Raw genomic sequence first — 55250 nt, 5'->3', positions numbered from 1 at the left:
GTTCTCCATGTCGTCTCGGTTGGAGACGTCACAGAAGTATGCGTGCGCAGGGCGGCCGTGGGCCTTCTCGATCATGCGCACGGTTTCTTCCGCGCGTTCGAGATCGATGTCGGCGCAGATGACTTCGCCGCCACGGGCTGCAAGTTCGAGTGCGAAGGCACGTCCGATGCCGCTTCCGGCTCCGGTGACGACCGCCTTGGCGTTTCGCGACGGACCGTTGTTCGAGCCAAGTCCGAACATGGTCAGCTCACTTCCTGGATTGATGTGCTCGTTGCAAGTGCATTGGTGAGGAATGCCGCGGTCCGGCGCAGGGCTTGCGACGCTTCGGGGATGAGAAGGGGGAGTGCTTGAAACACGTGCATCTGCCCGGGCCAGATCTCTAGCTCGCAGTCGCTGCCCGCCGCTCGGAGCATTCGTTGCAGTTGCCGAGCGTCAGCACTGAGCATCTCGGCACCGCCGGCTTGGACGAAGATCGGCGGCAGCGAAATGCCGCGCGGGATAGTCAGTTGCAGCCGCGGATGATCGTCGCGTTGGCCGAAGGTGTAGTGGCTCAGCAGCGTTCGGGCCGCACGGGCGCTGATCATGGGGTCCTTGCGTCGACGCTCCTGAACGGCAGCGGTCCCGAAGGTGAGATCGACCAGCGGTGAGAACATGGCGACCGCGGCGGGCTGTGCTGCGCCGGTCCGGGCGTTCTCGAGGAGTAGATCCAACGCGAGATGGCCACCGGCGGAATCGCCGCCGATCACGATGTCCGACGCGGCGTAGCCCGCGTCGAGCAGCCAGCGATACCCGGCAGCGACGTCGTCAGCGGCGGCGGGGAACCGATGTTCGGGCGCCAGGCGGTAGTCCGAAACGAACACGGGTAATCCGGTCGCGGCCGACAATCGTGAGGCAAGGCCGCGATGGGTCCGTGCAGAACAGATCACATATCCGCTGCCGTGGATGTAGTACATGGCAGCGCGTCCCGCGCTTACCCCAGGGGCACGAACCCACTCGCCGACAACCTGGTCGGTACGCACCTTTGTGACCTTGGTTCCCGGCAATGGCGGTCCGAGCGCGGTCATGAAGGTCGACACGATCTGTCGTCCGGCCCAGACGCCTGCTCGGTTTGCCGGTAGCGCCACGTTGATCGGGCGCAATCCCAATCGTGTTGTTGCTAAGGCGATTTGCGAAAGAAGGGATGCCGACGTCGGAACAGCTGGAACGTCGTCGATCCTCGGTAGGGTCTCCGTTGACCCGGATCTCGTCATACGAATGAGCATGCACCGACAATGTGCCAGTTGTCAATGGCACATTGAGCGACGATCATAAAAACGGGCGCTACGGTGCAACAATCGCACCATGAGTAATCACGTGTACCGCGTCATCGAAGTTGTCGGTTCATCCACCGAGGGAAGCGATGCGGCTGTTGCCAACGCCGTCGCCCGTGCGGCCGAGACGGTCCGCAACCTCGAATGGTTCGAGGTGGTCGAGACGCGCGGTCACATCGTCGACGGTGCGATCTCGCATACCCAGGTCACCGTGAAAATCGGCTTCCGCGTCGAGCCGGGTGATCTACAGCTGTAGAAGTGTCGGCGCGGACACACTTGGTGAGTCGGCGCCGTGACGGACGGATTCCTTTCCAGGTCCAAAAATGGTTTCAGAACGAAAAACCAACCCTGGAAAGGAAATTCAGATGCGCGGAATGAAGAAGTTCGGAATGTCGCTGGTGATCGCGGCGGGTATCGGCGGTGGACTGCTGTCTGCACCGGTTGCCAACGCGGCGCCGAGCAACACGGGCACGGACCTGTCGCAGGGCTCGGGGTGCTTCGTCTACAGCCAGTGGTACGACATCTGCCCGTCGAATCACGACAACGACGACCGTGACCGTGAGCGCCGTCGCAACCGTGACCGTCGCGACGATCACCACGTCGAGCACCACAACTAGGCGTCCGCGACGCGGTCGGGCTATCGGCTCAGACGAGCCCGCTCGGCCGTCGGCGTGTGCCACTCTCCTGGCGCGGCATGATCTGCTCGATCGGAACCTGTGGAGCAGGCAGCCCCGACTGTGCGTGAGCTTCCTGTAGCAAGGGCGCAGTGTCCGGTAACTGGGGGATCGACAGGTTAACGCCACCGGCAAGGTTGAGTGCGCCGGTCAAGTCACCGCAGGTCTGGCGGCGCCAGGCGGTGAGATTCGGTACTTCGACGCCGAATCGCGTTTCGAGGAAACGCAAGATGGATGTGTGGTCGAAAGTTTCGCTACACACGTAGCCGCCGCGGGTGAACGGCGAAATCAGCAACGTCGGCACCCGTGGACCCAACCCGATCGGACCAGCCAGTCCAGTCGCTTCGGGTCTCGTCACCAATGCGAGGTCGCTCAGGTATTCACCTTGCGTACCGGGGGGTGCCATCGGTGGCGGAACGTGATCGAAGAAGCCGCCGTTCTCGTCATAGGTGAGAATCAGCAACGTCTTGCGCCACACCGCGGGATTCGAGGTCAGTGCCTCGAGGATCTGCTGCGTGTACAACGCCCCGCCCGCCGGTAGCTCCGCGGCATGCTCGGTGGTCCACTGCGGTCCGCAGATCCAGGACACCTGCGCGAGGTTGCCGCTCTCGACATCGCGACGCAGCTGGGCAGGCAACTGGCCGTCGGGAATCGTGGACCGACCACGCCGGAACAGCTCGGACCGCTCGTCTTGATACGCGACGAACTTGTCGAGCATGTTGTCGCCGAAATCGTCGCGCTCGCGATACAAATACCAATCGACCCCGGCGGCCTGCAGGCGTTCAGGGTAGGTCGTCCACGTGAATCCATCTCGGAGGTTCGCGACGTCCGGTCCGCCGTGTGTGCCCTCGGGGTCGATCGTGGCGGACATCAGATAAAGCCGGTTCGGATTCGTCGGACCGATGACCGAGCAGAAATAGCGATCGCAAATCGTGAAGGCGTCTGCGAGCCCGTAGTGGAACGGCAGGTCGTCGCGGGTGAAGTAACTCATCACTCGGGCGCCGCCGTTGCGGACAGCGTCCGGATGGCTGCCGATTGCCGCCGAACCGACGTCGACCGGAATGTGGCTGAAGACGAAATTATTGTTCGCGCCATTGGCAACAGAGCTGTGCTGCGTCTGCCACGAGTGATCGACGTCCGTGAGATTTTGCGCGGACGACGATCGCACGCCGAGTCGCCACGGCAGCAGGATCCCGCCGGCACCGTCGGGTGCGAAAGGGTCGAACTGCTCGAACGCGGACCGCCCGGTATTCGGGTCGCGCGGAACGTTCGGATCGTCGAAACCTATTACGCCGGAGAGTGTTCCGAAGTAGTGGTCGAACGATCGGTTTTCCTGCATGAAGATCACGACGTGCTCGATGTCGTTCAAGCGCGACCCCGATGGCGCCGGTTCGGCGAGTGCCATCCTGGCTGCGGGGGAGAGCGCAGCGAACGCCGCCGCTCCGCCGATCAACCCACCACCTCGCTGCAGGAACTGGCGGCGCGACAAAGTCGACATCGACCCTCCAATGGCTCGCGAAGTGGTACTGCATTGAAACATGACAGCCCTATCGGCGTCGGGAATTGCCTCGCTCAGCTACTGGTGTCGGTCGCCACGCCGGATCGGATTGAACTTCTTTCCGGCGTCCTGTAGACGTATGCGTGGGCAACGGCGCCGGACCACGCAGACCTCCGAGCGGTCGGCTCGAAATACTCGTCGCAAAGAATGGTAGATGGCACGAATTCTTGTTGATGGAAGCAGCACTGCCTACGGTTTGTGGGGAGGCGAATCCGGTGGTTGGGCGGACCGGCTGAAAATGTCGATCATGTGTGCTGCCGATCGCCGTCAATTTGCGTCGGTCGTGAATTTGGCCGCGCCGTTGCGAACGGTCGTCGAAATCGCCGACGAATTGCCATTGAATGCTCGGACGTATGGCGGGAACAATCCCGCGAAGGTCGGCTTGTTCATGCTCGGGATGAGCGAATCTCGTCGGCTGGCGTCCGGATTGGTGGTTCCGCCAAGAGAATTCGCGCAGGCGGTCGAGCGGATCGGGTCCAGCTGTCGTGCGGCGGACTTCGCCCCGATCTTCGTCGGGATGCCGCCGGTCGACGAGTCGCGGACCTTCGATTTCGGCAAAGAACGAGCGTGTTATACCAATGACGAACGCGCGCGCTACGACGGAATTGTCAAAGACTATGCCGCTGCCAACGGATTCACTTATGTCGACATTGCGGCAGAATTAGCTTCGCAATTTCCTGACCCGTCGTCGTTGTTCGACGAGGATGGTCTCCACATGAACAGCCTCGGTCATGCGGTAATTCATGATGCCGTGCTACCGATCGTCGTTGTGCGGCTGCACGATCTCAAACACACGCCGATGGTGCTGGTGTAATCAGCTACCTCGACGGACGCCGTCGATGACCTTCCCGTCGTGAATCTCCTGCTCGCCGGCGTAAAGGCGGTTGGCAACCGGCTTGCGCAGTTCCGGGACCTCGACGAAGTGATCGAATTCGCGGAGTGTGCGGGGCTTCATCGATGACGCGAAGGTCACCATCACCGAGCCGCCGGTCTCTTCGCGTGAGGCATTGAAGGTCCGGGCGATGTCACGAGTGTCGTTGCCTACCACCACACTTCCGCTGTGCAGGAAGTAGACGAAGCTGCCGTTGCTCATGCCGACCGTGCCTGCCACCTCGGTGCCGAGGTTCGGATCGATCGGGATGACGGTCGCCTTCTCGGTCCCGCCCGTCGCGTGGACCGGCCGACCGGGGTGCAGCTCGACGAACTGCCCGAGCGCCGTGTGCCGATCGAGGTTTCCGACTTCCCACAGATGCGCGGTAGACCACACCTTGACTCGCCCGTCCTCGAAAACTGTTACCCGGGCATCACGGCCGTTGCTGAAAAGGTGTCGTGCATCGTTTCTGGCCATAGGTCGAGCCTATCCCGCCGCCATGGTCGTGAGTCTTTTCGGAGTCCCTGGACTCCGAAAAGACTCACGAGGGTGGGGTTGCGGGTGCTAGGGGCGCGGGGCGGCGCAGTACTTTGCCGTCGCGGGTAGCCAGGCAAGGATGAGGGTGGCGATGGGGAAGATGAGGAACACCAAGCCGACGAAGCCGAAGTCGGTCCCTGCGGGCATGTTGGAAGAGGACTTGACGGAATTCTCGATCGCCTGGCCTGCCACGAAGCCGGCGATGCCGAAGACGAGGACGATGACGCAGCCGAGTCCGATCCAGATGCGGCCGCTGATCTTCCTGGTCAACAGCATGATTGCACCGGTCAGCAAGGAGACGCCTGCAACGAGGCTGACGACTCCGGCGACCAGGAAGTAGGAAGTCGTCCAGCCTGGGAGGTCGTCGAACTCTCTGAGGTCTTTGAACGCTGTGATGGCGATCAGCGAGCCGACCCCGCCCAGGAGCTGACCGATCGATCCGATAATCGCGAGGACCGCCGACGTGATGGCGGTGGCGCCGCTCGGTTGTGGGGTGACGAAGCCTTGGCTCGGATAGGGCGTGTATCCGCCTGGGTACGGTTGGTACGACATCGTGCGATCCTGCCTCTCAGGTGTTCCTACCCCTACCGATCCCATTTGCCAGCACTGGCGTTAACCAGCGGACTCTTCGAAGCGCCGAATGAGCTCGCCGACACTGCGCAACCACCCCCGGACCTGCTGGCCCCACTCCGGTTCACCCAACAAAATTACTGCTTCGCCGCCCAAGAAAGCCAGGCCGATGAGGCCCGCGAAATCGGCTGCGGCGAAGGGGCCGAGCGAGCCGAATCGCGTTTCCGCTTCGTCGGCCACATCGCGGAGAACGTCGAACCACGACCGCAGCATTGCCAGCACCTGGTTTGCGAGGTCGGTGTCGGACCAGCCTGCCGCGATCATCTCCTGCAGCACTCGGACGTAGCCCGATGACAGGTCTTCTTCGAGCAGGTCACAGGCCTGTTCGTAGCGTTTCCACAGCGGTGCATCGGCGCTGTACAGCTGGCGTTGGCGGTCGACGCGTCGGCGGTTCTCGTAATCGAGCAGCGACAGCACGAGTCCCTGTTTCCCGCCGAAGTGATAGTGGATTTGGCTCAGCGGCACACCCGCGATGTCGGCGACCTTGCGCGTCGACAACGCGGCGTAGCCATCGGCCAACAGGCAGGACCGTGCGGCCTCAAGTAAGCGGGTCCGGGTATCGCCACTCATCAGAATCTCCCTTGTTCGGTCGATCGACCGATGATAATCTAGCATAACTTCGGTCGATCGACCGAATATCCGGACGGAGGCGCACATGCTGGCCAGAACTGCAGACTTCGACGGCTTCGTCGAGCACAACGGAGTGAAAATTCACTACGAGATCCATGGCTCGGGAGGTCCGACGATTCTCCTCTTGCCGTCGTGGACGATCATTCACAAGCGCTTCTGGAAGATGCAGCTCTCCTACCTCGCGCGCCACTATCGCGTCGTCACCTACGACGGACCAGGCAACGGGCAATCGGATCGCCCACTCGACGCCGATGCGTACGCCCAGGCCGCCCAAGTCGCTTATGCCCTAGCCGTTTTGAACGACACTGGGACGGAGCAAGCCGTTGTGGTCGGGCTGTCGAGAGCGGGCAACTGGGCCCTCGAACTCGCAGCCGAGCACCCAACGCGGGTGCTGGGAACGATTCTCATCGGCCCGGCAATCGGGCGCGGCAAGACCGAGGTGGCAATCCTGGAGGCTCCGGCGCCGACCACCGTCGACCCATCCGTCGTACCGGCGAACCAGGCCGACCCGCTGGAACACTGGGCGAAATACAATCGCGAATACTGGGAAAGCAACTACGAGGATTTCCTCTGGTTCTTCTTCGGCCAGTGCTTCACGGAGCGGCATTCGACGAAGCTGATCGACGACGCGGTCGGCTGGGGCCTGGAGACGACGGGCGCGGTTCTTGTCGCCGAAAGCATGCCGGAGCGGCCGAGCAGAGCGACAGTGGAAGACTGGTGCGCACGGATCGCCAGTCCGCTCTTGGTGATTCACGGCGATGACGACCATGTCGTGCCGATCGAGCGCAGCAAGCGCCTCGTCGCCGACGCAGGCGGCGACCTCGTCGCGATCGAGGGTGGTGGCCACATTCCACTCGGACGCGATCCGGTGCGCGTGAACCTACTGATCAGCGACTTCGTCGACCGCATTCGCCCGACCACACCGCGAATCAAGACCTGGGGTCGTTGGGACAAGCGGCGTAAGAAGGTCCTCTACCTGAGCTCGCCTATCGGCCTCGGGCACGCTCGGCGCGACCTCGCCGTCGCGCGCGAGCTCCGTAACCATCATCCGGACGTGCAAATCGATTGGCTGACACAACATCCCGTTACCCAGATGCTCGACGACGCTGGGGAGCGGGTCCATCCGGCGAGCCGATGGCTGGCAAACGAGTCGTCGCACATCGAGAGCGAATCAGGCGAGCACGACCTGCATTGCTTCCAGGCGCTGCGCAACATGGACGAGATTCTGGTCTCGAACTTCATGGTGTTTCACGACGTGGTGACCGAAGAGCAATACGACCTCGTCATCGGCGACGAGGCGTGGGACGTCGACCACTTCCTGCACGAGAACCCCGAACTGAAGCGGTTCGCCTACGCTTGGATGACGGACTTCGTTGGCTACCTGCCATTTTCGGACGGTGGTGAGCGCGAAGCCTTGGTCGCCGCAGATTACAACGCCGAGATGATCGATCACATCGCTCGTTTCCCACGACTGCGCGACCGCGCGATCTTCGTCGGCGATCCGGACGACATCGTCGACGAGCGCTTCGGGCGCGACCTGCCGCTGATCAAGGACTGGACGCAGGCGCACTACGACTTCGCTGGGTACGTCACCGGTTTCGACCCGAAACCACTCGCCGATCGCGAGGCCCTGCGCGGCGAACTCGGCTACCACCCCGACGAGCAGGTCTGCGTTGTGACGGTCGGCGGATCCGGCGTGGGCGAGGACCTCTTGCGTCGCGTGGTTGCGGCCTACCCCGAGGCGGCGCGTCGAGTTGCAGGCCTGCGCATGATCGTCGTCGCAGGGCCGCGCATCGACCCGTCGTCGTTGCCGCGCCATCCAGGCTTGGAAGTCCGCGCCTACGTGCCGCAGCTGTATCGCCACCTCGCTGCGTGCGACCTCGCCATCGTGCAAGGCGGTTTGACCACCTGCATGGAACTGACGGCATCTGCCCGACCGTTCATCTACGTTCCGCTGCGCCATCATTTCGAGCAGAACTTCCACGTTGCGCACCGTTTGCGGCGGCACGGGGCAGGCAGGCGGATGGATTTCGACGAGATCTCGCCCGATTCCCTCGCCGAGGCGATCGCGGCGGAGATCGGTCGCGATGTCGCGTACCGCCCGGTCGACACGGACGGGGCTGCCCGAGCAGCGAAACTTCTCGCCGGCCTGATCTAGCACGGTTGTGAACTATTGCTGATCGGGTGACGTTGTCTATGGCATTCTGGCTTCACCGTAGTCAAAGGCCGCCTGGCTCCGAGAACCCGCAGGTGATGACATGCAACCCATTCAGATCGTCGCGGCTGGCCGGACGTGGACTTTCGACCAGCCACGTGTCCTGACGATCGGACGATCGCCCGATGTCGACATCATGCTGGCCAGTCCGAGCATTTCGCGTCGCCATGCCGAGCTGCGCCCGACCGACACGGGCTGGGAACTCGTCGACCTCGGTGCCGAAAATGGCACGTGGTTTCACGACGAGCGGATAACGCAACGCACGCTCGACGGGCCGACGGTCGTGCGGTTCGGCCACGCCTCCGATGGCATCGTCGCCAGGATCGCTCCCGCGCAGCCGGCTGGGCCGGTCGAGGGTCCGACGCAGTCGGCATCGCCGAATCTCGATGCGACACTGATCCATTCGCGCGCGGCGCTGCAGGCCGCGAATGCCGACCCGCAGGTCCGGCAAGGACCCGGCCTGCTCGTCAGGTCGAGGGCGGGCGACAAGCGCTACACGGCGCAGAGCCCGATTCGGATCGGCCGTGAACCCCACCTCGAGATCGTCGCCGACGATCCTGCGGTGTCACGGCAGCACGCCGTCCTCGAACCGCGCCGAGACGGCTGGTGGTACGTCGACCGCTCGAATTCGGGCTCCTACATCGACGGCGCCAAGATCACGTCGAGGAAGATTTCGGAACCGACGGAGGTCCACCTCGGGCATCCGACGGCCGGCTTCGAGTTGGAGCTCGTGCCGATCGTGGCGACCGACGTCGCACAGAAGAGCATCGCCAAGAAGCGGCGTCGTAGGCGCGTGCTCGTCGGTTCGGCGATCGTCGCGGTCCTTGCGTTGGTGGCAGGCGGCATTGCTGCGGCGGTCCTGCTGACCGGTGAGGACAAATCGTCGACGGAGGCCGCGGGCTTGACCGCCGCGGAGTTGTCGCGCGCCAAGAAGGCGAGCGTTCAGATCATCGCGATCGACGCCAAGGGCAACCCCTACGAGCGGGGGTCGGGCTCGATCATCAGTGACAACGGGCTGATCCTGAGCAACGCGCACGTTGCCGATCCCGACGCACCCGGACTGTCACCGGCAGGAAAGGACGCGGCCTACTACCTCGTGGCGCTGCCCAAGGCCGACGACAGTCCGTCCGAGCCGGCGTATCGGGCGAAAACCATTGTGTCCGACGGCTATTTGGACCTGGCGATCATTCAGATCTTCGCAACGGCGGATGGCAAAGACATCGACCCCGCCAACCTCGACCTTCCCGAGCCGATGCCGATCGGCGACAGCAAGAAGTTGCAGACTGGTGACGAGATCACTGCACTGGGCTATCCGTCGTTGAGCAACCCGAGCGAGACGTCGAACGAGGGCCCGCTGACGATCACGCGTGGACTTGTATCGAGCTTCCAGTCCGACCCCGTCACCTCGACCCCACGGTTCTTCATCGACAGCGATCTGCGACTCGGTTCCGGCAACTCGGGCGGTGCATCGATCAATGACGCGGGCGAACTGATCGGCATCAACTCGGCGGTCGTCACAGCCGAGACGTCGAAGGGGGAGCGCGGCAGCTTCACGTCGGGTTCGTCTCTGATCCGGCCCATCGAGTTCGCCGCCGACATCATCAAGATCGCCAAGGACGGCGGCGACCCGTCGTACACCTCGCCCTACATCGACAAGATCCCCAAACTCGATCCGGCCGTCGAAGCGAAGGTCAAGCTCGAGTCGGCCGGCTGGTCCCGCGAGGCAGACAAGTCCTGCAAAGGTGCGAGCACAACCAAAGCGCCGCAAACAATTACGGGGTTGAAGAAGGGCGACACTGTGTACGCCTTGTTCAAGGTCAGCGGCGTCCCCAACGACACGTCGTTCGCGATCATCACTGCCAACCTCGACGAAGAGGAGACGGTGATCAACCGGCAACGCGGCAAGTGGGTCGATGGCGAAAGTGAGCTGTGCGCACCGATCAAGGTGTCGGTGCCCGGCGACGTCCCGGGAGTCGAGGCAGTCTTCGTCATCGGCCCACAAAGTGAGATAACGGTGGTCAATCCGCTGCTCTTCGGCAGCTAGGTTGCGCTCTACGCGTCTGGTCCCGGTTGCGCTCGTCAACCTTGCCTCGGCGCTATCGGCAACGGGCAACGGAATCACCATCGTTGCCCTGCCGTGGCTCGTTCTCGCCCAGACCGGACGGGCAACCGACGCAGGAATTGTGGCGGGTGCAGCGACGCTGCCGCTGCTCTTGTCGAGCCTGTTCTCGGGGACGGTGATCGACCGATTCGGCCGTCGTCGCATCTCGCTGGTCTCGGACGCCTTGTCGGCCACCTCGGTGGCAGCGATTCCGATCGCTGCTGCAACAGTGGGACTTTCGGTGCCGCTCATCGCCGTACTTGCTGCCCTCGGTGCGGTGTTCGATCCCGCAGGCATCGGCGCGCGCGAGTCGATGCTGCCCGCCGCGGCAAAGCACGCGGGGTGGACGCTCGACCGTTCCAACAGTGTGTACGAGGCGAGCTACAACTTGGCCTACCTCGTCGGTCCGGGCGTGGGTGGTCTACTCATTGCGACCGTCGGCGCAGTGAACACACTCTGGTTCACCACGGGATGCTTCGCCTTGTCGATCGTGACGATCGGTGCGCTTCGCCTCGAAGGATCGGGCACACCGGACGCGGCCAGCCGCCCGGCATCGATGTGGGCGGGGACCCTCGAAGGTTTGAAGTTCGTGTGGCACAACCGATTGCTGCGGACGATCGCGTGGGTCGACATGATTCTCGTGGCGTTGTACATGCCGGTGGAGGGAGTGCTGTATCCGGCGTACTTCACCGAACTCGGTCAGCCCGCGCAGCTCGGCTGGGTGCTTGCGGCGATGAGCGTCGGAGGGGCGATCGGTGCGCTCGCGTACGGCGCACTCGCTGCACGGGTGAGTCGCTATGCACTGTTTTTGATCGCGGTCGCAGGGCTCGGCGCATGCATGGTCGGCATGGCCTTCCTGCCGCCGCTGTACGTCACCATGACCCTGGCATTTCTGATCGGGCTCGTCTTCGGTCCGGTAGGGCCGATTGCCAACTACGCCATGCAGACCCTCAGCCCGGAACACATGCGTGGCCGCGTCGTCGGTGTGATGACATCGTCGGCCTACGCCGCGGGTCCGCTCGGCTACTTGTTCGCTGGTCCGCTGATCGACTCTTTCGGAATTCGAACGACGTTCTTCGCGTTGGCCATTCCGGTCGTCGTGCTGTCGCTCATCTGTTTCGCGCTGCCGGCACTGCGGCAGTTGGACGCGTGAGTCAGGACCGCTTGCCCGCCAGCCATTCGCGCCCGACACCTTCGTCGATCTTGAACCCTTCGGCAGTCAGTTCGCCCGCCAGCTTTTCGATCTTGCCGCCGATCAGCGGCACCGATGCCTTCACGTCGAAGTCGTAGGTCAGGGTCGTCCGGCCATCGGCTTCCGCGAGAATCGCAGTTCCTTTGATGGCCGTTGGTGCGCCAGGGGTTTCGACCTCGAAACTGGAGCGGGTGCCGTCGGTCCAGCGCTCGCGCACGATGGCACGGGTCGTTTCGCCGGTGAACCGCTTCGCGAACGACGGGACGCCCTTCGTCCGCTGAATCATGTCGACGACGACGACGCCATCGTCGATCGAGACGGTATTCGAGATGACGTCGTTCGCTGCGCATTGTCTGTCCCGGAAGGCGGGATCCATGAGCATCGCGTACACGTCGGCGACCGAGGCGTCGTAAGAATTGACATGGTGGAATTTCATACCGCCATCTTCGCCGATCAACTGCGGCTGGGGCATGATCTCGGCGAAACCGTTGCGTCCCTTCGCGCAGACGGAGTTCCGCAGCTTTTGACTTGTTCACGCTGCGGCGGGAAAGGATAAGTCGTGCAACTGATTTCGAATCAGCTCAGCGAACTCGCAGAAGTCGGGTTAAATCTCGAAGAAGTTGAGAAGAGTTCTCCGCATTCGGAGTTGCTCGCACGCGCAGCCGCGCTAAGTTAGTTCGATGAGGACGCTCTTTCTCCTTGGCGCGGCGACTGCGGCGATGTTGCTCGCGACGCCGGTCTCTTCAGCCGAGGTCATTCGCATCGACATACTGCCCGGGTTGAGCGGCGGCGGCGCCACTCCCTACGGCACCAATTGCTCTTACACCGTGACCGCGGTCGTTCCGAACCCTGCGTCGAGCCAACAGGTGACCTTCGTCGATTCGGCAGGAGGGTTCTTTCGGCCGACGAATCCGATGACCCCGACAGGCATGGCGGCGACGGTGTCGTGGACGCCGACCGCACCCGGTTGGCACACCATCAGCGCGTCTCAATCCGGCACTGCGCCGGTGTCCATCGACATCTTGGTCGGTAACGGGCTCCCCGTCGGTAGCAGCTGCAACGTGCTGCCCTAGCGCGGACTACGCCTACAGGGTCTCGTAGATGATGCTCGAGATCTCGCCCTCGTCCTCGAACACGGCACCCACATCGGCAGCGATGTCTTGCACCGGTCCGGCGTCGTTGACCATGAGCGCGTAGGCCACTTTCCGGCCGCTCTTCGTTTCGATATAGCCAGCGAGGTTCTGCGCCTTCAGTTCGAGCGTCTGCCCGTCGTCGCCTGCCGTGATCGTCGTGCCAGGCTTGGCGAAGACGTGGCCCTTGCCGGGAAACGTCGTGCCGGTATGCGCCAACGATCCGTCGGTCCCCATGATCGGCAGGCAGGCTTGAAAATCTTTCGCCACTTCGGTTTTGGACATCGCGGTCAGCAAAGCGACCAGCGCTCGCGGTGCGGCCTTGCTGTCGGGCGTGCCGCTGCCGTTCGTCGGAAAGTCGAACTGATCGCCGTTGACCCCGAATTCCGAGATCAACGCCTGGCGTTCGGCAGCCAGCGCGGTGTCGATCGTCGTCGCGCCCTTCTCGACACCGAACAGGCTGAGGGCCAAGTTTGCTCCGAGGTTGAGACTGACCTTGAGTACCAGGCGCGCGTCCTGTTCGAACGGAGGCGATTCGAAGGACGCGACGGCGGTGGCATCCGTCAGCGCGGACCGCTCGGGCAGCAGCGCGGCGGGATTCGGTGCGACCGCGCCAGCAGTGACCGTGACGCCGTTTCGCTGCAGCGCCTCGATGAACGCTGTCCGTGCGAACGCATCGGGATCTTCGATGCGAAACGTGCCGACGAAGGTCGCGCTGTTCGTCAGCGGTGCCTGGTACCCCTGCGGCAGGGTGCCAGAGATGGTGGCCGAACAGTCCGACGAGCCGATGCAGTCGACGAGGCCCCGGTTCGACAACGTGATCTCTTCCGGCGCGCCGGCCGCGGACGTGTCGACAGTGCCGCCGACCCGCAGTGCCGCCGTCCTGGGCCTGTAGTCGACGCTCGCGGGCTGACCGGGTTGGGTTGGTGAGACAGTGACGTCGACTTGATTCTCGTTCACCAGCGTCGGTGTGATGAGCAAATTGCCGTTGGGCACGCGATATGGCGTGAACAGCCGCGAATCGACGACCACGTCGGTCACGGTGGTGATCCCGGACTTGCGGACTTGTTCGGCGAGCTGATTCACCGCATACAACGGATCCTGAGGCGTGAGGATCGCCGTACCGAGGGAGTTGGCATCGTTGTGGTCGAAGTCGGTGAACTGCACGGTGTTCGCGTCGATGCGCCGACCCCCGAAGGTCAGATCGCCCGCGCCCACGAGGACGAGATCGTCGCCGGCGCGGTGGACCCGAGTCGTGACACGGTGTTGCGCGCCAAGGGTTTTCAATGCCGTGCCGACGGAGAACAGCTTTCGGGTCGATCCGGTGAGAGCCATCTTGTCCGGATTGAGCTCGTAGAACGTCTCGCCGGTCTCCACGTCGCCGACCAACAGACTCCAGGTTGCCTTCGCGTACCTCGGCTTGGCGAGAATCGCCTTGATGCTGTCCGGCAGTTCCTTCGACGACACCGTGGCGGTGGTGTCGTCACCGCACGACGCCACAGCGAGCGACACCCCGACGATCGTCAGGAACGTGCGCCGCTTCATTTCGACAATGCCTGCTGAAAGGCCGCTGCCACCCCGGCGACGTCCTCTCCCGCGTCCTCGAGTCCGGTCAGCACGTCGGAATAGGTCCCGCCGCTCATCGACAGACCGAAGACGAGCTTCCGTCCCTTGTCGGTGGTCATGTAGCCGGACAGGCTCTGCACGTTGAACAACGCGCGCTCGGTCACGGGGTCGACAGCCGCGCTCGTTCCGGTCTTGGCGGCGATCTTGCCCTTGGCTGGTCCGTCTGCACCTACCGACGCGAGCGAGCCGGTCTCGCCGAGTTTGGGTTGTCCTGCGACGAAATCCGCGCCCCAGGACTGCGCGGCTGCCCAGGTCACCCAACCGGAGAGCTGGCGTGGCGTCGACGACGCGGGATCGGCGCCTTGACCGTCGACGAGGATGACCTGGTCCGACGTGATGCCCGATTTGTCGATCGCCGACCGGATCGACTTCAACCCGTCGGTGCAGTCCTTCGAGCCGGACTTCGCCGCGAGCAGGCACAGCATCGCATTCGCGCCGGTGTTGTAGCTCGTCTCCAGGACCATCGTCCCGAACGCCTTCATCGGCGGCGATTCCAAGGACGCGACCTTCCGATCCGACGGGAAGCTGCCCGGCAGGCCTGCCTCGATGTTCGGTGCGAGTGCCGGCGCGGTGACTGTCACGCCCGCCCGTCCGAGAGCCTCGATGAAGAGGGTTCGCGCCCACTCCGCGGCGTTGGGCACCCGGAAGATCGTGAGCTGTGATTTGCCTTTCTCGACGGTGCCGCTGACAACGATGTTGCGCGGGTTCGCCGGGTCCAGTGCGGCGGTGAGTGCACCCGAATCCCCAGCCGTCACTTTCGATTGAACCGTGAAAGCACTTGTGGCAGGGGTCGTTTTGACCTCGCCGCTGGAGGAGACCTCGATATCGAGGATGTTGTCGTTGACGAAGATCGGCGGGACCGGACCCTCTTGGCCCTGGTAGGCGTCCCAGATTCTGGTGTCGATGACGACGTCACCCTCGACGTGCTTGATGCCTTTGGCAGCGACCTGCTTCGCCAGGTCGTCGAGACCGGCCAACGGGTCGTCGTCGACCTTCTTCGCGTTGGGCGCGATGTTGCCGTACACGTGGTCGATGCTGTCGGCATCGAAGCTGTGATCGACACGGCCTTGGGTCGCGCCGCGGCCACCCAGAGCAAAATCTCCCGACGCCACCAGCACCAGGTTTCCGCGCAGTACATCGTTTTCCGGCGGGACAGTGCTGTAGACGGGGGTGGTCAGCTTGGTGTCGGGTCCGATGGCGTCGTACACCGTCCCGACGGTGAATTCCTTCGCGGTCGAGCCGGTGAACACGAGCTCGTTGGGCCGATTGGCCAGCAGTACCTCACCGGTCTCCTGATCGGCAACGTAGTAGAGCCACCGCGCGGTTTCGTACGCAGGTTTGTTCATGATCTTGCGCGCTGCGTCGGGCAACGTGCCCACCGATCCCGGCTCCGCATAACGCCCTTCGTCACTCGAATCTGTACATGCGACAAGACATGCGAGGGGCAAAAGAGCTGCCATGACAAGACGGAGTGCGGTTCGGATGCTCACGCGGCCATTGTGGCCCGTCCGGGCGTCGGATGCCTAGGAGTTGGCGCGATCGAGTAGCCGCCGCACTTGCGCGGCATCTTCGGCGGCGAGGCACTGGGCGGCGACCGTTGCCCCGAGTGCCGAGTCCGTCGCGCGTACCGCGTCTTTGATTCCGCCGATCGCCCGCGGAGCGACGCTCAGTTCCCGAATTCCGAAGCCGCACAGCACAGCGGTGGCAAGGGGGTCGGTCGCAAGTTCGCCGCACACACCGACGGTCACGCGATCGCCCGCGGTGCGGCACACGTAGTCCACGAGACGAAGAACCGACGGGTCGAACGGGTCCGCAATGGCTGCGACACCGTGGTTTCCCCGTTCTGCAGCCAGCGTGTACTGCGTGAGGTCGTTCGTGCCGATGCTGAAGAAATCCACGTAGGACGCGAGCACGCCGGACTTGAGCGCAGCGCCGGGGACCTCGATCATGATCCCGACCTCGAGCCCGGTGGGCACGCCGTCGCCGGTCGCCTTGATCGCGTCGTCGAGCATTCCGCGTGCCTCGACGACCTCGGCGACCGTCGTCACCATAGGGAACATCACGCTGACCGGCAGGTCACGCGCAACCCGAACGATCGCGAGTAACTGATCACGCAACAAGCCGGGATTGACGAGCGAATGTCGGATGCCGCGAACCCCGAGAAACGGGTTGGGCTCGGCGGAGTGCGGCAGGTAGCCCAGCGGCTTGTCGCCACCGGCGTCCAACGTGCGCAACGTGATTCGTCTTCCACCGAAGGCATCGGCGAGCTGCCGATACAGCGCTTCCTGTTCGTCGACGTCCGGCGGTTCGGTGCGGCCGGAGAACAGGAATTCGGTGCGGACCAGCCCGGCCAGGTCTGCGCCGTAGCGCGCCCCGAGCACAGCGTCCTCCAGCGAACCCACGTTGGAGCCGACGGTGACGGTCACGCCGTCGCGAGTCACGGCCGGTGCCGTGGCGCGGCGGTTCGACTGGTCCAGTGTGTCGGCCTGGTGCGCAGCCCGGGCTCGGAACTCGTCGAGGACCTCGTCCGAGGGCGCGATCACGACCTCGCCGGTCGAGCCGTCGAAGGCGATCGGGGTGCCTTCCGGGACCTCGAGGATCGACGTCCCGAGGTCGACCACGGCTGGAATGCCTTGTGCTTTCGTAAGAATCGCCCCATGTGCGGTCGGACTGCTGAACGCGAGCAGAACGCCCGTCACTCGTTCGCGGTCCAGCATCGCGGCCTCGGCCGGCGTGAGGTCGGGGGCGATCAAGATGCCGCTCCCGTCGAGCGCCGGACCCGCGACGTTCAGCAGCACCCGCAGCACCTGATCGCCCACCGCATGAACGTCGGCCGACCGCGCGCGCAGATACGAGTCGGTCAGCGCGCCGAAATCGCCTGCGATTCTCGTGATCGCCGCCGACCACGACGGTGCGGCAGCCGCTCCATCCACGATGCGTGCCCGTACGTCGTCGAGCAGGTCGGGATCATCCAGGAGCAGCAGGTGCGTGTCGAAGATGGCGGCCTCGGCAGCGGTCGCAGTGGCCGAACGGGCGCGTTGCAGGTCTTGGCGGACGACGGCCAACGCGTCGAGCAGCGCGGTCCATTCGGTGTGGCTGTCGCGTGCTGGAACGTCGGGAATCTCGATCCGTGCGCTGTGCGCCGACCATGCCGCGCCGATGCCGATTCCAGGGGAGGCGGGCCGCGGCAACGCACCTGTCGCAGTGCTGGTGGTGACGTTCTCGTCGAATGCGCGCGCGGCCAAAGTGAGGACGCGATCGATCGCCTCGCGCGCCTGCGCCCCGTCCGCTCGGATTTCGAGTTCGTTGCCGGTGACAGCGTCAAGCGTCGCGACGCGGGACAGACTGGAGGCGGGCACCCACGACGATCCCGTGCTGGCATTCCTGATCTCGACTTTGGCGTCGAAGGCACGAACCTGTGCGACCAGTCTCGCGGCCGGACGAGCATGCAGCCCATGCACATTGGTCACGGTGAACACGCCGGTGTGTTCGGCGGTGACGGTCGGCGTCGCCAAAGGCGTGGTGTCGAAATGCGATTGCTTGCCCGCCAGCGCGGCCGCAGCCTCCGCCGCGATCTCGTCTCGGCCCGCTCCGGTCGCCGCCGCGACGGCGGCGACGACAAGCCCCTCGACCAGCGGTGCCGGGCAGAGCACCACGCGCTCGCGAATGTCGTCGTCGAGCAGTTCGAGCGCGAGCTCGGCCGAGAGGACCGCGCTGCCGAGATCCATCAGTACGACGACGCCGCCGCCGTCGTCGTCCGCCGCGCGAATAGCGTCGACGATCTGCGTCGCGTCGGTGCCGAAGGTCGTGGCATCGAGACCCGCCGCGATCTCGATTCGAACGCGCCGACCGTGAATCATTTCCTCGGCAAGGGCGACAGCGCCCTCAGCGAGAGCGTGACTGTGAGAGACGACGACGATTCCAACCATGACGAACGGTCAGCCCTGCGCGAGGGTGGTCGCCGCTGCTCTGATGAGCAGCGCCATGGAGGTTGCGCCAGGATCTTGATGGCCGATGCTGCGTTCGCCGAGGTAGCTGGCTCGGCCTTTCAGACCGATCATCGGGGTCGTCGCGTCGCGGCCCTTCTCGGCGGCCGCCGCTGCCGCGTCGAGCGCCGCGCCCAACTCCGCCCCGGACGCGAGCGCCTCGTCGAGCGCGCTGACCGCTGGAGCGAGCGCGTCGTACATGGTCTTGTCGCCTGCTTGCGTCTTGCCTCGCATCGCCAGGCCGTCCATGCCGGCTCGCAAAGCCGCCGAAAATTCTTTCGGATCAATGGATTCGACGTTGCCCGTCGTGCTGGCCATGCGCAGGAACAGCGTGCCGTACAACGGTCCGCTCGCGCCGCCCGCGCTGCTGACCACCTCGAGCGCGACCTGCTTGCACAATGCCGCGACATCCGGGGGTGGTTCGTTCTCCAGCGCGGCGACCGTGACACCGAGGGCGCGGTCCATGTTGATGCCGTGGTCGGCGTCCCCGATGGCGGAATCGAGTTCTGTGAGCAGATCGCGATTCGCGGCGACGAGTTGGGCGAATTCCTTTATCCAGGAGATGAATCCATCGACATAGATTAGTTCACCCATCAGATTCCCCACCGTAGGGCGGGCGTGCGCACCGGCGCATCCCACAGGCCGAGCAGATCGTCGTCGAGGGCAAGCAGCGTGACCGAACAGCCCGCCATGTCCAGGCTCGTGATGTACGGACCGACCAGCGAGCGCGCCACCCGCACGCCTGCGTCGTCGAGAATCGTCACGACCTCGTTGTACATGAGATAGAGCTCGAGCAGGGGAGTGCCGCCCATTCCGTTGACGAACGCAATGACCCCGTCCCTGCCGGTGAAGTCGAGATCGGCGAGAATTGGATCGACGAGCAGATGGGCAATCTCGCGTGCCGATGCCAGCGGCAATCGCCGTCGACCTGGCTCGCCGTGGATCCCGATGCCGATCTCCATTTCGGTATCGGAGAGGGCGAAAGTGGGCCTTCCGACAGCGGGCACAGTGCAGGAGGTGAGCGCCATTCCCATGCTCCGACCGCGTGCATTGACGCGACGCGCAACCTCGGCGACCTCGGCCAGATTTCGGCCTTGCTCGGCTGCGGCGCCTGCGATCTTCTCCAGCAGAACGGTCACGCCGACGCCGCGACGGCCCGCGGTGTAGGTGCTGTCCTGCACGGCGACGTCATCGTTGGTCACGACCGACACGATCTCCGATCCCGTCTCGGCCGCGGCGAACTCGGCAGCCATCTCGAAGTTCATGACGTCGCCGGTGTAGTTCTTGACGATGTGCAGCACGCCCGCGCCGCCGTCGACCGCCGTGGTCGCGGCCGAAATTTGTTCGGGCACTGGAGATGTGAAGACCTCGCCGGCGCACGCGGCGTCGAGCATGCCCAACCCGACGAAGCCGCCATGCAGCGGCTCGTGGCCCGACCCGCCGCCCGACACCAGCCCTACTTTTCCCTCGACCGGCGCATCGCCGCGCACGACGATCTTGTGGCGATGGTCGACCCGAAGCTCGGGATGGGCTGCCGCGATTCCGCGAAGGCTTTCCGACACAACGTCCGCCGGATCGTTGATCAGCTTCTTCATCCCATGAATCTACGACGAGGTACGTCCAGGTTGTACGGCTTTTTGGAGTCCGGGAACACCGAACGCGCAGCACAACCCTCGAATCCTGTTATCGTCGTTGGCGGTTGGCATTCCATTGTGAGAGGTACGACCATGAGGGCTCCAGGGGATCGTTCGGCGACCGCTCGGCGGTCGTGCGGGTGGACGTTTCTCGTGATCTCGTTGTTGACCGCATTTCTGACGAGTCTCTTCATCGGAGCAGGCACTGCTGATGCGAGTCTCGCGATCCTCGGGCCGCCACCGCCGGCGGCAATCGATACCCAATACGACTTCCAGTACGGTGCCGTGGACGACGACAACATGAGCTACTCGGTCGTCGGTGGCCAGCTGCCTCCCGGATTGCGCCTCACTCCGTCAGGTCGGCTGAGCGGGATGCCGTACGCCGAGGGGACTTACAGCTTCACCGTCCGCGCGGTCTCGTGGTCCGGCCAGTCGGCGCAGCGCGATTACGCGATCCCGGTTTTCGGGAGCGATCGTCTGCCGCAACTGGTTCCGCCCCGTGCTCCGTCCTGTGACTTCGGTTCATCGCCGGGGTGCTGAAGCGACACGTCCGTCGGCTGATCCTGGCCATCGGAGTTATCTCATCGACCTCGTTCGTTGCCGTACCGACCGTGTCGGCCGATTCCGTCGCGGCACGGCAGGTCGACATGACCGTGTACTCCGCGGCGATGAATCGCCACATTCCGCTGCGTGTGCTGCGTCCGGCCGACGATTCGGTGCCGCGACCGACGTTCTACCTGCTCGCTGGCGTCGATGGCGGGGAAGATGGTGGCGGTTGGCTCAGCCGGACCGACGTCGTGTCCTTCTTCGCTGACAAGAACGTCAATGTTGTTCTGCCACTTGCCGGCGAGGCCAGCGAATACACCGACTGGCAGCGCGACGATCCGGTACTCGGGCGCAACAAGTGGGCGACCTTCCTGACCGCTGAGCTGCCGAGCGTCATCGACGCAACGTTCCATACGTCGGGACGTAATGCGATCGCCGGACTGTCGATGTCGGCGACGGCGGTCCTGAACCTCGCGATCGGCGCGCCAGGGATGTATCAGGCCGTGGGGTCCTACAGCGGCTGCGCGCGAACGAGCGACCTTGCCGGTCGAGGGTTGGTGTGGCAGCAGGTCACGGGATCGCACGGCAATCCCATCAACATGTGGGGGCAGTGGGACGATCCGGACTGGGTAGCGCACGATCCGTTCCTTCGCGCAGCCGAACTGCGGGGAACGACGCTCTACATCTCGGCAGGCACAGGTGTGCCTGGACCGCACGAGGTGCTGAACTCACGCGGCGTCGACGGCAGCCCCGCGCTGCTGGTCGACCGCATCTCGGTCGGCGGCGTGTTCGAAGCGCACGTCAACGACTGCACGCGCGAATTCGCGAGTCGGCTTTCGTCGTTGGGCATTCCGGCAACGGTCGACCTGCAGCCGGTCGGCACGCATTCGTGGCCGTACTGGCAAGACGCGCTACACCGGTCGTGGCCGGTGCTGGCCCGCGCCATCTGCGCCTAGGTCGTGAGTCTTTTAGGAGTCCATAGACTCCTAAAAGACTCACGAGGGTTGGGCGCTACGGGGAGATGAGCACCGCCGAGATCAACTCGACGATGGTGTCGGCGATTTCGTCGAGGCGATCGATCCGCTCGTAGTCCACTGCTTGGACGATGAGTTCGCCGATACCGCCGACCAGCGCGGTCGCCATGAACGACGACGGCACCTTGACACTCGGGTCGGTGAGGCGTGCTCGCTCCGCGAGCCGCTGCAGTTGGCGGGCTAAACCGGTCTGCACGTCGCGGCGCGCTCGTCGGGCCGTCGGGCCTGCGGCCTGGATCGCGACGTAATGCGTGTGCGTGAGTTCGGGGTTTTCCGTCAGTAGATCGATGAGGGCGCGGACCGAGTTGGTGATCCGGTCGATCAACGGGGCCTCGACCGCGAAGCCGACCGTCATCGCGTCGAGAATGCGGTCGCCGAGGATCGTGTGGCACACCAGCAGGCACGCCTCTTTGTCGGCGAAGTGCTCGTAGAACGTTCGTCGGGATACTCGTGCGCGTGCGACAACGTCGGCGATAGTCGTTGCCGGATAGCCTTTCTCGGCTATCACGGCACTCATTGCGGTGACGAGACGTAGCCGGGCGTCGCCGCTGTTCTCGGTGTCTTCCCGGTCGATCGCTGTACTCATCCGCAGGTCCTCCGTGAGATCCGTGCCACAAACTCTTGCCCTTGGTACGTCAGCGTACCATCATTGTTTTCAGGCGGTACGTCACAGTACCGACGCAGATGTGACCCAGACCTCATCCGCCAGATCGACACCCCTTGGAGCCACCGCCATGAACCTGCAATCCATCACCGACTTCTCGATCGACACCGTCACCGCACCCGTACGCTGGCTCGTCGGTCAGTCCGACGAGAAGGCACTGGCCGACCGCCGCGTCGTCATCACCGGCGGATCGTCGGGCATCGGCGCCGCAGCCGCCATCGCTGTGGCCGAGGCCGGCGGCACACCGATCCTCGTCGCCCGCAGCCTCGACAAGCTCGAAGAGGTCAAGGCTCAGGTCGAGGCGGCAGGCGGCACCGCGTTCGTCTACGCCTGCGACATCACCGATGCCGAGTCGGTCACCGAGCTCGTCGCGACGCTGGTCAAAGAGCACGACTCGATCGACATGCTCGTCAACAACGCAGGCCGGTCCATCCGCCGCTCGCTGAACCTGAGCCAGGATCGGTTCCACGACTTCGAGCGCACGATGGCGCTCAACTACTTCGGTGCGGTCCGGCTGATCATGGAACTGCTGCCGCACATGAAGGAGAACGGGTTCGGCCACATCGTCAACGTCTCGTCGATCGGCGTCCAGACCAACACGCCGCGCTTCGCCGCCTACGTTGCCTCCAAGTCCGCGCTCGATGCCTTCAGCCGCGTCGCCGCCAGCGAGACCTACGGCGACGGCGTCACCTTCACCACGATCCACATGCCGCTGGTCCGTACGCCGATGATCGCCCCGACGTCGATGTACGACGCGTTCCCCACGCTCTCGCCGGAAGAGGCGGCAGACATGGTGCTGCGCGCACTCGTCAAGCGGCCCAAGGAAATCGGTACGCCGATCGGCACCCTCGGCGAACTCGGCTACACCCTGGCCCCGAACGTCGTCGACATGATCCTGCACCGCGCCTACAAGGTCTTCCCGGATTCCCACGCAGCCAAGGGCGTCACGCCGATCGCCGGCGACACTGCCAAGAAGGAACTCGGCGTGAGCAGCCGCGCCATCTCCCTCGCCTCGAGCGCCATGCAGGACCAGCCGCTCTCCCGTGCCGCCAAGCGCATGGTCCGCGTGCTGCCCGGCATCCACTGGTAAATCAACCCACCCACTTCGGCAAAACCAACAAACACACCACCAACTGTGCGCGATTTTCACCCCTCGCGGGGTGAGACGCGCGCACGGACCAAGGAGACAGACATCATGAAAAACATTGCAGGCAAGACGATTCTGATCACCGGCGCAGCGATGGGCATGGGCAAGATGTACGCCCAACTCGCAGTGCAGGAGAAAGCGGGCGCCATCGTCCTGTGGGACATCAACGAAGATGCGCTGACCGAGACCGCGGCCGGACTGACGGCTGCGGGCGGCAACGTGAGCACCTACGTCGTTGACGTCGCCGATCGTCAGCAGATCGAGAAGGCGGCCGCCCAGGTCCGCGCCGACGTCGGCAATCCGGACATCGTCTTCAACAACGCAGGCGTCGTTCGCGGCAACAGCTACTTCTGGGAGACCGACAACGCCCGCGACACCGAGTTCACGATGAAGATCAACTCGCTCGCGCCGATGTTCATCGCCCGCGAATTCCTGCCGGGAATGATCGAGTCCGGCAACGAGTCACGCCTCATCAACGTTGCCTCCGCAGCCGGATTGACCGCGAACCCGCGCATGGCCGCCTACGCCGGGTCGAAGTGGGCGGCAATCGGTTGGTCGGATTCGGTCCGGCTCGAACTGGAGCAGGCCGGCCACGACAAGGTCAAGGTGACGACCGTGTGTCCGTACTACATCAGCACCGGAATGTTCGAAGGCGCGAAATCTGCTCCGCTGCTTCCGATCCTGAAGCCGGAGGACGTCGTCAACGAGGTATGGAAGGAAATGAAGAAGGGCTCGCCTTTCGTCATCATGCCGAAGACCGTGTTGCTCGGCGAAGCGATGAAGGGCATCGTGCCGACCAGCATCCGGGACTTCCTCGCTGGTCGCGTGCTCGGTGTCTACAAGACGATGGAAGATTTCACAGGTCGTAAGTAGCTGTCGACACACCTTGGGGGTGCGAACATCGCACCCCCAAGAACGCGGGAACGCTTCTATGCTGAGAGTCCGACCTCACCATGGGAGCGCGATGACTGACGATCCACTGAACCTGTCCAAAGGCGGCCAGCCGCAAGATCCGGGCCAGCAGTACCCGCCGCCCCCGCCTGCCTACGGCCAGGCACCGCAATACGGCCAGCAACCCCAATACGGTCAGCCGCCGCAGTACGGGCAACCGCCGCAGCAGTACGGCCAGCCTGCATACGGGCAGCAGGGTCCGGGCTACCCGTCCGGTCCGCCGCTCTCACCCAGCGACGCCAAGATGTGGTCCTTGTTCTGTCACCTCGGCGGAATCTTCTTCGGATTCATCCCGCCGCTGGTGATCTTCTTGATGTACAAGGACCGCGATCCGTTCGTGCGCGGCCACGCGACACAGGCGCTGAACTTCCAGATCCTGCTGGCGATCGTGTACTTCGTGTCCGCGATTCTGTTCATCGTTCTGATCGGGTTCCTCACGTTCCTCGCGGCGTGGGTCTGCGCGATCATCTTCGGGATCATGGGGTCGATCGCTGCCAACAGGGGCGAGCCGTACAAGTACCCGATCAACGTCAACTGGGTCAGCTAAGTACTGAGTTGTGTCCGAGGGTCGCGAGCTAGCCGACTGGTGTCGGCTAGCTCGGCCTCCTCGGCAAGTTTTGCCAACCGCCAGAGATCGGAAGCGAGCGCTGCACTGCGATCCTGTTGGGCGGGAATGAGATTCCAGATCGTCCGGTCGCAACACTTCGGCATACACGGAAGCGAACCCCGACGCCCCCGCGCGTCGCGCCGTCGAGCCAGCGGACCCTCCGGCATTCGTGACTCCATTCGTGCACCCGCGTGACGTCGGTGAGAATGCGCCACACCACATCCGGTGCAGCGGCAGTCGCCAGCTTCGCATGAATGGGTCATTGCCTCACTCTGACTGAGACGATGGGCCATCCATGCAGTGTTGTCTGCCACTGTCGCCGCATGAATGGCGCATTGATGCGGTTGGTGAAGTGGCGCGAGCCCGCCACCGCATGAAAAAACGGACCTCCCGAACCATGGTTCGGTGAGGCCCGTTCAATCTGGCGGTCAGCCCTTCTTGGGGTGCACTGCCTTCTCGATGCCGGTCTGCTCGGCAGATTTTCCGCGCTTGTCCGCGCGCTTCTCTTTCAGCGATTTGCCAGATTTCTTCGACATGGAGTTACGGGGAGATTTGTCGGCCACTGTAGGTCCCTAGCTTGGAGAACCTGAATGGTCCCGTTAACCATGACCGTACGCCTAACTGGGGTGCGCTCATTCGATCGTGAGATCGTCACCCACCTGGCGGACGTATCCGCGATCGAGCGGGAAGGCGCGGGTAAGTAGTTTGACTGCCGAGTCCAGCTTCGGAATCTTTGCGAAGATGCCCTGTGGACCCCGCACCATCCGTCCGGTTTTCACGTCGTACTTCGCGCCGTGCCAAGGGCAGACCAGGCAGCCGTCTGGGTCGATGCTGCCGCCCGCGAGATCGGCGCGCAGGTGCCGGCATTTGCGTCCGACCGCGAAGTACTCACCGTTGTTTCCTACGGCGTACTCGCCGACGCCGATAACCGATCCGGGTGGCACCTCGGAGGCACGAACAGTTCTGCGCATGTGGCCGCCTTTCTCGCCAGACAAACGGTACGCGTGGCTACTCGAGCAGTGGGAAGGTTCCGCGGAGATCGTGTACTCGCCGAGGCTAAGGTCGAAGGCATGCGGCCTGTCGAGAATGTGTGGGACTACCCACGACCGCCGTCGATCGAGCACAGCGACGAGCGTCTCGTCATCGAGTTGGGCGGCGAACGCATCGCCGAGACGTCGTCGTCGTACCGCATCTGCGAGACCAGCCACCCGCCGACGTACTACCTGCCGATCGGTTCCTTCGCCGACGGCGTCTTGGTGCCGGTGCCGGGCCGCACGATGTGCGAGTGGAAGGGCTTGGCGTCCTACTTCGACCTCGTGACTGCCGACCGGACCGTCCGCGCCGGTGCCTGGACCTATCCCGCGCCCGAGCCCCGCTTCGCCGCGCTGCTCGGCCACGTGGCGATCTACCCCGGCAAGGTCGATCGCTGCCTCGTCGACGGCGAGCAGGTGCAGGCCCAGGAGGGTGACTTCTATGGTGGATGGATCACGTCGCGGGTCACCGGTCCGTTCAAGGGAGCCCCGGGGACACTGGGTTGGTGAAGCTCTAAACCGCGCGGTGTGATTCGGCTCAACTCGGCAGCCGGAACTGGTCGACCCAGGTGAAAGCCTTGTGCGAGTGAGTAACCGAGATCGGCGAGCACCGCGGCCTGGTATGCAGTCTCGACACCCTCGACGACGACCGGCATGTTCAACGCGGCACACAGCGAGGCGATGCCCGCGAGGAGCCGTGGTCGTCCGGACTCCTCGGTGATAGACCGCACGAAGGAGCCGTCGAGTTTCACCATGTCGACCGGCATGGTCTCCAATCGGCTCAGCGACGAATAGCCCGTTCCGAAGTCGTCGATCGCAATGCGACTGCCTGCCTTGCGAATTCGACATATGTTCTCGAACGCCGACGGTGTTTCGGCGTCGAGGGCGGTCTCGGTGACTTCCAGTACCAACCGATCTGCTGGCCAGCCTGTGGCGGCGAGAATATCGGCGACGACTTCGGAATAGGTGGAGTCGGCGAGTACCAAACCCGACACGTTGACATGCAGGAACCGCACCGACGTGTCGGGGGACTGGTCCAGAGCAACGGCGTCGGTGCACGCGTGGCGAAGCACGAACATGTCGATCCCGCGAATCAAATCGCTTTGTTCGGCGACTCGGATCGCCTCGTCGAGCGTCGTGTCGGGCTGGCTCGACGTCGGAAAGCGTACGAGCGCTTCGATTCCCACGATCCTGCTGGGCGCAGGAATCGAGAAGATCGGCTGATAGTGGACGTCGAGCAGGTCCTGCGCCAACGCGGCGCGCAGTTCGTCTGCGAGGACGGAGGGATTCTTCGATTCGAGCATGGTCCGATTGCGACCAGCCTGTTTGGCCCGATAGAGAGCGACGTCGGCACGGCCGACCAGAACGGAGGTCGTGTCGCCCGGATGCCACGCCGCGACGCCGGCCGTGCATCCCAACGAGATGGCGGCTCGTAGGCGCGCGGTCAGTTCGACGGCATCGCGCTCGGTGGCATTCGGCATCAGCAACGCGAATTCGTCGCCGCCGTACCGCGCGAGGAGGTCGTCTCTGCCGACCTGAACCTTCCACGCCTCGGCGACTTGCCGCAGCATGTCGTCCCCAGCGCGGTGGCCGTACTCGTCGTTGATCGCTTTGAATCGGTCGAGGTCGAGGAAGGCGATGACTGGTGGGACGCCACTGCGCACACCTCGTGCGATTGCAATGTTCAGACCGCGGCGAAACCCACGCCGGTTCGCGAGCCCGGTCAAGGGATCGATATCGGCGTCCGACGCCATTCGGCCCAGCACTCCGACAGTCCCCCCGACGATGAACATGGACGACGTCGCAGCCAGCCCGATCCACCAGGGCAGGTCGTCGCGTAAGCCGAGGATCGCCATGCTCGCCACGCCTTGCACCACCATCAGCACGATCGCGTGCAGCCAGGGGAAGAAGAAGGCCGCATTGAGGGCGATCAGGCAGGAGAATGCCGACATCGACTGCGCGATCGTGCTTGTCGGGCTCCAGCCGATGGCACCCGACAGCATTGCGGTCCCCACAAGGCTGAGTAGCTCGAAGTGCACCAGGCGCAGGTGCCTGCCCCAGAGCACGAGGGCAATGCCGATCAGGATGCAGCCGAAAGCGACCGGGTACAGCTTGGCAACCTCCGGCGAGTCTTGCGGCAGCAGCGCGGTGATCGTCGCGCCGAGCGCTCCGGACAGCGCGAACAGCCCGCCCGTTGTTCGGGCCATTAGGTAAGGCGCCGAAAGAGCCGACCGCGTCTTCAGCCACGGGAAACGTAGCTGCCTGACGCTGTGAACCCGCACAGGTTTCAGCCTAAGTGGCAGAACCCTCTTTTCGTGTCGCTACTTCGCCCTACACGGGTTCGAAGTACTCGGTCGATGCGGTCCGGCCACGAAGCACCGTGCTTCCGCACGGCTGCCAATGATCGGCTTCGGATCGATCGGCTTCATCGACAGCGACTTGCGCGGCCAGCACCCGACCGTCCCGCGACTTGGCGAGATCGGTCAGCCGCGCGGCCTCGTTGACCGGATCACCGATGACGGTGTATTCGTAACGATTCTCCGCGCCGATGTTTCCAGCGAAGACTTTTCCGGCGGACACTCCGATTCCGAAGTCGACGCCGTGCAGCACCCGCAGGTCTTTCTGCAGCCGGCGCGCGGTCGAGAGCGCGGCGCCCGCCGAGTCGTCTACCGCAAGTGGCGCACCGAATATCGCGAGCGCGGCGTCGCCTTCGAACTTGTTGATAAGACCGTGGTGATCGTCGACTGCCGCGACCACGATCCGGAAGAAGTCGTTGAGCACCGCGGCAACCGCGTCGGGTGGCTGTGTCGCTGCGAGCGAGGTGGATCCGACGAGATCGATGAACAGCACAGCGGCGTTGCGGACGTCGCCGGACAACAGTGCGTCCTGCTCGATAGCGCGCCGTGCGACGTCATGGCCGACATGCCTTCCGAACAAGTCGCGTAACCGCTCACGTTCGGCGAGACCCGCCACCATTTTGTTGAAACCCGTTTGTAGACGGCCGATTTCAGACGAGTCGTACACGTCGACCCTCGTATCGATGCGCCCGGTCTCCACCGCCCCCATCGCCGCTCCGACCTCGACGACGGGATCGGACACCGACCGCGATACGAGCCGTGTCGCGCGGAAGCCTGCGATCAATGACACAGCAGTGAGCAGGACTATCGGCACTTCCGTCTGCGCCGTCGACGGGATGATGAATCCTGCGAACTTCGCGATGACGATAAACGCAATCGCCGACGTCGGCAGAGCCGAACACAGGAGCCAGGTGATCATCAGTCGGGAGTGAACGCCGGGCGTCGGACTGCACGTGAGGTCCGGGCTCATCGCGGCCGCGATCACGGGCCGAAGGGTCCGCTCGGTGACGAGGTAGCCCATGCACGCGGTGGCGGAACCGCCGAACAGGACAGCGAGGGCGATCATCGTGATCACATTCGGACCGGCGTCCAGATTCGCGATGATGAACAGCACTCCGCCGGTGGTCCAGATGAAGATGTGCACGCCGGTCTCCCGGACCGACATCAGTAACGCCGCACGTCGTTGCGCCGGGGTCGGTGGTTCACCGGTCGCGTACCAGCGCAGTGGCCGGAAGACGATCCAGCCGCCGAGAGCCGAGCCGCCGATGGCGCCGCCGACAATGATGAGTGAGAGAACGACGATGTTCTTGGTGGTCAACAGGTCGGTCTCGTCCGAGCCGCGATAGAGCAAGACGAGTACCACGGCAGTATCGATTGCTGCGAGAGTGTTGGAGAGTGCCAACCCAGCCATGTAGCGCACCCACAGGTGCCGAGTCGCGCGCGCGCGATCAGCGCGAACCTCGGCTCCGGTCATGGATACGGTGTACCACGCGACACCTTCCCGTCGATGTTCATTCATGTCGGCTAGATTGAATGGTCGATCTGCTGCCGGTGCGCTACCTCGCCGGCAAAATTTCGAAGGGGAGAGATGGACAGACGACACTTTTTGACGATGCTGGCGGCGGGGACCGCTGCGGCGCTCGGTGGTGTCGCTATCGGCGAGGGCGCAGCTGGTGGCGTGCCGATCCTCCCCGGCGTCGATGTACCGCTACCGCCGCTGCCGATGAATCCGATCGGGCCGCAAACACTGAAGTGGCTCCCCGGGCCTGATGGCGCGATGGCGCTGACCGTCGACGACGGTCGCGACGCTGGGGTGGTCGCATCGTGGATTCAGTTCGCCCGAGATACCGGCCTCCGCTTCACGTTTTTTGTGACTGCCTCCTACCCGTCGTGGTCGATCCACCGAGATGCCTTGCGGCCCTTGGTCGATTCCGGTCAGATTCAGCTCGCCAATCACACGTGGGATCACCCCGATCTGGTCAAGCTGCCTGCGGGCGCGATCGCGGACCAACTGAACAGAACCTCGGACTTCCTGCGTAACAATTACGGCGTCGACGGTCGGCCGTACTACCGCGCGCCCTACGGCAATCAGAACCCCCTCGTCGACCAGGTCGCCAGCGATCTGGGTTACAAGATTGCGTTGAACTGGTCGGGGCAGCTCGAGGAGTACCCCCAGAACAGATTCGACGAGAAGGCCATCGTCGAGCTGGCTCGCACACACTTCAAGAACCGGGGGATCGTGCTCTGCCACGCCAACGCCCCGGCTATCACGCACGTATACGGCCAGTTGGTCGACATCATCAAGGAGCGCAGCTTGCGTTTGGTCACGCTCAACGACGTGCTACTCCCACTCGTATGAGCGACAGCGACGATTCATCGGGCCCCTGGCAGCAGCGTCGGGCCAAGATCGCCGAGAACCCGAAGAACGACATGATCTATCGCATCGTCATCGGTGTCGTGGGTGTCGTCGTCCTCATCATCGGCATCATCTGCATCCCGTTCGTGGGTCCTGGTTGGCTGATCGTTTTCGCGGGGCTCGGGATTCTGGCATCGGAGTTCGAGTGGGCGCAGCGGCTGCTCGGCTGGGTGAAAGATCGCTACGACAAGACCATGGAGTGGTACGGCAGGCAGTCGTTCATCGTGAAAGGTGTGAGTGCGCTGCTCACCTTCGCCATCACGATTGCCGCGCTGTGGCTGCTCAACACGTTCGCGATGGTCGGCGGGTGGTTCGGGCTCGACTGGCCATGGTTGCAGAGCCCCCTATTCTGATCGCGGGAACCGCACTCGCAGAACGTGATTGGGTCGCCGCGCGGCTCGCTGAACTCGGTCGCAGCTGGGCGGGCGACGATGTTCGCGTCGTCGGAACGGTCTGGTGGTACATGGCGAGTTCGACCCTGCTCGGACCTCCTCTTCGCATGCTGAGCGATACCGGTGTGGCTCCTGACCTCGCATTGTCGAGCGTGACGTGCGCGGTCCGGCCCGACGGTGGCCTCGCCTCGGTCCAGATCGGTGCGACTGTCGGCGGCCCCGAGGAGTTCGCGGCATCCGTGCGCGCAACAGTCACATCGATCGTCGATACGGTCGCCGCCGTCAGCGGTGCCGGTGCACCTGCGCTGTGGGCTATCGCTGCTGATGCGCTGGGCAATTGTGCACTCGACGCCGATCGCGCTGCCGGTCCTGCACTTGCCCTGCGCATCGCCGAAGCGGTCGGCGATGTGATGCCGACACCCCGATTTGTGGAGGTCGACGGCCGGACCTTCGTACACCGAACGTCGTGCTGCCTGATCTACGAGACGGCTGGTGCAGGCAAATGCATCAGCTGTCCACGCCGTCTACCAGATGAACGGGCGGGGCTGCTGACTGAATTCGTTCGCCGCGGCCGATAGCATGAGTGCGCCGGAAGACTGTCGTTCGGCAATACACCCAACTTTCAGGAGTACCCCGCCGTGAGCATCCCAGCCCAGCCAACGTCAGCCGCCCTTCTTCGGGTGCCGGCTGGGACGACGGCGGCTGCAGCAGTGCGGGAGGCAGGTCTGCCCAGCAAGGGCCCCGACGCGATCGTCGTCGTGCGCGATGCCGAGGGCCAGCTCAAGGACCTTGCGTGGACCCCCGAGGTCGACGCCGAGGTGGAGCCGGTTGCGGCCGATACCGACGACGGTCGCAGTGTCATCCGGCACTCGGCGGCCCACGTCCTCGCCCAAGCGGTCCAGCAGGAGTTTCCCGAGGCGAAGCTCGGTATCGGTCCGCCGATCAAAGACGGCTTCTATTACGACTTCCGGGTCGATCGGCCGTTCACACCGGAGGATCTCGCCAAGCTCGAGACCCGCATGCGCAAGATCGTCAAAGGTTCGCAGCGGTTTTCGCGGCGCGTGACCGACGTGGAATCGGCGCAGGTCGAGCTTGCAGGCGAGCCGTTCAAGCTCGAGCTCATCACCGACAAGAGCGGTGTCGACGATCCCGAGGTGATGGAGGTCGGCGGCAATGACCTCGACAAGAATGAGTTGACGATTTACGACAACCTCGATCCGCGTACCGGCGAGCTGGTCTGGAAAGACCTCTGCCGCGGCCCGCACCTGCCGACCACCAAGCACATTCCGGCATTCAAGCTGACCCGCAGCTCGGCGGCGTATTGGCGTGGCGATCAGAGCCGGGAAGACTTGCAGCGGATCTACGGGACCGCATGGGAGTCGACGGAAGCGCTCGAAGAGCACATGCGGCTGCTCGAGGAAGCCGAGAAGCGCGATCACCGCAAGCTCGGGCTCGAGCTCGACCTGTTCAGCTTCCCCGACGAGCTGGGCTCCGGGCTGCCGGTCTTCCACCCGAAGGGCGGCATCATCCGCAAGGAGTTGGAGGACTACTCGCGCAGCAGGCACGTCGCCGCCGGCTACGAATTCGTAAGCACTCCGCACATCACCAAGGCCAATCTGTTCGAGGTCTCGGGTCACCTCGAGTGGTACAAGGAGGGCATGTTCCCGGCGATGCACCTCGACGCGGAACACAACGACGACGGAACTATCCGCAAGCCGGGGCAGGACTACTACGTCAAGCCGATGAACTGCCCGATGCACAACTTGATCTTCCGGTCACGTGGGCGGTCGTATCGCGAACTGCCGTTGCGAATGTTCGAATTCGGGTCGGTCTACCGGTACGAGAAGTCCGGCGTGATTCACGGGTTGACCCGAGTGCGCGGCATGACCCAGGACGACTCGCACATCTACTGCACGCGCGATCAGATGCGCGACGAGCTGACCACGATCCTGAACTTCGTCCTCGATCTGCTCAAGGACTACGGACTCGACGATTTCTACCTCGAGCTGTCGACCAAGGACCCGAAGAAGTTCGTCGGTTCGGACGAGACGTGGGAAGAAGCGACTGCGGTGCTCGAGGAGGTGGGTCGAGCATCAGGGCTGGAGCTTGTCCCGGATCCAGGTGGCGCCGCGTTCTACGGTCCCAAGATTTCGGTGCAGACGAGAGACGCGCTGGGCCGCAACTGGCAGATGTCGACAATCCAGCTCGATTTCAACCAGCCCGAGCGGTTCGAGCTCGAATACACCGCCTCCGACGGCTCCAAGCAACGTCCAGTGATGATCCACCGCGCGCTGTTCGGCTCGATCGAGCGCTTCTTCGGCGTACTGACCGAGCACTATGCCGGCGCGTTCCCCGCATGGTTGTCGCCGGTGCAGGTGGTGGGGATTCCGGTCGCCGAGCCGTTCGTCGAACACCTGCGTGGCGTATCGGAGTTGTTGCACAAGAAGGGCATTCGTAATCTGGTCGACACCACCGACGACCGGATGCAGAAGAAGATCTTCAACCACACCGCGCAGAAGGTTCCGTTCATGCTGCTGGCAGGCGAGCGCGATGTCGCGGCCGGTGCGGTGAGCTTCCGCTTCCGCGACGGCACCCAGGTCAACGGCGTGCCGGTCGCCGACGCGGTCGCCACCATTGCCGACTGGATCGACCGGCGCGAGAATGCCTCGCCCACCGCCGCAGCCTTCGAGGTGGCACCGTCATGACCGACGACGCGTTGATCGACCGTGGCGCAGGCGACCCGGACCGCCTGGAGCGCATCTGGACGCCGCATCGGATGTCCTATATCGCCGAGGCGGTCAAGCCTGCTAATGCGACGGGCGAGCCGTTCCTCGACATTCCGACGATGTCGGACGAGGACGGGTTGATCATCGCCCGAGGCGAGCACGTCTACGGCGTCCTCAACCTGTACCCGTACAACCCCGGCCACATGATGATCGTCCCGTATCGCAAGGTTGCCGAACTCGAAGATCTCACCCTCGAGGAGAGCGCCGAATTGATGGCGTTCACGCAGCAGGCGATCAAAGTGATGAAGTCGGTTTCGCGACCGCACGGGTTCAATGTCGGTCTCAATCTGGGCGGAGTGGCAGGCGGATCGTTGGCCGATCACCTGCACCTTCACGTCGTACCGCGGTGGGGTGGCGACGCGAACTTCATCACAATCGTCGGGGGAGTGAAGACGATGCCGCAGCTGCTCCGCGAAACTCGGGAGCTACTTGCCAAGGCATGGACCGCCCAAACCGCTTAGATTGATCGCGAACAGAACGGGAGAAAAATAGGTGCTGAGCTTCTTTGGGCGCGCTGCGGTCTCCAAGGCGACCGCTCCGCTGGGGAAAGCGCTGAACAGCACCGGTTTGACGCCTGACGCTGTCACCGTCATCGGCACCGTGTGCTCCATCGCCGCCGCAGTCACGCTCTTTCCCAGCGGCCACCTCTTCTGGGGTGCGATGGCGATCTGGATGTTTGTGATGTTCGACATGCTCGACGGCGCGATGGCACGTGCTCGCGGTGGCGGCACGAAATACGGGGCGGTCCTCGACGCCACGTGTGACCGCGTCGCAGACGGCGCTATCTTCGCGGGCCTGGCGTGGTGGGTCGTCTACCACGAGCACAGCAAGCAACTGCTGGTAGCGACGCTGATCTGCCTGGTCACCTCGCAGGTGATCTCGTACGCAAAGGCACGTGCCGAGGCGAGCGGACTGTCCGCGGACGGTGGGTTGATCGAGCGGCCGGACCGGCTGATCATTGTCCTGGTCGGCGCCGGATTCACCGGAATCGGCGGCTACTTGAAGATCGGCTGGCTCGAATGGTCGATTCATGTCGCGATGTGGCTGCTTGCTGTTGCCAGCGTGATCACTGTGTTTCAGCGGCTGCTCGAGGTGCGCAGTTCGCCGGGCGCTCGCGTAATCATTCCGATCGTCGTTCCCGCCGCAGCCGACGAAACTCCTGAGCCATGAAGTTCTCCGAGCGTGCCAGCGATCTCGGCTACGCAGCCGGTTGGCGAGTGGTGCGCGCACTGCCCGAGAAGTTCGCGGCCAAGCAGTTCGATCGCGGCGCCGATTTCGCGTCCCGCCGCAATGGCGGTCCGGATCAGTTGCGGCGCAACCTCGCTCGTGTGCTCGGGGTGGCGCCGAGCGAGGTGCCGGACGATCTGATCAAGGCGAGTGTGCGGTCGTATGCGCGCTACTGGCGTGAGGCCTTCCGGTTGCCGTCGATGGATCCGGTGGAGCTTGCCGCCACGGTCCAGGCTGCGATCACCGGCGACGAGCAGGTCGACTCCGCCGTGGATTCGGGACGAGGCGCGATCCTGGCCCTTCCGCACAGCGGAAACTGGGATCTCGCAGGAGTTTTCGCGGTCCAGCGGTGGGGTACGTTCGCCACCGTCGCCGAACGGTTGAAGCCCGAGTCGTTGTTCTGGCGGTTCGTCAAGTACCGCGAGAGCCTGGGATTCGAGATCGTTCCGCTCAGCGGTGGCGAGGCCCCGCCGTTCGAACTGTTGTCGACACGGCTGCGTGAAGGCAAGGTCGTGTGCTTGATGGGGGAGCGCGACCTCACCAATCGTGGTGTGCCCGTGACGTTTTTCGGCGAACCGACGCGCATGCCTGCCGGTCCGGCGAAGTTGGCGATCGAGACCGGTGCGCCGCTGTTTCCCGTGCATTGCTGGTTCACACCCGGCGGATGGGGGTTCTCCGTGGGCACCCCGATCGACGTGTCCGGCGGCGTCGAGCAGGCGACCCAGTTACTCGCCGATCAGTTCGCCGCCAATATCGCCGCGCACCCCGCCGATTGGCACATGCTGCAGCCGTTGTGGCTCGACGACTTGTCGGAATCTCGGCTTGCCCGCATGCGGGGTGACGGCGCATGAAGATCGGCATGGTCTGCCCGTACTCGTTCGATGTGCCTGGCGGGGTCCAGGCACATGTTGTCGAGTTGGCCGAAGTCTTCATCGAGCGTGGTCACCGGGTCAGTGTCCTCGCGCCTGCGTCGGAAGACACCGTGCTGCCGGACTTTGTGGTCTCTGCTGGCCGGGCGGTCGCGATTCCGTACAACGGATCGGTCGCACGGCTGTCGTTCGGACCGTTGTCGTACGCGCGGATCCGGCGCTGGATCAACGAGAACGACTTCGACGTACTGCATATTCACGAGCCGAACGCGCCCAGTCTGTCGATGCTGGCGTTGCGCATCGCCGAAGGACCTATCGTCGCGACCTTCCACACGTCGACGACGAAATCCTTGGTGCTCAGCACATTTCAAGGTGTGCTGCGTCCATTGCACGAGAAGATCAGCGGCCGAATCGCGGTCTCCGAACTGGCGAGGCGCTGGCAAGTCGAAGCGTTGGGGTCCGACGCGGTCGAGATTCCTAATGGGGTCGACGTCCACGCGTTCGCAGGAGCGAGCCCTCTGCCGGGCTACCCGCGCGAAGGTGGCACGGTCTTGTTCCTCGGTCGCTACGACGAGCCGCGAAAAGGGATGGCGGTCCTACTTGGCGCACTGCCGACGTTGGTCGCCCACCACCCGGACCTCGAGGTGTTGGTGGTCGGACGCGGCGACGAGGAACGGTTACTGCGCGAGGCAGGCCCGCACGCGAATCACCTGAAGCTGCTCGGTCAGGTCACCGACGAAGAGAAGGCATCCGCACTGCGCAGCGCGGATGTCTACTGTGCTCCGAACCTCGGCGGCGAGAGTTTCGGCATCGTGCTCGTCGAAGCCATGGCGGCACGCACACCTGTCGTCGCGAGCGAGCTCGACGCATTCCGGCGCGTGCTGCGCGATGGCACCGCAGGCATCCTCGTACCGATCGGTGACTCCGAACGACTCGCGGCGGCACTCGATTCCGTGCTCACCGATGCTCCGCTCCGCACCGCTCTCGTCCGCGCTGCGACGACCGCTGTGGCGGACTACGACTGGCCGGTCGTCGCCGAACAGATCCTGCGGGTGTACGAAACCGTCACGGTCGGCGACGCTCGCGTTCGGGCGGCAGGCTGATGACGCTCTCGGCGTTGACGATTCTGGTCGTCGCCCTCGTCGCAGCAGTTGTCCTGGCCATCGGATTCTGGGCGTACTCGACGGCCAATCGGCTCGACAGGCTCCACGTGCGGTCCGACCTGTCGTGGCAAGCACTCGATGCCGCACTGGCACGTCGGGCGGTGGTCGCTCGTGCCGTCGCCCTCGCGACGCTGACGTCGCACTCGGAGCAAAGCAAGCAGCTGACCAGCTTCGCCGATCACGCCGAGCGCGCTAATCGCGATCAGCGGGAGGGCGCAGAAAACGAGCTGTCGGGCGCCCTGTCCAGGGTCGACATCGAGACGTTGCGGCCTCAGTTGGTCGCCGAACTCGCCGACGCCGAGGCTCGAGTACTGATTGCCCGCCGATTCCACAACGATGCGGTCCGCGACACGTTGTCGCTGCGCACCCGCCCGCTCGTCTCGCTTCTGCACCTCGGTGGTCGAGCGCCGTTGCCCACCTACTTCGAGATCACCGAACGAGCGAAGCCGTCCGCCGCGACGGGTCTGGTCGTGGACGACAACCGGACATCGGCTCGGGTGGTCATGATCGACGAACAGGGCCGCGTTCTGCTGCTGCAAGGTCACGATCCGACCGTGCCGGACGTCTCGTTCTGGTTCACGATCGGTGGCGGAGTGAAGGCAGGCGAGACGCTGCGTGACGCCGCTGTCAGGGAAATCAACGAAGAGACCGGCAAGAAGGTCGCGGCCGAAGACCTCCGCGGTCCGATCTGGCGGCGCGTTGCCGTCTTTCCGTTCAACGGCGAGCTGATCAGGTCCGAGGAGTTGTTCTTCGTCCTCGAAGTGCCGTGGTACGAGCCACATTCGGGCGGCTTCACCGAGTTGGAGAAGCGCTCGATCACGGGCCACCAGTGGTGCACGGCCGACGATATCGCCAAGCTGAACGAGGCGGGCGAGACCGTGTATCCCTACGAGCTGGCGACGTTGCTGCCGGAGGCCCGAACAGCTGCCGCATTGGCAGCCGAGCCGCATGTCCGCTCGATTCGCTAGCCCCACCCTCGTGAGTCTTTTTGGAGTCTATGGACTCCTAAAAGACTCACGAGGGTCGGTGCCGGCTGACTGATGTGGGCTTTTGTAGGGCTCGGCGCGGTGTTCGTCGTGGTGACGGGGCTGCTGCCAGGAGCTGATGCCTGGAACGTCGCCGTCGACCGTGGTCTGCCTGTTTTGGGGTTCCTCCTCGCGATCACGATCCTCGCCGAGTTGGCCGACCGTGCCGGCGTGTTCGACGTCGCGGCGACCGCGTGTGCTCGCGCCGCCAGAGGGTCCGTGCTGCGGTTGTATCTGCTGGTCGCGGTGCTGACGACCGTGACGACCGTCGTCATGAGCCTGGACACTACCGCCGTGCTGCTGACGCCGGTCGTGCTGGCGCTCGCCGACCGCGTCGGTATCAGACCGATGCCGTTCGCCATGCTCGTCGTGTGGTTGGCGAATACCGCGAGTCTCCTGTTGCCGGTATCCAATCTGACGAATCTGCTTGCAGTACAACGAGAGTATTTGTCGTCGCTGGAATTCGCTCGACACATGGCGCTCCCGGAACTGGCCGCCGTCGTCGTCACCGTCGGCTATCTGTGGGTGCTGTTTCGCCGCGATCTGTCGGGGCGGTTCGACGTTCCGGTAGACGTCGAAATCTCCGACCGTTGGACCTTTCGAATCTGCGCGATTGCATGTGTCTCGTTGGTGCCCGCGGTCGTTGCCGGCGTTGCCCCCTGGGCTGCGGCGACGATCGCCGCGGCCGTGGCGATCGCCGTGTTCGCAGTCCGTGACCGCGCCGGACTTGGCTGGCAGCTGATCCCGTGGCGGCTGGCCATCTTCACGGTCGGGCTGTTCCTGTCTGTGATGGCCATTGCCGAACACGGACTGACCGATGCGCTCAGTGCTGCGTTGGGGTCGGAGCCGATCACGAATGCACTGGTCTCCGGGGCGGCGAGCAACGTCGTCAACAACCTGCCTGCGTACTTGGCGATCGAGCCTGCGATCCCGGTCGGCGACACGACCAGGCTGTTCGCCGTGCTGCTCGGTACCAACGCCGGACCGCTCATTCTGTTATGGGGTTCGCTGGCGACGCTGCTGTGGCGTGAGCGCTGCAAGGCTCGGGGAGTACACATCTCGGCAATTCGCTTCGCTGCGATCGGACTCGGGGGAGTGCCGCTGGTGCTGCTCGCCTCGACGGCAGCGCTCATCCTCAGCTCATGATGCAGGCCAGTTTGTCCCGGGTGGATATGAAGGCGCGGCCGCTCGACGCCTAGAATCGAGGATCCGCATGCACTTTCGACACAGGAGTTCGCCGTGAGTACCCCCGAGACCAGCACATCCATCGGTACAGCGCGCGTCAAGCGCGGAATGGCCGAGATGCTCAAAGGCGGGGTCATCATGGACGTCGTCACCCCCGACCAGGCGAAGATCGCCGAAGACGCCGGCGCCGTCGCGGTGATGGCCCTCGAGCGCGTTCCTGCAGACATCCGTGCACAGGGTGGCGTTTCTCGGATGAGCGACCCGGACATGATCGACGGCATCATCGAGGCCGTGTCGATCCCGGTGATGGCAAAGGCCCGCATCGGTCACTTTGTCGAAGCGCAGATCCTGCAGAGCCTGGGTGTCGATTACATCGACGAGTCCGAGGTGCTGACTCCCGCCGACTACGCCAACCACATCGACAAGTGGAACTTCACCGTCCCGTTCGTCTGCGGCGCGACCAACCTTGGCGAGGCGCTGCGGCGAATCACCGAGGGCGCGGCCATGATTCGCTCCAAGGGCGAAGCAGGCACCGGTGACGTGTCCAACGCGACCACGCACATGCGCAAGATTCGCGACGAGATCCGCCGCCTGACGTCGCTGCCCGAGGACGAGCTCTACGTCGCCGCCAAGGAACTCCAGGCGCCGTACGACCTGGTCCGTGAGGTCGCCGAAGCGGGCAAGCTCCCCGTCGTCCTGTTCACCGCAGGCGGCATTGCCACACCGGCCGACGCAGCGATGATGATGCAACTCGGCGCCGAAGGCGTCTTCGTCGGATCGGGCATCTTCAAGGCAGGCAACCCGGCCGAGCGCGCAGCCGCGATCGTCAAGGCGACGACGTTCCACGACGACCCCGATGTGCTCGCCAAGATCTCGCGTGGCCTCGGCGAAGCCATGGTCGGCATCAACGTCGAAGAACTGCCCGTCGATCACAGGCTCGCTCAACGCGGCTGGTAGGTCAGCCGATAGCCTGAGCCCCAGCGAAAGGGGACAGGCGCAGATGGCGACAATCGAGGAAGCGCTCGAGATCGAGCAGCTGGAGCGGGACATCTTCCGTGGCAGCTCGACCGAGACGCAGTTGATCCGCACGTTCGGCGGGCAGGTCGCCGGGCAGGCATTGGTTGCTGCGGTGCGTACCGTCGATCCCGTTTATCAGGTGCATTCGCTGCACGGCTACTTCCTGCGGCCGGGCAATCCGGTCAAGCCGACGATCTATCTCGTCGACCGAGTACGAGACGGCCGGTCGTTCTGCACGCGACGGGTGTCGGGCATTCAGGACGGCAAAGCGATCTTCACGATGTCGGCGTCGTTCCAGATTGCCGAGGAGGGCATCGAGCATCAGGATCAGATGCCCGATGTGCCTCGTCCGGAGGACTTGCCGGATCCCAGCGAGGCCATGAGCCCCGAGCGAATCTGGTTGCTGCGGGAATGGGAACACTGGGATATCCGGGTGCTGCCGGACGATCAGGTCGTTCGCAAACCGGGCTCGGCGTCGCAGCAGCAGGTGTGGTTCAGGTACAAGAACGCTCTGCCGGACAATCCGCTCTTCCACGTTTGCACTCTCGCCTACATGAGCGACATGACGCTGCTCGGTTCGGCGAAGGTGATTCATCCCGACGAGCCGACGATGAACGCATCGCTCGACCACGCGCTGTGGTTCCTGCGACCGTTCCGCGCCGACGAGTGGTTGCTCTACGACCAGACGTCGCCGTCGGCGGCATTCGGACGAGCGCTCACGCAGGGGCGGATCTTCGATCACGCGGGCCATCTCGTGGCTGCCGTTGTGCAGGAAGGGCTTACCCGGACTTTGCGCGAGCAGTAGGCGCCAGCAGCGCGAAGATTCGGTCGCATCGGGCGGCAATGTCGTCGGCGGACGTGTCGGGGTGGTCGTTCCACCATTGGACTGCTGCGGTCACGGTGCCGAACCAGATTCGGGTCAACAACGAGCGGTCGTCAGCGTCGGTGTTGCCTGCGGCGGCCAGCACTCCGGCCGCGCCGTCGGCGCCCATTTCATTGAGGGCTTTGCGGTAGGAGTGGGCAAGGACGCCGGCGGGCGCGTCGCCGGGCAACGTCGGATCGTAGAGAACAGCCCAGCCGTATCGTCGCTGTTCGAGCACGCCGAAGATCGCCCGCAACGTTCGCGCTGCACGGAGGTGGGCGGGTCCGTCGATTTGTGCGGCGGCGACGGCCGCGACAAGCGGGTCACCGGCGCGGCGCACGCATGCTTCGTGGAGCTGGTCACGTGAGCCGAAGTAGCTGTAGATCAACGGCTTCGACACGTCGGCACGTTTCGCGATCTCGGCGATCGATGCGGCGCCGTAGCCGCGCGTACCGAATTCCTCGCCCGCGATATCGAGAATCTGTTCCTCGCGATCTGCGCGGGGAACTCCCTTCGTGCCGACGTGACCAGCCATCGCCGTCAGATCTCTTTCGCGTCCACGTGCTGCGCGCTCAGGTGCTGGTAGACGGCACTGTTGAGCTTGATGCGGTCGAGCTCGGCCTGGCCGAGTTCGCGGCGCACCTTGCCGGGGACTCCGGCGACCAGCGACCCCGGCGGCACCTGCATGCCCTCCGGAATCAGCGCGTTGGCTGCGATGAGTGATCCCGCACCGATCGATGCGCCGTTGAGCACGGTCGCGCCCATACCGACCAGGACGTCGTCGCCGACGGTGCAACCATGCAGAATTGCGTTGTGTCCGACCGACACTCCGGACCCGACCGTCAACGGGAAACCGGGGTCGGAATGCAGCACGCAGCCATCCTGGATGTTCGTGCCTGCCCCGATCGCGATCGTCTCGCAGTCGCCGCGCAGGACGGCGTTGTACCAAATGCTGACGTCACTACCGAGAGTCACCTGACCGATCACGGTGGCGTTCGCGGCAATCCACGCGGACTCGTGGACGTCGGGAGCGTGGTCGCCGAGCTGCATTTTCATAGGAGTACTCCAGGGTTGAGGATGCCTGCGGGGTCGAGCGCCGACTTGGCGGCACGCAGTGCGGCCGCGAACGGATCGGGCCGTTGTCTGTCGTACCACGGCCGATGATCTCGACCGACCGCATGGTGGTGGGTGATCGTTCCGCCTGCGTTCGCCAACGCCTCCGACACCGCGACTTTGATGTCGTCCCACTGGCTCAGCGTGGCGCCCCAGCGACCGGCGGCGTAGATGCCGAAATACGGCGCCGGACCGTCCGGGTAGACGTGGGTGAACCGGCACGTGACGACACCGGTGACCCCTACGGTCCGCATCGCATCGTTGGCTGCGGCGGTGACGGCTGCCTTCAATTCGTCGAATCTATTCCAGGTGCAAGCGGTTTCGAAGGTCTCGGCGATCATCGACTGGGTTGCCAGCGCATCCCGCTGGTAGGGCATCCGCAGGAACGACGATCGCCAGTTCTCCGACGCTTTCGTCTGCTCTTGGACGGCTCCGCTGTGATCGCGGCACAACTCGAGCGCTCGCGCGAGCCAGGCGTCGACCGGATGGTCCGCCGATTCAAAGGCGAGGACGAGAACGCCACCGGCCGAGGATGTTCCAGCGTTGATGAATGCTTCGACGGGGTCCAGCAGCCGGCAGTTCGTCGGATACAGCCCGGACTGTGCGATTGCGCGCGTGCAGTTGACTGCGGCGGCGTAGTCGTCGAAATGAACGGATGCGTTCGCGCGCCACTTCGGGCGGTCCTGCAACCGCATCCACGCTTGCGTGATGACGCCGAGCGTGCCCTCGGAGCCGAGGAACATCCGGTCGGGCGACGGGCCTGCGCCGGACCCGGGCAGTCGTCGCGACTCGCTGATTCCCGACGGCGTGACAACACGCATCGACTCGACCAGGTCGTCGATGTGGGTGTACAGCGTGGCGAAATGCCCGCCGGCTCTGGTGGCGAGCCACCCGCCGAGTGAAGAGAACTCGAACGATTGCGGGAAGTGGCGCAACGTCAGATCATGTTCGCGCAGTTGGTCTTCCAGCGCCGGACCGAGGACGCCGGCCTGGATGCGTGCCGCGCGGCTGGTTCGGTCGATCTCCAGTACTTGGTCGAGCTTGCCGAGGTCCAGGCTGACCGCCGGACCATCGAACCTCGGTTCGATACCGCCGACGACGGAGGAGCCGCCGCCGAAGGGGATGACCGCGATGTTTGCTTTGGTGGCCCAGTCGAGGACGTCGACGACGTCGGCTTCGGTTCGCGGGTGGACGACGAGATCGGGCGGATTCCGAACCTCACCGAGCAGGTTTCGCACCACATCCCGAAACGCCTTTCCGTGCGCATGGGCGGCGCGGTCGGTGCGATCGGCAGAGCACAGGTCCGCCAGCGCCTGCGGGGGAGTGACGCGCGGGTCCGGCAGGTCGAGGTCGCTGACCTCCGGAGGTTCGTGCACCGTCAGGTCCGCACTGGGCATCAATGTGCCGATGCGCTTGGTCAGGGCGGCTCGTTCGTCGCCGGTCACGGCGTTTTCGACGTTGCCCCAACCCCACCATGATCGCGTCATCGGCACTCCTTCGTTGAATTGACTATTGGGTAACTTACCACATGGTCAATCCGATTCGGAGTGGCAGAATGGGGCGGATGAAGCCGTCGTTCGTCGAGGTGGAAGGACTGCGGCTCGCCTATCGACGATGCGGCGATGGCGAGCCTCTGGTCCTGCTGCACGGCGGGTTCAGCGATGGTCGGGAGATGCGCAACCAGCTCGAAGGACTGTCGGACTCCTACGACGTCGTCGCGTGGGATTGCCTCGGCAGCGGCGAATCCTCCGACCCGCCAGCTGGATTCGGCTTGCGAGATTATGCGACGGTGCTCGCGGGTGGCATCGCGGAACTTGGGCTGGAGCGGCCGCATGTGCTCGGGCTTTCGTTCGGGTCGATGTACGCGCTCGTGCTCTATCGCTACTTCGCACAGTTGCCGCGGACGCTGATCTTGGCGTCCGCATACGCGGGGTGGGGCGGCTCGCTGCCGCCCGGCGAGGTACAGGCGCGGGTGGACTCTGTCGTGGCAGCTCTCGAAGTTCCTCCTGCGGAGTGGGGGAGAGATTTCTTGTCGACGGTGTATTCGGCGGAGGTTTCGGACTCCGTGGTGGACGAAGCCATGGGGATCATGGCCGGCGTGCGGGCGTCGGGCACCCGCGAGCAGTTGCGTGCCTTTGCTTTTTGTGACCTTCGGGACGTGCTCCCGTTGATCGAGGTGCCGACGCTCCTGCTGTACGGCGAACTCGACCAGCGCTCGCCATTGGCAGTGGCGGAGGATTTGCACGTGGCGATCACGGGATCGCGGCTGGTCGTGCTGCCTGGTGTCGGGCATGGAGCCAATATGGAGGCGCCCGATGCTTTCAACGACGCGGTCCGGCGATTCTTGGCAGACCACTGACCTCTCGTATGCTCGGCCACGTGAATCAGCCGACTATCGGGGTCCTCGCACTGCAGGGTGATGTACGCGAACATTTCGCCGCACTCGCCGAATGTGGGGCTCGACCGGTCGGTGTGCGCAGGGTTTCGGAATTCGACAACATCGATGGCTTGGTCATCCCCGGCGGGGAATCGACCACGATCAGCCGTCTGCTGACCGTGTTCGACCTGCTGGAGCCGCTGCGGAAGAAGTTGCGCGACGGGCTGCCCGCTTTCGGTTCGTGCGCGGGGATGATCATGCTCGCGTCCGAGGTCCTGGATACGCGTCCCGACGCCGAGCATCTGAATGCCATCGATATGACCGTGCGCCGCAACGCATTCGGACGGCAGGTCGATTCGTTCGAAACCGACCTCGACTTCGCTGGCGTGTCCGGCGGTCCGATGCGTGCGGTGTTCATCCGCGCGCCGTGGGTCGAGCGCGCGGGCGACGACGTCGAGGTGTTGGCTCGGGTGCCGCACGGTCCGGCGGCGGGACGCATCGTCGCCGTACGGCAAGGGTCGGTCGTCGCGACGTCGTTTCACCCCGAGGTGACCGGCGATCTACGGGTGCATGAGCTGTTCACTGGCATCGTGAAAAAACTCGGCGGGTAAAGTGGAGTAGTTGTCAGCCGGGGAATCGATTCTGTGAGGACGTAACGCATGAGCGGCCACTCCAAATGGGCCACCACCAAGCACAAGAAGGCTGTAGTCGACGCGCGTCGCGGCAAGGCCTTTGCGAAGCTGGTCAAGAACATCGAGGTGGCGGCCCGAACTGGTGGTGGCGATCCAGCTGGTAACCCGACGCTGTACGACGCGATCCAGAAGGCCAAGAAGACGTCGGTCCCGAACGACAACATCGAGCGCGCCCGCAAACGTGGCGCTGGTGAAGAAGCCGGCGGCGCCGACTGGCAGACGATCATGTACGAGGGCTACGGCCCGAACGGTGTCGCCGTGCTGATCGAGTGCCTCACCGACAACCGCAACCGCGCGGCAGGCGAGGTCCGGGTGGCGATGACCCGCAACGGCGGAAACATGGCCGACCCCGGCTCGGTCGCATATCTCTTCGCACGCAAAGGCGTTGTGCTGCTGGAGAAGAACGGGCTCAGCGAGGACGACATCCTCGATGCCGTCCTCGAAGCAGGCGCCGAAGACGTCAACGACTTGGGCGACTCCTTCGAAATCGTGAGCGAGCCGACTGACCTGATAGGCGTCCGCTCCGCGCTGCAAGAAGCAGGAATCGACTACGACTCCGCAGAAGCCAGCTTCCAAGCATCGGTTTCCGTACCCGTCGACGTCGAAGGCGCACGCAAGGTCTTCAAGCTCATCGACGCCCTCGAAGACTGCGACGACGTGCAGAACGTCTTCTCCAACGTCGACATCTCCGACGAGGTCATGGCCGAGCTGGACGCGTAGCCCCATCGAAGGTGCAATCAGTGCCGAAATCGGGCACTGATTTGAGCACTGGCGGCACACTCGCCGCGAGTTTCGGGTGGGGATGCGGCTGTTTCGCGGAGGCACTCGGCGCGAACAGCCGCCTACCGTGGCACCGGGTCCTACCGGCCGTCGCGCATCGAGCGCATAGGAATGGTCGCTCGGCGGCAAGGATTTGCCGCCATTTCTATGCGCTCGGCGCGGGCGGCCGAATGTGCTTTCACTGCGGAAATCCGGCCCTGCTTTGAGCACTGACGGCACACTCGGCTGGCAAGTCTCGTAACTGTGCGTGAGTTTTACCCCTCCAGGGGCCAAACTCACGCACAGTTGGAGTGGGGTCGATACCCGTATCTAGCTGCACAAATAACCCTTGACTCGCACATACGTGCTACGTAAAATAAGAGCATGGGGTTGGGGGAGGTTCTCGAAGCGATCGACACGCTCGACACAGTCGAACCGTGGCGCTACACCACCACCCAGTTGATGGATGTGCTCCCGGAACTGTCCGGAGCAATCCACACGTTGGAAGCGATGCGGGTCGCGTTGGTCGCCGAACTCGACAAACACGGTGTCCCCGGAGGGCTCGGAGCCACCTCGACGGCGACCTGGTTGGCCAACCGCACCTCACTCTCGCCCGGGGAGTCGAACCGGATCCTCACACTCGGGGTCGCGTTGGATGCCCACCCCGACATCGCCGCGGCGTATCAGGCGAAGCTGATCAACGCCGACGCGGCGCGGTTGATCGTGGCGTTCCTGGAAAAACCGCCACCCGGGATGCCGGTGGAAGCGGTGGACTCGGTGCGGGCGTTTCTGCTCGACGCCGCCAAACCTGGTGATCTGCGGGAGTTGCGGGTGCATATTTCGCGGTTGCGGGAAACGTTCGAGGCCGACGACACCCCGGCCAGTGAGGACACCGACCGCAACGAGTTCTACGCCTCCACCACACTCAACGGGCGGATGGCGGTCAAAGGGGACTTCGACGCCGAAACCGGGGAAATGCTGTTGGCGGCGTTGTCACCGTTGTCGACACCACGACCGTCGGATGCGGCAGGTCCGGACGACCGGACCGCGGCGCAGCGGCGGGCGGACGGGTTCACCGAGATTTTGCGTCGCTACCTCGACTCCGGCGCTAGTCCCGACGACGGTGGCGAACGACCACACCTGCATCTGCACATCCAGGCCAATGATTTAGCTGGTCAAGAACCCGCGACGGTGTCCGATGAGCCGGACAATGCGTATTTCTTCGACTTGTTCGGCAAGACCGGTGTGGGGCGGATGCCGTGGATGGGTGCGACGAGCATCGAAGGAGCGCGGCGAATTGCCTGCGATTCTGTGGTGCATCCGATCGTGATGGATGAAAATGGCTCCCCGCTGAATCTGGGGCGCAGTGTGCGGACGGCGAACCGGAAACTCCGCCGCGCTCTCGCCTCCCGCGACGGTGGGTGCGCGTTCCGGGGCTGCGGACGCCCGGCGGCGTGGTGCGACGCGCACCATATTCAGCATTGGGTCGACGGCGGCCCAACGGATCTGGACAACCTGGTGCTGCTGTGCCGGTTCCACCACCGCCTGATCCACCACAGTGAATGGGAGGTCGTGATGGGCCGAGACCGGCACCCCTGGTTCATCCCACCCGCCAGGATCGATCCGTTGCGAAGACCCATCGCGGCACACGGCCGCGCGAATCCGCAAGCGGCGTAACACAACTACATAACCACAGGCTCTGCATCGGACCACCAACCGATGCAGAGCCTGCGTGCGTTCAGCGGGTTGAGCCACTCAGGAAGTGGCACCGATCCGCGAGCGCAGGCTCTGAGCGAATGTGCGTGCTGCGTCGAGGTCGGCGGCATCCGGGTGTCCTTTCCGAATGCCCCCGACGACCTTCAAAGGAAACCAGGTGTCGAAGCCGCGGCACGAGAAGGTGTCGAGCACGTCGAAGCCCTTGGTCTCGAGTTGCCGGGTGAACGAGCGGAGGTAGCGCCGGAATCGTGGTTCGGGAAATCCGCTCGTGTTGAACACGAATGCGTTGCCCCGTTGCTCTCGGGGCAGCGCATCGGCGAAGGCGCGCAACCGGGGATGCAACGCCATGTTGAAGACGCCTGAGCCGAAGCCGACGAGGTCGAAGCCGACAAGATCTGCGGGGTCGATCTCGTCGGGGTCGACGACTCGCGCATCGAGTACCCGGCCGATGACGTCGGCGACGCGCCTCGTGTTCCCGTGCGATACGGACGTGCAGACGATGATGGCTTTCATGGGGTTCCCCTTCGCTTGTCGATCCGGACAGCTCCAAGACACCGCTCGCGGGAAAATCGTGACACCGCTCGACAGGCGCCGGTTGCCCGACGTGTCGCTTCGGCATTTTGTCGGCCCTGACCGCTAAGCTCTCGAACAGCTGTTCGTAATGGTTGAGGGGAGTTCGCGTGCGGGTAATGGGTGTCGACCCAGGGCTCACGAGGTGCGGGCTCAGCCTGATCGAGACGGGCAAAGGCCGCACGGTCACGGCGCTGGATGTCGATGTCGTCCGCACGCCGGCAGACATGGAATTGGCGCAACGGTTGCTCATGATTGCCGATGCCGCGGAATATTGGATGGACACCCATAAGCCGAACGCGGTCGCGATCGAGCGCGTGTTTTCCCAGCTCAACGTGCGCACGGCGATGGGAACTGCTCAAGCGGGCGGTGTGGTTGCGCTGGCGGCTGCGCGGCGGGGGATCCCAGTCGCGTTTCATACGCCGAGCCAGGTCAAGTCAGCAGTGACCGGCAACGGCGCCGCAGACAAGAACCAGGTGACGACGATGGTCACTCGCATCCTTGGTTTGCAGGTCAAGCCAACCCCTGCCGACGCTGCGGACGCACTTGCCTTGGCGATCTGCCATTGCTGGCGTGCCCCGATGTTGGAGCGCATGGCGCAAGCGGAAGCTGCTGCGCTGGAACAGAAGAAGCGTTACGAAGCCAAGGTGGCTCAGGTTCGAAAGGAGGCGCGGGTCAGGTGATTGCATCCGTCCGAGGTGAAGTGCTCGAAATTGCTCTCGATCATGTGGTGATCGAGGCTTCTGGCGTCGGCTACCGACTCAACGCGACTCCGTCGACCCTCGCGACCTTGCGTCGCGGCGAAGAGGCCCGGCTCGTGACGGCGATGATCGTTCGCGAAGACTCGATGACGCTGTTCGGGTTCGCCGACACCGAATCGCGCGACCTGTTCGGCCTCCTGCAGACCGTGTCGGGCGTCGGCCCGAGGCTGGCGATGGCAGTGCTTGCGGTTCTCGAACCGGAGGCCTTGCGGAAGGCGCTCGCGGAGGGCAATCACACTGCGCTCATGCGCGTGCCGGGCATCGGCAAGCGCGGCGCAGAGCGGTTGGTCGTCGAACTGCGCGACAAGGTCGAAGCTGTCCCTGTGCATGCCGGACCCGCGGGTTCGGTTGCGCCGGTGGCGACAGGTCCGGTTCGCGACCATATTGTCGAAGCGCTCACCGGGCTCGGGTTCCCCGCGAAACAGGCTGAGCAGGCAACGGATTCGGTGCTGGCTGCCGATCCCGACGCGACCACAGCTTCAGCGCTCAGGTCTGCGCTGTCGCTGCTAGGTAGGAATCGATGACTGTGACCGACGATGAATCGCAGGTCACGCCAAGCTATTTGACGTCCGATGGCGATGTCGATGCCAGCTTGCGGCCGAAGTCGTTGCACGACTTCATCGGTCAGCCAAGGGTTCGTGAACAGCTTCAACTGGTTCTCCATGGAGCGAAGGGGCGGGGGAGCACGCCCGACCACATTCTGCTGTCCGGGCCGCCAGGCCTCGGCAAGACCAGCATGGCAATGATCATCGCGGCCGAACTCGGGACCGCACTTCGACTCACCTCCGGCCCCGCGCTCGAACGTGCGGGCGACCTCGCCGCCATGCTGAGCAACTTGGTCGAAGGCGACGTCCTATTCATCGACGAAATTCATCGAATCGCTCGTCCTGCCGAGGAGATGCTCTATCTCGCGATGGAGGATTTCCGGGTCGACGTCGTGGTCGGCAAGGGGCCGGGGGCAACGTCGATTCCGTTGGAGGTTGCTCCGTTTACCCTCGTAGGGGCGACGACGCGGTCTGGTGCGTTGACCGGTCCGCTGCGCGACCGTTTCGGCTTCACCGCACATATGGACTTCTACGATCGCGGCGAACTGCAGCAGATCCTTGCGCGGTCGGCCCGAATTCTCGGTGCGAGGCTGGGGGAGGACGCGGCGAAGGAGATCGCGGGGCGCTCACGAGGTACGCCGCGTATCGCGAACCGCTTGCTGCGACGAGTGCGCGACTATGCCGAGGTCCGCGAAGACGGAGTCATCACCAAGGCGGTCGCACAGGCTGCGTTGGCGGTCTACGACGTCGACAGGCTCGGTCTGGACCGGCTGGACCGCTCGGTGTTGAGCGCGCTCGTCCGCAGCTTCGGTGGCGGCCCTGTCGGTGTCTCGACCCTTGCGGTGGCGGTCGGTGAGGAACCGGCGACCGTCGAAGAGGTGTGCGAGCCCTTCCTGGTCCGCGCGGGAATGATCGCGCGGACGCCGCGTGGTCGGGTCGCGACGGCGGCGGCCTGGGAGCACCTGGGCCTGGTACCACCGCCCGACCTCGCGATCGGCGGTATAGAGGTCCGGGCGAACGAGCCGCAAATGGGCTTGTTCGAATAGAATTTCGTTGTGGTGAACGACGAGGCCGAGGGCGCTCCTGACGTGCGGGCGAAGTGGCGCAAGCTACCCGACGAACCCGCGTATCTCGTCGAAGAAACGGTGCGCGAGCATGGTTATTCGACCAATTCGATGCCCGGGACCGACGCTGAAGCAGAGTGGATTCTCAAGTACGGCCTCGGCGGCTGAGGGTCATCGAGCTCGCTCATGGCAGACTGGGGTACTGCCCTGGCTTAGAGCTGGGGTAAAGCCATGTTCCCAAACGCCTGAGGACTGACATCCGCGATGGAATACCTATTTCCACTGTTGCTCGTTGCTTTGTTGGTTCCGATGTTCCTCGCAATGCGTCGGCAGAAGCGCGAGATGCAAAGCACAGCCGAGATGCAGGCCCTGTTGACTGTGGGCAACCGCGTGCTGATGACCTGTGGAGTGCAGGGAATCATCGTCGAGGTTGACGCTGACACGGTTGACGTCGAAATTGCAGTCGACGTTGTGACCACCTGGTCGCGTGCCGCGGTCAAAGAGGTCATCGAGGAAGACGCCTACGGCGACGAGTCGAGCGACACCGCCGCAACAGAGGCGACTGACACCGTTGTGAAGGACGCCGCGGACGCCACCGATCAAGACACATCAGCCGGATCCGAACCGCGGCTCAACAAGGACTGACTGCCGTCGCGCGGGCTGCACGCTCGGCGCTAGGCATCGTTCGTCGCGGCAACACGCTATCGAGGAGATAAACCGACTGTGGCTTCTTCCCAGGGATCGGCGCGTCCTGGACCTGCGCTAATGATCTTCGCAGCGATGGTTGCGCTGGTCTACTTGCTCATCTTCTTCACTGGAAGCAAATCGGCGACGCCGAAGCTCGGCATCGATCTGCAGGGCGGCACCAGGGTCACCCTGACCGCCCGGACCCCCGATGGCAGCAAGCCGAGCCAGGATTCGCTGAAACAGGCGCAGGAGATCATCGAGGATCGCGTCAACGGCCTCGGTGTCGCGGGGTCCGAGGTGCTCATCGATGGCGACAACCTGGTGATCACTGTTCCGGGTAAGGACAGCTCGCAGGCGCGCACCCTCGGCCAGACCGCGCGGCTCTACATTCGGCCGGTCCTTCCGACGCCGAGCGCAAGCCCCGATCTTTCGTCCATTCCGGGTTTGACGCCGCCAGCCGCACAGAATCGGCCGTTCCCGGCGCAAGATCCTCCGACTCCGACGCCGGCGCCGCCCAACACCGAGACGCCTGCACCGAATCAGCAGCCGACTCCGACGCCACAGCCGAACCCCAATCTGAGCCCCGCCGAGAAGGCGAGGCAGGAGATCGAGGCCGCCATCGCGTTGCGCCAGAGTTCGGACCCGGCGATCCAAGCGAAGGCGATGGCCGAGCTCGATTGCAACAAACCCGACCCGCTGGCAGGCAACGACAAGCCAGAACTACCGCTCGTCACCTGCGGTGAAGGCGGCGAGAAGCTGCTGCTGGACAAAACGCTCATCGACGGTCAGGAAATCAACGACGCGCAGTTCGCTTTCGACACGAACTCGTCGCAGAACGTCGTCAACATCACGTTCAAGTCGGGCGGTAGCGAGACCTGGGCGAAGTTCACCAGGGAGAACATCGGCAAGCGCGCGGCCTTCACCCTCGACACCCGCGTCGTCAGTGCGCCGACGATTCGGGGCGCCACGCCTGCGGGCAGCACGACGCAGGTCACCGGAAACTTCACGGCCACCGCCGCGAAGGCGCTGGCGAACACGCTGAAATACGGCTCGCTGCCGCTGTCGTTCTCGCAGTCGGAGGCCGAAACAGTCTCGGCGACACTGGGACTCGCGTCGCTACGGTCCGGTCTGCTCGCGGGCGCGATCGGCCTGATCGTCGTGTTGCTCTACTGCCTCATCTACTACCGAATGCTCGGCATTCTCACCGCTTTGTCGTTGGTGCTGTCCGGCGTCATGGTGTACGGGATCCTGGTGCTGCTCGGGCGCTATATCAACTTCACTCTCGACCTTGCAGGCATCGCTGGTTTGATCATCGGTATCGGTATGACTGCCGACTCGTTCGTGGTGTTCTTCGAACGAATTAAGGACGAAATGCGAGAAGGGCGAAGTTTCCGCTCTGCCGTACCGAGAGGGTGGGTGCGGGCGCGGCGGACAATTCTGTCCGGCAACGCGGTGAGCTTGATTTCGTCTGTTGTGCTGTACATCCTCGCCGTCGGGCAGGTCAAAGGCTTCGCGTTCACCCTCGGTCTGACGACACTGCTCGATATCGCAGTCGTCTTCCTGGTGACCTGGCCGCTGGTGTCTTTGGCGTCACGGTCGGCGTTCTGGTCCAAGCCCTCGGTCAACGGTCTCGGCGCCGTTCAACAGGTCGCCAAGGAGCGCAGGGCTGTGGCCGGCGCGACTGCGAAGGGAATCTGACATGGCCGACAACGCAATCGACGACTCGGTCGTCGACCAGACTTCACTTCCCAAGCACGGGTTTCTCTCCAGGCTGTACACCGGTACTGGGGCCTTCGAGATCGTCGGTCGCCGCAAGTTCTACTACGCACTCACCGGCGCCATCGTCCTGATCTCGTTGCTCAGCATCGTTTTCCGCGGCTTCACCCTCGGCATCGACTTCGAGGGCGGCTCGAAAATCCAACTGCCAGCAGTCGACGGCGTGAGTACGACCCAGGTCGAGGATGTCTACGCGGAAACGATCGGCACTGATCCCGTTTCCGTCCAGACCGTCGGGTCGGGCGCGGCGAAATCGTTCGAGATCCGCTCGGAAGCGCTGGACAGCGAGCAGGTCAACAAACTGACCGACGCGCTGTTCGCCAAGTTCCAGCCGAAGGACAAAGACGGCAACCCGAGCCGCAACGAGATCAGCAACTCCGATGTGAGCGAGACCTGGGGTAGCCAGATCACCAAGAAGGCGCTGATTGCCCTTGGGGTGTTCCTGGTCCTTGTGACGCTGTACATCGCGATCCGCTTCGAGCGAGACATGGCCCTCGCGGCCCTTGCGGCGCTGTTCTTCGATATGAGCGTGACCGCTGGGGTGTATTCGATCGTCGGCTTCGAAATGACGCCGGCGACGATCATCGGCTTGCTGACGATCCTCGGTTTCTCGCTGTACGACTCCGTCGTCGTGTTCGACAAGGTCGAGGAGAACACGCGCGGTGTGCTGCATCTGACGAAGCGGACCTATGCCGAGCAAGCGAACCTCGCGATCAACCAGACCCTGATGCGATCGATCAATACGACTCTCATCGGCGTGCTGCCGGTTATCGGATTGATCGTGATTGCGGTGTGGCTTCTCGGTGTCGGCACGTTGAAGGATCTAGCCTTGGTCCAACTCGTCGGCATGATCGTCGGCGCGTATTCGTCGATCTTCTTCGCGACGCCGTTGCTGGTGTCGATTAAGGAGCGCTGGGGTCCAGTGGCTGCACACACCAAGAAGGTGCTCGCTCGTCGGGAGACCGGCGGGACGACGACGCGGACTCCCGCGGTCGCATCGGGCGTCGTGTCGACGGTGAAGGCAACACCCGTAGCGCCGCACACGCCGAAACCGGGGGCCAGACCTACGGGAAAGCGGCAAAAGAAGAGGCACTGACATGCGCATTCCGGTAGTCGGTGCGGTGGTCGTCGGTGTGCTCGCAGCGGGTGCACTGACGAGTTGTTCCAGCAACACTCAGGTTCCGTCGATCGGCTACGCGGTCGACAACCCCATCACCACCTACAACGGGAACACCTCGCAAGGTGCGTACAGTGCTGCGCCGCAAGCGTTTCCGCGAGTACTGACCGGAATGACGTATACGGCGCCCTTCGGGCAGTCGGTGGCGGACACCGATTTCGGCACCGCCAGCGTGGTGCCGGGCGAGACGTTGACGATCCAGTATCGGCTCAACAGTGCGGGTGTCTACTCCGACGGCGTGCCGACCACATGCGAGGATCTCGCGCTGACGTGGGCTGCGCGCAGTGGAAAGTTCACGCGTAACGACGACCGTGGCAACACGGTCCCGCTCTTCGATGCCGCAGACACGGCTGGCTACGCCGATATCGAGCGGGTCGATTGCCAGCCTGGGTCGAAGGACGCGACGGTCGTGTTTCGGCCGGGCCGCGGTTTCGCCAATTGGAAGACGCTCTTTTCAGCGACCGAAGTGATGCCGTCCCACGTTGCTGCCCGCGTGGCGAATGTTCCGAACATCGAGTCGGTGCTGCAGTCGGGCGATGCCGAAGCCCTCGCCAGAATCGCTGACTTCTGGAACAACGGGTGGAAGCTCGCTCCCGGCGACCTCGACCTCTCGCTGTTCCCGTCCTCAGGGCCGTACCGC

Annotated in this window: 58 protein-coding genes (2 of these 58 only partly in view); 37 read left to right on the top strand and 21 right to left on the bottom strand. The window is 64.1% G+C overall.

The features are described 5' to 3' along the window. Together FGL95_RS01400 and FGL95_RS01395 are read right to left on the bottom strand one after the other, a co-directional pair. Positions 1–240 carry the 5' portion of an SDR family NAD(P)-dependent oxidoreductase gene (locus tag FGL95_RS01400; RefSeq protein ID WP_169584391.1) on the bottom strand. It extends 612 nt beyond the left edge of the window, so the window shows 240 of its 852 coding nt (coding positions 1–240); it begins with the start codon at positions 238–240; the stop codon falls past the left edge of the window. Between the two features lie 2 nt (positions 241–242). Beyond that, on the bottom strand, positions 243–1250 hold the full coding sequence (locus FGL95_RS01395; protein WP_169584390.1) for an alpha/beta hydrolase: 1008 nt from the start codon (positions 1248–1250) through the stop codon (positions 243–245). Between the two features lie 91 nt (positions 1251–1341). Between FGL95_RS01395 and FGL95_RS01390 the strand changes: the two genes are divergently transcribed. Next, positions 1342–1566 (top strand): dodecin, encoded by a 225-nt coding sequence (locus FGL95_RS01390; RefSeq protein WP_169584389.1) that lies wholly within the window; start codon positions 1342–1344, stop codon positions 1564–1566. Between the two features lie 109 nt (positions 1567–1675). Next, positions 1676–1927 (top strand): hypothetical protein, encoded by a 252-nt coding sequence (locus FGL95_RS01385; RefSeq protein ID WP_169584388.1) that lies wholly within the window; start codon positions 1676–1678, stop codon positions 1925–1927. A 28-nt stretch (positions 1928–1955) separates the two neighbouring features. Here FGL95_RS01385 and FGL95_RS01380 read toward each other — a convergent pair whose 3' ends face one another. Further along, positions 1956–3482 (bottom strand): alkaline phosphatase family protein, encoded by a 1527-nt coding sequence (locus FGL95_RS01380; protein WP_169584387.1) that lies wholly within the window; start codon positions 3480–3482, stop codon positions 1956–1958. Between the two features lie 214 nt (positions 3483–3696). On the opposite strand from FGL95_RS01380, the gene FGL95_RS01375 reads away from it, so the two are divergent. Then, a complete protein-coding gene (locus FGL95_RS01375) occupies positions 3697–4356 on the top strand; it encodes an SGNH/GDSL hydrolase family protein (RefSeq protein ID WP_169584386.1) in 660 nt (219 codons plus the stop codon). Here FGL95_RS01375 and FGL95_RS01370 read toward each other — a convergent pair whose 3' ends face one another. The 3 genes from FGL95_RS01370 to FGL95_RS01360 all read right to left on the bottom strand — a co-directional run bounded on the left by FGL95_RS01370 (position 4357) and on the right by FGL95_RS01360 (position 6150). After that, positions 4357–4890: a hypothetical protein gene (locus FGL95_RS01370; protein ID WP_169584385.1), complete on the bottom strand. Its 534-nt coding sequence runs from the start codon at positions 4888–4890 to the stop codon at positions 4357–4359. It lies immediately after the preceding gene. An 87-nt stretch (positions 4891–4977) separates the two neighbouring features. Beyond that, positions 4978–5502 carry a hypothetical protein gene (locus FGL95_RS01365; protein ID WP_169584384.1) on the bottom strand — a complete coding sequence of 175 codons (525 nt, stop codon included), beginning with the start codon at positions 5500–5502 and terminating at the stop codon, positions 4978–4980. A 60-nt stretch (positions 5503–5562) separates the two neighbouring features. Continuing rightward, positions 5563–6150, bottom strand: coding sequence for a TetR/AcrR family transcriptional regulator (locus tag FGL95_RS01360; RefSeq protein WP_169584383.1), 588 nt, complete (start codon positions 6148–6150; stop codon positions 5563–5565). Positions 6151–6235: 85 nt separating this feature from the next. Here FGL95_RS01360 and FGL95_RS01355 point away from each other — a divergent pair, with 85 nt between their 5' ends. The 3 genes from FGL95_RS01355 (at position 6236) to FGL95_RS01345 (ending at position 11679) form a co-directional block, all read left to right on the top strand. Then, on the top strand, positions 6236–8368 hold the full coding sequence (locus tag FGL95_RS01355; RefSeq protein ID WP_169584382.1) for an alpha/beta hydrolase: 2133 nt from the start codon (positions 6236–6238) through the stop codon (positions 8366–8368). A gap of 100 nt (positions 8369–8468) precedes the next feature. After that, positions 8469–10469 carry an FHA domain-containing protein gene (locus FGL95_RS01350; RefSeq protein ID WP_169584381.1) on the top strand — a complete coding sequence of 667 codons (2001 nt, stop codon included), beginning with the start codon at positions 8469–8471 and terminating at the stop codon, positions 10467–10469. 1 nt (position 10470) lies between these two features. Further along, the gene (locus tag FGL95_RS01345; protein ID WP_169584380.1) at positions 10471–11679 is read left to right on the top strand and encodes an MFS transporter; all 1209 of its coding nucleotides are present in this window, start codon (positions 10471–10473) and stop codon (positions 11677–11679) included. 1 nt (position 11680) lies between these two features. Here the strand turns inward: FGL95_RS01345 and FGL95_RS01340 are convergent, their stop codons facing one another. Beyond that, the gene (locus FGL95_RS01340) at positions 11681–12190 is read right to left on the bottom strand and encodes a DUF2505 domain-containing protein (RefSeq protein ID WP_169584379.1); all 510 of its coding nucleotides are present in this window, start codon (positions 12188–12190) and stop codon (positions 11681–11683) included. Positions 12191–12398: 208 nt separating this feature from the next. Between FGL95_RS01340 and FGL95_RS01335 the strand changes: the two genes are divergently transcribed. After that, positions 12399–12791 carry a hypothetical protein gene (locus FGL95_RS01335; protein WP_169584378.1) on the top strand — a complete coding sequence of 131 codons (393 nt, stop codon included), beginning with the start codon at positions 12399–12401 and terminating at the stop codon, positions 12789–12791. A 12-nt stretch (positions 12792–12803) separates the two neighbouring features. Here FGL95_RS01335 and FGL95_RS01330 read toward each other — a convergent pair whose 3' ends face one another. From FGL95_RS01330 to dhaK, 5 genes are all read right to left on the bottom strand, one after another. Continuing rightward, on the bottom strand, positions 12804–14393 hold the full coding sequence (locus FGL95_RS01330) for a D-alanyl-D-alanine carboxypeptidase/D-alanyl-D-alanine-endopeptidase (protein ID WP_169584377.1): 1590 nt from the start codon (positions 14391–14393) through the stop codon (positions 12804–12806). Further along, positions 14390–15853, bottom strand: coding sequence for a D-alanyl-D-alanine carboxypeptidase/D-alanyl-D-alanine-endopeptidase (locus FGL95_RS01325; RefSeq protein WP_338079671.1), 1464 nt, complete (start codon positions 15851–15853; stop codon positions 14390–14392). The genes FGL95_RS01330 and FGL95_RS01325 overlap by 4 nt, the downstream gene beginning before the upstream one ends. A gap of 144 nt (positions 15854–15997) precedes the next feature. Next, positions 15998–18403, bottom strand: a complete 2406-nt coding sequence (ptsP, locus tag FGL95_RS01320) for a phosphoenolpyruvate--protein phosphotransferase (protein ID WP_169584376.1) — start codon at positions 18401–18403, stop codon at positions 15998–16000. Between the two features lie 9 nt (positions 18404–18412). Further along, entirely contained in the window at positions 18413–19054 is a 642-nt protein-coding gene (gene dhaL, locus FGL95_RS01315) for a dihydroxyacetone kinase subunit DhaL (protein ID WP_169584375.1), read from the bottom strand. Beyond that, positions 19054–20055 carry a dihydroxyacetone kinase subunit DhaK gene (dhaK, locus tag FGL95_RS01310; protein WP_169584374.1) on the bottom strand — a complete coding sequence of 334 codons (1002 nt, stop codon included), beginning with the start codon at positions 20053–20055 and terminating at the stop codon, positions 19054–19056. The genes dhaL and dhaK overlap by 1 nt, the downstream gene beginning before the upstream one ends. Positions 20056–20187: 132 nt before the next feature. On the opposite strand from dhaK, the gene FGL95_RS01305 reads away from it, so the two are divergent. Continuing rightward, positions 20188–20634: an Ig domain-containing protein gene (locus FGL95_RS01305; protein ID WP_206071374.1), complete on the top strand. Its 447-nt coding sequence runs from the start codon at positions 20188–20190 to the stop codon at positions 20632–20634. Further along, positions 20628–21596: an alpha/beta hydrolase gene (locus FGL95_RS01300; protein ID WP_338079670.1), complete on the top strand. Its 969-nt coding sequence runs from the start codon at positions 20628–20630 to the stop codon at positions 21594–21596. The genes FGL95_RS01305 and FGL95_RS01300 overlap by 7 nt, the downstream gene beginning before the upstream one ends. 55 nt (positions 21597–21651) lie before the next feature. Here FGL95_RS01300 and FGL95_RS01295 read toward each other — a convergent pair whose 3' ends face one another. Further along, on the bottom strand, positions 21652–22260 hold the full coding sequence (locus tag FGL95_RS01295; RefSeq protein ID WP_169584372.1) for a TetR/AcrR family transcriptional regulator: 609 nt from the start codon (positions 22258–22260) through the stop codon (positions 21652–21654). Between the two features lie 148 nt (positions 22261–22408). Between FGL95_RS01295 and FGL95_RS01290 the strand changes: the two genes are divergently transcribed. The 3 genes from FGL95_RS01290 (at position 22409) to FGL95_RS01280 (ending at position 24983) form a co-directional block, all read left to right on the top strand. Continuing rightward, a complete protein-coding gene (locus FGL95_RS01290; RefSeq protein WP_169584371.1) occupies positions 22409–23428 on the top strand; it encodes an SDR family NAD(P)-dependent oxidoreductase in 1020 nt (339 codons plus the stop codon). Positions 23429–23533: 105 nt separating this feature from the next. Beyond that, positions 23534–24358: an SDR family oxidoreductase gene (locus FGL95_RS01285; RefSeq protein WP_169584370.1), complete on the top strand. Its 825-nt coding sequence runs from the start codon at positions 23534–23536 to the stop codon at positions 24356–24358. 91 nt (positions 24359–24449) lie between these two features. Beyond that, entirely contained in the window at positions 24450–24983 is a 534-nt protein-coding gene (locus tag FGL95_RS01280; RefSeq protein ID WP_169584369.1) for a DUF4870 domain-containing protein, read from the top strand. A gap of 46 nt (positions 24984–25029) precedes the next feature. On the opposite strand, the gene FGL95_RS33085 is transcribed toward FGL95_RS01280, so the two are convergent. Beyond that, positions 25030–25287, bottom strand: a complete 258-nt coding sequence (locus FGL95_RS33085; protein WP_420838018.1) for an SRPBCC family protein — start codon at positions 25285–25287, stop codon at positions 25030–25032. A gap of 388 nt (positions 25288–25675) precedes the next feature. Beyond that, positions 25676–26014, bottom strand: coding sequence for a Rieske (2Fe-2S) protein (locus FGL95_RS01270; RefSeq protein WP_169584367.1), 339 nt, complete (start codon positions 26012–26014; stop codon positions 25676–25678). 99 nt (positions 26015–26113) lie between these two features. Between FGL95_RS01270 and FGL95_RS01265 the strand changes: the two genes are divergently transcribed. After that, a complete protein-coding gene (locus tag FGL95_RS01265; RefSeq protein ID WP_169584366.1) occupies positions 26114–26584 on the top strand; it encodes a DUF427 domain-containing protein in 471 nt (156 codons plus the stop codon). Here the strand turns inward: FGL95_RS01265 and FGL95_RS01260 are convergent. Beyond that, the gene (locus tag FGL95_RS01260) at positions 26515–28281 is read right to left on the bottom strand and encodes a putative bifunctional diguanylate cyclase/phosphodiesterase (RefSeq protein WP_169584365.1); all 1767 of its coding nucleotides are present in this window, start codon (positions 28279–28281) and stop codon (positions 26515–26517) included. The two genes, FGL95_RS01265 and FGL95_RS01260, sit on opposite strands and share 70 nt — an antisense overlap. 124 nt (positions 28282–28405) lie before the next feature. Next, positions 28406–29842 (bottom strand): adenylate/guanylate cyclase domain-containing protein, encoded by a 1437-nt coding sequence (locus tag FGL95_RS01255; protein WP_240962687.1) that lies wholly within the window; start codon positions 29840–29842, stop codon positions 28406–28408. A gap of 177 nt (positions 29843–30019) precedes the next feature. Between FGL95_RS01255 and FGL95_RS01250 the strand changes: the two genes are divergently transcribed. From FGL95_RS01250 to FGL95_RS01195, 12 genes are all read left to right on the top strand, one after another. After that, on the top strand, positions 30020–30790 hold the full coding sequence (locus FGL95_RS01250) for a polysaccharide deacetylase family protein (protein WP_169584364.1): 771 nt from the start codon (positions 30020–30022) through the stop codon (positions 30788–30790). Then, entirely contained in the window at positions 30787–31200 is a 414-nt protein-coding gene (locus FGL95_RS01245) for a TIGR02611 family protein (protein ID WP_169584363.1), read from the top strand. The genes FGL95_RS01250 and FGL95_RS01245 overlap by 4 nt, the downstream gene beginning before the upstream one ends. After that, on the top strand, positions 31176–31817 hold the full coding sequence (locus FGL95_RS01240; RefSeq protein ID WP_169584362.1) for a (2Fe-2S)-binding protein: 642 nt from the start codon (positions 31176–31178) through the stop codon (positions 31815–31817). The genes FGL95_RS01245 and FGL95_RS01240 overlap by 25 nt, the downstream gene beginning before the upstream one ends. Positions 31818–31877: 60 nt before the next feature. After that, entirely contained in the window at positions 31878–33944 is a 2067-nt protein-coding gene (gene thrS, locus FGL95_RS01235; protein ID WP_169584361.1) for a threonine--tRNA ligase, read from the top strand. Next, positions 33941–34486 carry an ATP adenylyltransferase gene (locus FGL95_RS01230; protein WP_169584360.1) on the top strand — a complete coding sequence of 182 codons (546 nt, stop codon included), beginning with the start codon at positions 33941–33943 and terminating at the stop codon, positions 34484–34486. The genes thrS and FGL95_RS01230 overlap by 4 nt, the downstream gene beginning before the upstream one ends. 31 nt (positions 34487–34517) lie before the next feature. Further along, entirely contained in the window at positions 34518–35195 is a 678-nt protein-coding gene (gene pgsA, locus FGL95_RS01225; RefSeq protein ID WP_169584359.1) for a phosphatidylinositol phosphate synthase, read from the top strand. Beyond that, entirely contained in the window at positions 35192–36103 is a 912-nt protein-coding gene (locus FGL95_RS01220; RefSeq protein ID WP_169584358.1) for a phosphatidylinositol mannoside acyltransferase, read from the top strand. The genes pgsA and FGL95_RS01220 overlap by 4 nt, the downstream gene beginning before the upstream one ends. Then, positions 36100–37224 (top strand): glycosyltransferase family 4 protein, encoded by a 1125-nt coding sequence (locus FGL95_RS01215; RefSeq protein ID WP_169584357.1) that lies wholly within the window; start codon positions 36100–36102, stop codon positions 37222–37224. Before FGL95_RS01220 ends, FGL95_RS01215 begins: the two co-directional genes overlap by 4 nt. Then, positions 37224–38252: an NUDIX hydrolase gene (locus FGL95_RS01210; protein WP_169584356.1), complete on the top strand. Its 1029-nt coding sequence runs from the start codon at positions 37224–37226 to the stop codon at positions 38250–38252. The genes FGL95_RS01215 and FGL95_RS01210 overlap by 1 nt, the downstream gene beginning before the upstream one ends. Before the next feature lie 72 nt (positions 38253–38324). After that, entirely contained in the window at positions 38325–39455 is a 1131-nt protein-coding gene (locus FGL95_RS01205) for an SLC13 family permease (protein ID WP_169584355.1), read from the top strand. Between the two features lie 93 nt (positions 39456–39548). After that, positions 39549–40451 (top strand): pyridoxal 5'-phosphate synthase lyase subunit PdxS, encoded by a 903-nt coding sequence (gene pdxS, locus FGL95_RS01200; RefSeq protein WP_169584354.1) that lies wholly within the window; start codon positions 39549–39551, stop codon positions 40449–40451. Between the two features lie 43 nt (positions 40452–40494). Then, on the top strand, positions 40495–41316 hold the full coding sequence (locus tag FGL95_RS01195) for an acyl-CoA thioesterase (protein ID WP_169584353.1): 822 nt from the start codon (positions 40495–40497) through the stop codon (positions 41314–41316). On the opposite strand, the gene FGL95_RS01190 is transcribed toward FGL95_RS01195, so the two are convergent. Genes FGL95_RS01190 through FGL95_RS01180 form a run of 3 tightly spaced genes read right to left on the bottom strand, consistent with a single transcriptional unit; the run spans position 41291 to position 43973 of the window. Continuing rightward, positions 41291–41908 (bottom strand): TetR/AcrR family transcriptional regulator, encoded by a 618-nt coding sequence (locus FGL95_RS01190; protein WP_169584352.1) that lies wholly within the window; start codon positions 41906–41908, stop codon positions 41291–41293. The genes FGL95_RS01195 and FGL95_RS01190 overlap by 26 nt on opposite strands. A gap of 5 nt (positions 41909–41913) precedes the next feature. Then, the gene (locus FGL95_RS01185) at positions 41914–42429 is read right to left on the bottom strand and encodes a gamma carbonic anhydrase family protein (RefSeq protein ID WP_169584351.1); all 516 of its coding nucleotides are present in this window, start codon (positions 42427–42429) and stop codon (positions 41914–41916) included. Beyond that, positions 42426–43973: an FAD-binding oxidoreductase gene (locus FGL95_RS01180; RefSeq protein ID WP_169584350.1), complete on the bottom strand. Its 1548-nt coding sequence runs from the start codon at positions 43971–43973 to the stop codon at positions 42426–42428. Before FGL95_RS01180 ends, FGL95_RS01185 begins: the two co-directional genes overlap by 4 nt. 77 nt (positions 43974–44050) lie before the next feature. On the opposite strand from FGL95_RS01180, the gene FGL95_RS01175 reads away from it, so the two are divergent. The 4 genes from FGL95_RS01175 (at position 44051) to FGL95_RS01160 (ending at position 47991) form a co-directional block, all read left to right on the top strand. Next, positions 44051–44845: an alpha/beta fold hydrolase gene (locus FGL95_RS01175; protein ID WP_206071373.1), complete on the top strand. Its 795-nt coding sequence runs from the start codon at positions 44051–44053 to the stop codon at positions 44843–44845. A 20-nt stretch (positions 44846–44865) separates the two neighbouring features. Further along, positions 44866–45474 (top strand): pyridoxal 5'-phosphate synthase glutaminase subunit PdxT, encoded by a 609-nt coding sequence (pdxT, locus tag FGL95_RS01170; RefSeq protein WP_169584348.1) that lies wholly within the window; start codon positions 44866–44868, stop codon positions 45472–45474. Positions 45475–45522: 48 nt separating this feature from the next. Continuing rightward, the gene (locus tag FGL95_RS01165; protein WP_169584347.1) at positions 45523–46275 is read left to right on the top strand and encodes a YebC/PmpR family DNA-binding transcriptional regulator; all 753 of its coding nucleotides are present in this window, start codon (positions 45523–45525) and stop codon (positions 46273–46275) included. Between the two features lie 423 nt (positions 46276–46698). Continuing rightward, a complete protein-coding gene (locus FGL95_RS01160; RefSeq protein ID WP_169584346.1) occupies positions 46699–47991 on the top strand; it encodes an HNH endonuclease signature motif containing protein in 1293 nt (430 codons plus the stop codon). Positions 47992–48069: 78 nt separating this feature from the next. Here FGL95_RS01160 and FGL95_RS01155 read toward each other — a convergent pair whose 3' ends face one another. Next, a complete protein-coding gene (locus FGL95_RS01155) occupies positions 48070–48543 on the bottom strand; it encodes a flavodoxin family protein (protein ID WP_169584345.1) in 474 nt (157 codons plus the stop codon). A gap of 167 nt (positions 48544–48710) precedes the next feature. Between FGL95_RS01155 and ruvC the strand changes: the two genes are divergently transcribed. The 8 genes from ruvC to FGL95_RS01115 all read left to right on the top strand — a co-directional run. After that, the gene (ruvC, locus tag FGL95_RS01150) at positions 48711–49283 is read left to right on the top strand and encodes a crossover junction endodeoxyribonuclease RuvC (protein ID WP_169584344.1); all 573 of its coding nucleotides are present in this window, start codon (positions 48711–48713) and stop codon (positions 49281–49283) included. Beyond that, positions 49280–49885 carry a Holliday junction branch migration protein RuvA gene (gene ruvA / locus FGL95_RS01145; protein WP_169584343.1) on the top strand — a complete coding sequence of 202 codons (606 nt, stop codon included), beginning with the start codon at positions 49280–49282 and terminating at the stop codon, positions 49883–49885. The genes ruvC and ruvA overlap by 4 nt, the downstream gene beginning before the upstream one ends. Then, the gene (gene ruvB, locus FGL95_RS01140) at positions 49882–50952 is read left to right on the top strand and encodes a Holliday junction branch migration DNA helicase RuvB (RefSeq protein ID WP_169584342.1); all 1071 of its coding nucleotides are present in this window, start codon (positions 49882–49884) and stop codon (positions 50950–50952) included. The genes ruvA and ruvB overlap by 4 nt, the downstream gene beginning before the upstream one ends. 9 nt (positions 50953–50961) lie before the next feature. Continuing rightward, positions 50962–51138 carry a hypothetical protein gene (locus FGL95_RS01135; RefSeq protein ID WP_169584341.1) on the top strand — a complete coding sequence of 59 codons (177 nt, stop codon included), beginning with the start codon at positions 50962–50964 and terminating at the stop codon, positions 51136–51138. Between the two features lie 96 nt (positions 51139–51234). Then, positions 51235–51615 carry a preprotein translocase subunit YajC gene (gene yajC / locus FGL95_RS01130; RefSeq protein WP_169584340.1) on the top strand — a complete coding sequence of 127 codons (381 nt, stop codon included), beginning with the start codon at positions 51235–51237 and terminating at the stop codon, positions 51613–51615. 78 nt (positions 51616–51693) lie between these two features. Further along, the gene (secD, locus tag FGL95_RS01125) at positions 51694–53355 is read left to right on the top strand and encodes a protein translocase subunit SecD (protein ID WP_420838003.1); all 1662 of its coding nucleotides are present in this window, start codon (positions 51694–51696) and stop codon (positions 53353–53355) included. A gap of 1 nt (position 53356) precedes the next feature. Further along, complete coding sequence (secF, locus tag FGL95_RS01120; RefSeq protein ID WP_169584339.1) at positions 53357–54529, top strand: protein translocase subunit SecF; 1173 nt, start codon at positions 53357–53359, stop codon at positions 54527–54529. 1 nt (position 54530) lies between these two features. Further along, positions 54531–55250, top strand: the 5' portion of a protein-coding gene (locus tag FGL95_RS01115) for an ABC transporter substrate-binding protein (RefSeq protein WP_169584338.1). 990 nt of this gene lie beyond the right edge of the window; 720 of the gene's 1710 nt are visible here — the first part of the coding sequence; it begins with the start codon at positions 54531–54533; its stop codon lies beyond the right edge, outside the window.

Source organism: Antrihabitans stalactiti (assembly GCF_012932915.1).
Taxonomy (GTDB): Bacteria; Actinomycetota; Actinomycetes; order Mycobacteriales; family Mycobacteriaceae; genus Antrihabitans; species Antrihabitans stalactiti.
Note: the sequence above shows the minus strand (reverse complement) of the source record. Positions and strands in the feature narration are given on the sequence as shown.

What these genes read in the sequence shown, in the direction of transcription:
- FGL95_RS01395 (WP_169584390.1), bottom strand. Translation starts at nt 1,250, where the DNA reads ATGACGAGATCCGGGTCAACGGAGACCCTACCGAGGATCGACGACGTT.
- FGL95_RS01390 (WP_169584389.1), top strand. Translation starts at nt 1,342, where the DNA reads ATGAGTAATCACGTGTACCGCGTCATCGAAGTTGTCGGTTCATCCACC.
- FGL95_RS01385 (WP_169584388.1), top strand. Translation starts at nt 1,676, where the DNA reads ATGCGCGGAATGAAGAAGTTCGGAATGTCGCTGGTGATCGCGGCGGGT.
- FGL95_RS01380 (WP_169584387.1), bottom strand. Translation starts at nt 3,482, where the DNA reads ATGTCGACTTTGTCGCGCCGCCAGTTCCTGCAGCGAGGTGGTGGGTTG.
- FGL95_RS01375 (WP_169584386.1), top strand. Translation starts at nt 3,697, where the DNA reads ATGGCACGAATTCTTGTTGATGGAAGCAGCACTGCCTACGGTTTGTGG.
- FGL95_RS01370 (WP_169584385.1), bottom strand. Translation starts at nt 4,890, where the DNA reads ATGGCCAGAAACGATGCACGACACCTTTTCAGCAACGGCCGTGATGCC.
- FGL95_RS01365 (WP_169584384.1), bottom strand. Translation starts at nt 5,502, where the DNA reads ATGTCGTACCAACCGTACCCAGGCGGATACACGCCCTATCCGAGCCAA.
- FGL95_RS01360 (WP_169584383.1), bottom strand. Translation starts at nt 6,150, where the DNA reads ATGAGTGGCGATACCCGGACCCGCTTACTTGAGGCCGCACGGTCCTGC.
- FGL95_RS01355 (WP_169584382.1), top strand. Translation starts at nt 6,236, where the DNA reads ATGCTGGCCAGAACTGCAGACTTCGACGGCTTCGTCGAGCACAACGGA.
- FGL95_RS01350 (WP_169584381.1), top strand. Translation starts at nt 8,469, where the DNA reads ATGCAACCCATTCAGATCGTCGCGGCTGGCCGGACGTGGACTTTCGAC.
- FGL95_RS01340 (WP_169584379.1), bottom strand. Translation starts at nt 12,190, where the DNA reads ATGCCCCAGCCGCAGTTGATCGGCGAAGATGGCGGTATGAAATTCCAC.
- FGL95_RS01335 (WP_169584378.1), top strand. Translation starts at nt 12,399, where the DNA reads ATGAGGACGCTCTTTCTCCTTGGCGCGGCGACTGCGGCGATGTTGCTC.
- FGL95_RS01330 (WP_169584377.1), bottom strand. Translation starts at nt 14,393, where the DNA reads ATGAAGCGGCGCACGTTCCTGACGATCGTCGGGGTGTCGCTCGCTGTG.
- ptsP (WP_169584376.1), bottom strand. Translation starts at nt 18,403, where the DNA reads ATGGTTGGAATCGTCGTCGTCTCTCACAGTCACGCTCTCGCTGAGGGC.
- dhaL (WP_169584375.1), bottom strand. Translation starts at nt 19,054, where the DNA reads ATGGGTGAACTAATCTATGTCGATGGATTCATCTCCTGGATAAAGGAA.
- dhaK (WP_169584374.1), bottom strand. Translation starts at nt 20,055, where the DNA reads ATGAAGAAGCTGATCAACGATCCGGCGGACGTTGTGTCGGAAAGCCTT.
- FGL95_RS01305 (WP_206071374.1), top strand. Translation starts at nt 20,188, where the DNA reads ATGAGGGCTCCAGGGGATCGTTCGGCGACCGCTCGGCGGTCGTGCGGG.
- FGL95_RS01295 (WP_169584372.1), bottom strand. Translation starts at nt 22,260, where the DNA reads ATGAGTACAGCGATCGACCGGGAAGACACCGAGAACAGCGGCGACGCC.
- FGL95_RS01290 (WP_169584371.1), top strand. Translation starts at nt 22,409, where the DNA reads ATGAACCTGCAATCCATCACCGACTTCTCGATCGACACCGTCACCGCA.
- FGL95_RS01285 (WP_169584370.1), top strand. Translation starts at nt 23,534, where the DNA reads ATGAAAAACATTGCAGGCAAGACGATTCTGATCACCGGCGCAGCGATG.
- FGL95_RS01280 (WP_169584369.1), top strand. Translation starts at nt 24,450, where the DNA reads ATGACTGACGATCCACTGAACCTGTCCAAAGGCGGCCAGCCGCAAGAT.
- FGL95_RS01270 (WP_169584367.1), bottom strand. Translation starts at nt 26,014, where the DNA reads ATGCGCAGAACTGTTCGTGCCTCCGAGGTGCCACCCGGATCGGTTATC.
- FGL95_RS01265 (WP_169584366.1), top strand. Translation starts at nt 26,114, where the DNA reads ATGCGGCCTGTCGAGAATGTGTGGGACTACCCACGACCGCCGTCGATC.
- FGL95_RS01260 (WP_169584365.1), bottom strand. Translation starts at nt 28,281, where the DNA reads ATGGCCCGAACAACGGGCGGGCTGTTCGCGCTGTCCGGAGCGCTCGGC.
- FGL95_RS01255 (WP_240962687.1), bottom strand. Translation starts at nt 29,842, where the DNA reads ATGGCTGGGTTGGCACTCTCCAACACTCTCGCAGCAATCGATACTGCC.
- FGL95_RS01250 (WP_169584364.1), top strand. Translation starts at nt 30,020, where the DNA reads ATGGACAGACGACACTTTTTGACGATGCTGGCGGCGGGGACCGCTGCG.
- FGL95_RS01245 (WP_169584363.1), top strand. Translation starts at nt 30,787, where the DNA reads ATGAGCGACAGCGACGATTCATCGGGCCCCTGGCAGCAGCGTCGGGCC.
- FGL95_RS01240 (WP_169584362.1), top strand. Translation starts at nt 31,176, where the DNA reads ATGGTTGCAGAGCCCCCTATTCTGATCGCGGGAACCGCACTCGCAGAA.
- FGL95_RS01230 (WP_169584360.1), top strand. Translation starts at nt 33,941, where the DNA reads ATGACCGACGACGCGTTGATCGACCGTGGCGCAGGCGACCCGGACCGC.
- FGL95_RS01220 (WP_169584358.1), top strand. Translation starts at nt 35,192, where the DNA reads ATGAAGTTCTCCGAGCGTGCCAGCGATCTCGGCTACGCAGCCGGTTGG.
- FGL95_RS01215 (WP_169584357.1), top strand. Translation starts at nt 36,100, where the DNA reads ATGAAGATCGGCATGGTCTGCCCGTACTCGTTCGATGTGCCTGGCGGG.
- FGL95_RS01210 (WP_169584356.1), top strand. Translation starts at nt 37,224, where the DNA reads ATGACGCTCTCGGCGTTGACGATTCTGGTCGTCGCCCTCGTCGCAGCA.
- FGL95_RS01205 (WP_169584355.1), top strand. Translation starts at nt 38,325, where the DNA reads ATGTGGGCTTTTGTAGGGCTCGGCGCGGTGTTCGTCGTGGTGACGGGG.
- FGL95_RS01195 (WP_169584353.1), top strand. Translation starts at nt 40,495, where the DNA reads ATGGCGACAATCGAGGAAGCGCTCGAGATCGAGCAGCTGGAGCGGGAC.
- FGL95_RS01190 (WP_169584352.1), bottom strand. Translation starts at nt 41,908, where the DNA reads ATGGCTGGTCACGTCGGCACGAAGGGAGTTCCCCGCGCAGATCGCGAG.
- FGL95_RS01185 (WP_169584351.1), bottom strand. Translation starts at nt 42,429, where the DNA reads ATGAAAATGCAGCTCGGCGACCACGCTCCCGACGTCCACGAGTCCGCG.
- FGL95_RS01180 (WP_169584350.1), bottom strand. Translation starts at nt 43,973, where the DNA reads ATGACGCGATCATGGTGGGGTTGGGGCAACGTCGAAAACGCCGTGACC.
- FGL95_RS01175 (WP_206071373.1), top strand. Translation starts at nt 44,051, where the DNA reads ATGAAGCCGTCGTTCGTCGAGGTGGAAGGACTGCGGCTCGCCTATCGA.
- FGL95_RS01165 (WP_169584347.1), top strand. Translation starts at nt 45,523, where the DNA reads ATGAGCGGCCACTCCAAATGGGCCACCACCAAGCACAAGAAGGCTGTA.
- FGL95_RS01160 (WP_169584346.1), top strand. Translation starts at nt 46,699, where the DNA reads ATGGGGTTGGGGGAGGTTCTCGAAGCGATCGACACGCTCGACACAGTC.
- FGL95_RS01155 (WP_169584345.1), bottom strand. Translation starts at nt 48,543, where the DNA reads ATGAAAGCCATCATCGTCTGCACGTCCGTATCGCACGGGAACACGAGG.
- ruvB (WP_169584342.1), top strand. Translation starts at nt 49,882, where the DNA reads ATGACTGTGACCGACGATGAATCGCAGGTCACGCCAAGCTATTTGACG.
- yajC (WP_169584340.1), top strand. Translation starts at nt 51,235, where the DNA reads ATGGAATACCTATTTCCACTGTTGCTCGTTGCTTTGTTGGTTCCGATG.
- secF (WP_169584339.1), top strand. Translation starts at nt 53,357, where the DNA reads ATGGCCGACAACGCAATCGACGACTCGGTCGTCGACCAGACTTCACTT.